Here is a 57,378-nt window from a genome sequence, read left to right as displayed (position 1 = left end):
GTGCAGCTCTCCATTTTGCATGCGCCTCATGATATGGCCGAGTGTGACAACGGCCGAACATGCGCACCCGCTCCCGCCGGCTCCGACGTTTTGCTTGTCGGAGTAGATCATAAGGCCGCAGTCATTGTAGTTGTCCCCCAGCATAATACCCTTATCCTTTAAGACCTCAAGCAGCATAATCCTACCGACCCGGCCAAGGTCCCCTGTAAGGATCATATCATAATCCTCGGGCCTTGTTCCAGTATCAGAGAAATGCCAGAACAACGTGTCAGCTGCTGCTGGAGCCATGGCTGAACCCATATCATTGGGATCCTTGATCCCCATATCCATAACTGCACCTATGGTCACGAGGGTGACCCTCGTGCCCGATCCCTGGTTTGAGAGCAGGGCTGCCCCTGCGCCGGTTACGGTATAGCTTGCCGTCAACTTCCTCTGGATATTCAGCTCTATCGGGTACCGGTACTGTCGTTCCGCGCCCTGGTAATGACTGGAGACCGCTACCAGCACCTTATCAGCAAATCCCCCATCTACTATCATGCTCCCCAGCCCAAGCCCCTCCGCAAAGGTTGAACAGGCGCCGTAAAGGCCCAGGTAAGGCATGGCCAGTTGCCTCGCGGCAAAGCTTGATGAGATTATCTGATTCAAAAGGTCCCCGGCCAGCATGTAATCAACCTGGTGAGGCTGCAACCCAGCCTTGTCAAGGGCTATTTTCGCAGCCTCCTGGAGGAACCGGCTTTCTGCCTGCTCAGGCGTTTTCTGGCCAAGGGTGCAATTCGGGGACACAACGTCGAACTCGCCCGCCAGGGGGCCCTTGCCTTCCTGTGGCCCGACTACGGTCCCCGCGGCTATAATAAAAGGTGGATTCTGTAACCTGATCGTCCTTTTTCCTACCCTCTTCGAGGCCACCCTTTCACCCCCCACATTATTGTCTAAATTTGTCTATGCTCCGTGCCCATAATTAGTCTACAATTAGCCTACAATACCGGCATAACCTGCATCCGGACCCGCATCTGTAATCCGCCCACGTCTCAGTTGCTAGCGGTCATCTGGCGATCAGGGCAATCATGCGGACCGCTCCAACAATGATCGCGGTTATGATCCCGAATACAATCACCGGGCCCGCTATTAGGAACATCTTGGCGCCCATGCCGAGCACGTAACCCTCTCGCTTGAAATCCATGGCTGCTGCGACGATTGTATTGGAGAAGCCCGTTATAGGCACTGCAGCACCCGCTCCTGCAAACTCACCGAGATTATCGTAAATGCCCAGCCCTGTGGCCAGTGCCCCAAGGAATATCATCACGGCCAGGGTTGGCGCACTGGCCTGGTCCTGGCTCATTCCCCGGGAGATAAAGAGCGAGAGGATGACCTGCCCGACGAGGCATATCAGCCCGCCGACGGTAAATGCCACCACGAAATTACGCAATGATCGTGGTTTGGGCTTCTTTTGAGCAACCAGCTTCTGATATGCGGCCTTCTTTCGCTGCTCCTCATCTTGCTTGCTAGCCATCTAGATACCTCCTCAGCCCGCAGCTCGGCATCATCCAGGGGTTGCCGGTGTTGCGCTCCGGGGACGGCGCGCTTGCGGCGCGCCTCCGTTGAAATCTGGCGCGAGGGCCTTGCCAAATTTCAAAGGCCCCGTCACGCAAGCACCGGCAACCCCTGTGACGTAATACCGTAAGTCCTGGAAATTGCTGACAAATTCGTACAAATTAAGGAACCAGAACTTAGGTCCCGTTCACTGCAAAAGCGACCTGGACGTTTGCCTTATACTTGGTGATGTTGCCGTTTTCCACGCTCGCCGTCATATTTGTAACCTCGACACCGGAGATATTCCGGACAGTCTTCGACGCCTCTCTTACTGCGCTCCTCACAGCGTCATCCCAGCTAGTCTGGGATTCACCGAGCAATTCAATAACCTTCACAACGGTCATATCTGTTCACCCCTTTCGCAATCAAGCCCAAGTCAGAATAGCGTTGCACCAAGCCGAGTTGCACCCGGCTGATCCATCTGGCTGATCCCAGCCGGTGCTTCAGCCTCAGGATGTTTCGGGCTTAGTATGTTCACCATATCACGCTTTAATTCGGTTAAATCCCCTGCAACATTTCCACAGGAATCCCATAACCGTGCCCACCCGGCGAAATATAAGATGGATATTGAAAGAGATAAAAAAGAGAGGAATCACCTCCCTTTCACCTGTTCACCCGTTTACCGTGACGCTTTTCTAGCCTTCCCCGACTTTCCAGATCGCTGCCCTTTAACTTCACACCGCCATGCAATCCCTCATGCGTTTCAGAGCACGCTTCTCCAGCCGTGAAACCTGCGCCTGGGATATTCCAAGCCTCCTCGCCACGTCCACCTGGTTCATATCCCTAAAGTATCTCATTAGAACAACGCTTCTTTCTATTTCGTCTAATTTAGCTAAAGCATCTTTCAGCGCCAGCAGCTCGACGCTCTCTGCATCAAAGTCGTCGCCGGACCCAACCTGGTCTATAACCCGGAGCTTATCATCCTCACCATCGTCCGCCACCACGTCGAACATATGGATCACGGGACGCATAGCCTCTATGGATTCGATAATTTGCTCCCTCGATATATCAAGCGCGGAGGCGATCTCATCTATGGTGGGTTCCCTCCCCAGGGATGCGGCGAGCTCCCCCCGGGTCCGGGCTACGCAGGAGGCTAGCTCTCTGGTCGCCCGGCTCACTTTTACCGGCCCGTTATCCCTCAGGTACCGCTTTATCTCCCCCAGGATCACCGGGACAGCGTAGGTCGAGAATTGTACACCATAGGCCGGGTCAAATTTGTCTATTGCCTTCATAAGGCCAACGCAGCCAACCTGAAAGAGCTCGTCTGCGTCTATCCCCCTGCCCTGGAATCGCTGGACAAGGCTCATCACCAGCTTGAGGTTCGACCTCGCGACGAGCTCCCGCGCCCCCTTATCGCCCGCCCTCACTCTGGCGATAGACTCGATGAGCTTATCATGGGGCAACACATCCACCATCGGGACCGGCAGCTTGAACCCGCAGCCCTGCCTGTTAGAATTCATAAGCCTTCCCCGAGCCTTCCCCGCATCTCTTCGCGTGCGAACCATCATGGGCTTCATGAGCCGGTTGCTTGCGCATGATGAGCCTGGTCCCGTTCCCGGGCTCTGAGAGGATTATAAGCTCGTCCACGAGAGCTTCTATGATCGTAAGCCCCATCCCCAGCCTGTCGGGGCTTGTAGTATATGCAGGCTGCCTGGCCTTTTCAATGTCCTCGATTCCCCTGCCCTTGTCCTCGACAATGACCTCTAGAGCGCCATCGCAAATGCTCCCGCTGATGTACACCGGTCCCGCATGTTCATGATAGCCATGGATGATAGCGTTGGAGACGGCCTCGGAGGTTACGAGCCGGATGTCGTCAAGCTCCTCAAGGGTGAAGCCCCCGAGCTGCGATGCAAAGCAAGCAACGGTGACCCGTGCAAATTCCACATTTTCCGGTATCCCGGGAAACTCGAGCTTAAATGCGTTCCTGCCCCCCACTGTCCGGCCCCCCTAAACGAGCCCCAGAGCCTGGCTCTCCGAATCGCATACAGGTATTATCTTCAGGAGGCCAGATAGCTCAAATATCTTCCTGATTTGCGGTGTGAGCCCCGCGGCCACCAGCTTGCCTCCCATCTGACTTGCCCGCTTGTAGCGCCCCAGAATCGCGCCCAGCCCGGAACTATCTATGAACGTCACCTCGTTGAAAATGAGCACAATATTTTGAATTTGCCCGTGACGGTCAAGCTCGTGATCAACAGCATCCCGGAACTCCCCCGCTGTCTTCAAGTCAAGCTCGCCCCCGAGCCGCACCACCAGGCTCCTTCCACACCTGTACGTTTCAAGCCTCACGCCCATACCCCCTTGCTGCGGCAACCTTCCTTTGTTTCCTTGCAGCTTTCCTTTGTTGCCTCTGTTGCCGCTATTTTCCCTATTCGTCAACGCACAGGTGTTTTCCTTCTATATCATCATCATCACCTATATAAATAACCCATATAACCTTTATACATAACCTTTATACCCTTCTATACCCTTCGAGTATGGTGTCTTTTATGGTGTCTTTCATACTGTCTCGCCTTCATTTACCCCGGCCAAACAGCGTCCTGAAGAGGTCTCGTATCATGCGGATGAACATCTGGAAGATATTCGCCTTCCTGACATCCTCGCCAGCCACCAAGTCAATCCGGGCGACCTCCTCCCCATCCAGCAGGGCTACGAGTTCGCCGACCTTCTGACCTTTCGTTACAGGCGCCGTGATCTTCTCCTCCAGCCGGATCTCCGTCTTGATCTTCTTCTCTTCACCGCGGGGGGCAAGCGCCGTGAGAGAACCCTTTGCCACGGCCGAGACTGTTTCGGCCACGCCGCGCCGGACCGGGCTCTGAGTTACGATATCCCCTGCCCGGGCGACCTCGACGCCGACATAGTATCTGAACCCGTAATCCAGCAGCCGGGCAGCCTCATTGAACCGCGTCTTTGAATCCTCGACACCCAGAACGACCGAGATCAGTCTGAGCCCATCCCGCTTCGCAGTCGCCGCAAGACAATACTTCGCCTCCTCCGTGTACCCTGTCTTCAGCCCATCTGCACCCTTATAATCCTTTATGAGCCGGTTAGTATTCACAAGGATGTTCTTCCCATCCCGCAAGTAATCGATCCAGGTGGTGAACCATTCGTGAACCATGGGGTGTTTCAAGAGCTCCCGGGACATAAGCGCGATATCATATGCGCTCGTGTAATGGTCCGGGTGAGGAAGCCCTGTGGCGTTGACGAAATGGGTATCCTTCATACCGAGCTCCCTGGCCCGGGCGTTCATCATATCCACGAATATCTCCTCGGCCCCTGCTATATGCTCCGCCACAGCAACTGAACAGTCGTTGGCTGATACTATCGCTATGGCCTTCAACATATCTGATAGCAGCATCTCTTCCCCGGGCTCAAGCCAAACCTGCGACCCCCCCATGCTACAAGCGTGTTCGCTCGCAATAACCTTGTCATTCAGGCTTATCTTGCCTGCCTCAAGCGCCTCCATCACCATGAGCATCGTCATGATCTTGGTGATGCTCGCCGGCGGCATCCGCTTGTGAGCATCCTTCTCGTAAAGAACCCTGCCCGAGCTTGCCTCCATTAGAATGGCGGACGGAGCCGATATCTCAAGGCGCGGTTGTGACTGCGGCTGCGGCTGAGACTGCGGCTGCGACTGCGCGGGTGGTTGTTCCGCGTAACACGGAGGCGCCGTTACCACCGGAATGACAGCAAAACATACCAGCATAAACAGCAAAGAGACAGTCCATGCGGCGTTCCTCCCAGCGCGGGGAGGGATAAAGAAGCTCCTGAGCACAACGTCGTCCCCCTCTCCCATTTTCTCTAAAAAAGATATTCCAGGGACGACGTGAATATGCCCGGACCGGGCGGCTACCGCACACCGGCCCGGCTCTGCAGCTCTGTTTCGCCCGGCCGGGCGGCCCGGAGGAAAAGATGCGCGCAGCTTGTCCCGTCTATTGCCGCGTTCACGCCCAGCATATCGGCTATAGTGGCGCCCAGGTCGGCGAAGGTCCCGCGCGTTCCCACTGATACGCCCGGTCGAATGGGCTTGCCGTAAATGAGCAAGGGCACGTGCTCCCTCGAGTGATCCGTGCTGGGGGTGGTGGGATCGCAGCCATGATCGGCGGTTATAACCAGCACGTCGGAATCTCGCAGTCTCGGCGCCAGGTCCCCGATCCTCGCGTCAACCTCCTCGAGCGCCCTAGCGAATCCCGGGACATCATTTCTATGCCCGTAGAGCATATCAAAATCTATGCAGTTTGCGAAGAGAATGCCATGCCAATCTTTAGATAGGAACCTCGCGATGGCGTCAAGGGTGTCATGATTATTCGTCGTGTGCAGGGACCTGGTTATACCCCTCATCGAGAAGATATCCTCGATCTTGCCCACTGCGATGACATCCAGGTCCTGCCCGGCTGCGAAATCCAGGAGGGTTTTCCTTGGCGGGGCTATAGAATAATCCCTGCGCCTTTCGGTCCTCCAGAAGTTGCCGGGCTCGCCGGCAAACGGGCGCGCTATCACCCTCCCCACGCCGTGGTCGCCGGTGAGCATCCCCCGCGCGATCTCGCACATCCGGTAGAGTTCTTCCACAGGGACGATGCTCTCATGACAAGCGATCTGAAAGACGCTGTCGGCCGATGTGTAGATAATCGGCCTCCCCGTCGCCATATGCTCCTCGCCCAGTTCCTTGATTATCTCCGTCCCCGATGCCGCCTTGTTGCCGAGCACCTTCCTGCCTATGGCGCGTTCGAAAGGCTCTATGACCTCCGGGGGGAAACCATGAGGGTAAAGAGGAAACGGCCGGTCCAGGATCACCCCGCAGAGCTCCCAGTGCCCGGTCACCGTATCCTTGCCCGGCGATCGCTCGGCCATTCTCCCGTAGGAGGCCCGGGGAGACTGGACAGGCGCTGTCCCCGGTATCTGGCTCCCCACGAGCTCCGAGGCGATATTGCCGAGCCCCATCAACCTGAGGTTTGGAAGATTCAAACCCCCAAAAGATCTTGCTGTGTTAATTATGGTATTGCTGCCTTCATCCCCGTACCCGGCAGCATCGGGCAGCTCCCCGATCCCAACGCCGTCGAGGACTAGGAGCACAACGCGAGAAATCACCCGATTCCCCAGAGTCGCTCACCCCCTTGGCGCTCAATTTCCTGAAGTTACCGTTCCTCTGTTATATCCATGCCCGCTATCTATGCCCTCGGGTGGGTCTTGTTATATACCTCCTTTAGCTTTCCCTTGGTCAGGTGGGTATATATCTGCGTCGTGGAGATGTCAGCATGCCCCAGCATCTCCTGGACGGACCTCAAATCCGCCCCCCGCTCCAACAGGTGCGTGGCAAAGGAATGACGCAGCGTATGCGGGGTTATCTCCTTCTTTATTCCAATTTGCGCCGCATACTTCTTCAATATCTTCCAGAAACCCTGCCGCGTGAGTCTATGGCCATGTTGATTTAAGAATAACCATGAGCCACTGCTCTCCCTCGACAATTTGCTCCTCCCATCCCTGATGTACCGCTCAGTGCACTCTGCGGCGATCCGGCCAAGCGGAACGATCCTCTCCTTGGAACCCTTGCCAAAACAGCGAACGTAGCCCAGGGTGAGGTTTACATCGTCAATCTTGAGATTCACCAGCTCCGATACCCTTATCCCCGTGGCGTAAAGGAGTTCGAGCATGGCCCTGTCCCGGATGCCGGCGGCATCGCGCGGCACGGGCGCATTCAAGAGAGCCGTCACCTCCTGGACCGTCAGGACGCGCGGCAACCTTTTCTCCTGGCGCGGGGACTCGAGGTTGCTTGTGGGGTCCCGCGTCAACCCGTGTTCCCTGACCAGGTATTGATAAAAAGCTTTGAGGGCGGCGAGGGTCCTCGAGAGCGTCGCAGGCGCGCGCCCACGAAGGCGGAGGTCAGCAAGGTAGGAGACGACCGTGGCTTGCGTGGCCTCCTCGGGGGCGATGCCCTTGCGCTCCTGGATAAACGAGACAAACTGCCGGAGATCTCGACCATACGACTCAAGCGTATTTCCGGCGAGGCCTTTCTCAACTGCCAGGTAAGCGAGGAACTCCTTGATGAGAGCGCTCAAAGATTCCACCCCTCCGGATGGAAGATAATCAACTTCTACATTAACTTCTATACCTATACTAGAATTCCTCCAAATGGCAGGCATATTCGAAGAGAGTTAAAAAAGGTATTTCGTTGCCGCGGCGATGAAGACCGGCGTTATATAGGCTTCGACCAGGGCCGCGGCGAGGATGAGCGCCAGGGTTGGAATAATAAACGCTGGGAAGTATCCAAAGATAGAGCGCATACCAGCCCGCTCACTCGAGTAATGCTCCCGCACCAGGGAGAAGGCGAACGTCATGCCCCCTGCGCACCCTATGATTATGGCGGGAACAGCGATGACGCTGTGCGGGAACAAAGAGGCAAGGGAGAACAGCACCCCCTTGAGCATCAACTCGTTGACGAAGAACCCTACAGTGAATCCTATCATGAAGCCCCGCATGAAGAGGATCACGAGTATGAACGGCGCTCCCACAATGGATAGCCCGAGCAACCACGCGATAAGCATGGTCTTTGTATTCCCTATAAAAGATTCCCTCGCCGTGACAGCCCTGGTCATGGGGTTGACGCTGCCGAAGCTCTTGCAGAAGCCCGTCAGGTACTGGGCGAGATCGGTCTTCTGGGCAGGGGTCAGGATTCTTATTGCCAGGGAGCCGAAAACCACCCCTATGATGAATATGACGATGGCAAGCACATACACGCGCACGTGCGTGCGAAAGTGCGTATCGATAACGTCAGGTAGCCCGCCAACAAGGAACATGTCCGACCGCTCCTCACAATGTGACTTATATGCGAGTTGACTCATATGCGACTCATCGACCGGGGATGTAACTCCCTACATGTTTATGTTGGACGGGCAACGGTTATTACCCCTGATTTTGCCCGCAACCTGGCGCCTGATTTCGCGTGCAATCGAGCATCAGCAGGCCCGCTAGGGTCTTAGCGTCGCGGATCTGACCCGATTTGGCCATGGCGAGCGCGCGCTCAATGGGAATAAGCTCGGTGCTGATAAATTCATCCTCGTCCGGCCTGGGCGCCTGACGCGAAAGATCCCGCGCAATAAACAGGTGCATCAGTTCATTAGAGAAGCCGGGGGTTGTATAAAAGGCCCCAACCTCCTCCAGGCTGCGCGCCGTGAACCCCGTCTCCTCTTCAAGCTCCCTCAGCGCGCACTCGGAGGGGGGCTCACCATCATCCAGCTTCCCCGCGGGCACCTCAAGAAGCACCTCGCCAACAGGGTAGCGATACTGGCGCACAAACACCACCTGCCCATCATCCGTGATGGGGACGATAGCGACGGCGGGGGCGTGCTCGATCACCTCGCGCGTGGCCTCCTTGCCGTTCGGTAGTATCACAGTGTCAACCCTGAGCTTGATGATCTTGCCTGCGAAAATCGGGCTGGTGCTTTTTGCCTCTTCGAATAGCATGTTATCATTCATTTTGCCTAAATCCCTCCAGGATCCCTCTACATTGTTGTACATAATTGTGTATATAGGTAATATTAGGTAAACATGTATAAATCCCGCTATCGGTGCATATAACACCAGATATGATGCACTCACATGATAGCGCACCCAAATTACTCCGAAAGGATGTGCTGCTGATGCGACCAGCGCTGAGCCCCCTGTTCTCGTCCGCCGCCGCGGTCAAGTTGGTATTCAAGGAAGACGCCCTATATGCCATAGGGCGAGCTGGGGATGTAAGAATAATCCTCCAGCGCCTGCTATCATCATCCTCAGGTGAAACCCTTAAGGCGTTTCTCCATCGCCGAGGATGCGAAACCGGCAGCCCATAACCACCCTGGCGGCGAAGCTCCCTGCGGCTGCTGCAGCCAGGAAGAATTCGGGGTCATCATCAAGGCCCCGGCCCATTGTCCTCACAGGAATCCCGCTCTCCTTGAGGAGGCTCACACCCGGGGCCCCGTCCTCGGTGACGATCACGTGCTTCTTCCTGATGACCCCGTCATCAAGCTGGGAACGCAGGACCAGCCACCTCTCGCGGGGGAGGTCAGGCAGGCACACCACAGCCGGCGTCACAGCCACCTCGCGAAGGTTGGTCAGGGTATGGTGGCTGAGGCCCCTGTGGCGTGGGCGCGGGTCTGCGAAGCTTATGCGGGGGATGAAAACAGGCGTCCCGCCCAGGCTATTCACGGCGTTTATTGCCTGCCCCTGCTCTATGCCGCTGAAACCATATTTCGTGCCCGTCCCCGCGATGCCTGGCCCCATTGCAACAACGACCACATCGGCACCGACAGCTTTAGCGACGGCAAGGCCAGAGTAGATATTGATCACTTCATAATCGCCGCCGAAGGCATTACCCGCCGTAATCGTGACGTCGAGAAAACCGGCATCCTTCAAAGCCCTTACCAGTTTGCTATAGGCTATTGGCAGGGCCCCGCCATCGGTCATCAAGTAGGCGACTCGCAATCTCCGGGCGACCGCAGCCCTTATGCCGGCGCACGCCGCAGGCACCATGCTGTGGAGCTCTCCCACCACAACCGGCATGGCATCCAGACCTTCAAACGCCTCAAGCTCCTTGCGGACCGGGCTGGATTCCTCCTCAGCCGAGAGGCACTTTACTTGCCACGGCGTATAGCGAAGCTTTATAATATGTCCAGGGGAAGGCGGGTCAAGGTCATCATTACCGACAACATGCATGACGAAATGGTGCCCGCCGCTCCCGAGGGCAAGCCTGGTGGCTGTGGTGTTGAGGATAACGCGATCCCCCGGCTTGACCGGCCCGGTCAGGGGGTCGTAGTTCACGGCGAGCTCCTGGAGCCCTTCGACTTCAACTACGACCTCAGTTACGCTATCGTAGCTCGCCTTAATCGCCTTTACGATGCCGGTGCGCACGCGGATCACGGTCTTCACCCCCTTCCCGTAATTCCCCTAATTCCATATAAACCTGATTTCTCCTGCATAGATTGCCCACTGCCAGGTTAACCTAGTCCTGCAAAAGTCCTGGAAACACCCGGCGCCCGATTTTATCATACCCTATAGTAGTCTCGGTGCCCTATCCCGTAAAATGGCCCCATCGTGCGACAGAGGAGGCGATTACCCGTATGAAAGGCCACAGAGTGCTATTTCTCCTTGTTTTAGCTTCCCTTATTCTTTCAGGCTATACCCTCGCGAGGCTCGGAGGGCTCCAGAGAGAACTGGCCACCCTGAGGGTGACCGTCGGCAGGCTCGAGAATGAGACCCGGGCCGCTACGGAGGCGGCAAGACGGCTCGACGAAAGGCTGAAAGCCCTATCCTCGAGGGAGGTCGTATTATACTTTGCCCGGAGCACCCCTACAGACTTCTATCTCGGCACCGAGAGGCGCAAGATAGGGGTAGGGGCTGCAGGGGAGGCTGCCGATCTCCCGAGGAGGGCACTGGAGGAGCTTATCCGCGGGCCATCGCCCGGGAGCAACCTGGAGAGGCTTCTCCCGGCTGAAACAAGGGTGCTTGGAGTAAGCATAAAGGACCGTACGGCTTATGTGAACTTCAGCAGGGATATACAAACACGCTTCCCCGGTGGGAGCCGCACCGAGGAGTTGATGGTCTACTCCATAGTGAATACCCTCACCCAGTTTCCAGGGATAACGAGCGTTCAAATCCTGATTGAGGGCAAGAAGGTTGAAACCATAGGCGGCCATATAGGGATCATGCAGCCGCTCACGCGGGACGAGGGCCTGGTGAGGCCCTAAGGCCACGGCTACGCCCGGCGAGGGTGGCCCCCTTTGCAAAAGCCTCCTCATTCAGGGGTATGAGGTTATGATGGTGAGGAGGCAGGACCTTTTCGAGGGAAGCGGTTATCGATGCAGGGGCAACGCAGCCCCTGCGCGCGACAAAGGCTCCCAGGAGGACCATGTTGGCGACGCGCATATTCCCCAGCTCGTTGGCGATGTCATTTGCTGGAACCTCCAACAAATCGATATCGCGCCGCTCAGGCTCCCTGTCCACCAGGGAGGTGTTTACGACCAGGAGGCCGCCCGGCACCAGCATTCTCTCAAACTTGTCCAGGGAGGGCCGGTTCATTGCTATAAGGGTTGTTGGCTCGCTCACGATCGGCGAGGCAACCTCCGAGTCCGGGGAGATGACCACGCTGCAATTGGCAGTGCCGCCGCGCATCTCCGGGCCATAGGAAGGGATCCAGGATACGTTTCTCCCTTCCCTCATCGCGGCATATGCCAGAAGGTATCCCATCACCATCACGCCCTGACCGCCGAAGCCTGCGATTATCACTTCCTCAACCACCCTGGCTCGCCTCCTCCGGAACCTTCGGAACCTTGTATTCCCCTAACGGGTAGTAGGCGGACATCTCCTTATCGATCCACCTGAGCGCCTCGATTGGCGTCATGCCCCAGTTGGTCGGGCAGCTCGAGAGGAACTCGACCAGGCTGAAACCGCCCCCGGCCAGCTGCACCTCAAAGGCCTCCCTCACGGCGCGTTTCGCCCTTGCGACATTCGCCGGGCTCGTGCAGCTCACGCGCGCAATGTAACTCGCCCCGTCGAGGGTGGAGAGCATCTCGCACACCCTTATAGGGTAGCCTGCCCTGCTTGTATCACGGCCGGCAGGCGATGTCGTGGTCTTTTGACCCGGGAGGGTGGTGGGCGCCATCTGGCCGCCAGTCATACCGTAGATTGCATTATTAATGAAAATCACGGAGATATTCTCGCCCCTCGCCGCGGCATGGACGATCTCCGCGGTTCCTATGGAGGCGAGGTCACCATCACCCTGGTAAGAAAAAACGACGCTATCAGGCAGCGCCCTCTTGATACCAGTCGCTACAGCTGGAGCCCGCCCGTGTGAGGCCTCGATCATATCGCAATTGAAGTAGTAGTAAGCGAACACGGCGCACCCGACCGGCACAACGCCCACCGTCCGTTCCCTAACGCCAAGCTCGTCTATGACCTCGGCCACGATGCGGTGGACTATACCATGTGTGCACCCCGGGCAATAATGCGTCGGGGTTTCAGTTAGAGCTTCCGGTCGTCCGAAAACCTTCCGCACCAGCGTCTCCCCCCTCTCGAGATGCCTTATTCCTATCTCGAACAAGACCCTCCAACGCCTGGAGTATCTCCTGCGCCGTGGGCACTATGCCACCCGCGCGCCCATAAAAGTGAACGGGGCGCCTCCCCAGGACGGCTAGCTTTACATCCTCGACCATCTGCCCCATGCTCATCTCAACCGCCAGGAACCCCCGCACCTGCTCCGCCACCTTCGCCAGGGGGGTCGAAGGGAACGGAAAGAGGCTTATCGGCCGGAAGAGCCCGGCCTTTATCCCTCGTGCACGCGCCTTATCAACAGCCGCCCGCGCGACCCTGGCCATCATCCCGTAGGCCACTATGGCCCAGTGTGCGTCCTCGAGCCTGTATGTATCGAACCTGACCAGCTCCCGCCCGATCTTCTCATATTTGGCGGCGAGGCGCAGATTGAGCTTTTCGAGCAGGGCCGGCTCGAGCTCGAGGGAGGTGATGATATTGGGGCGCCGGCCCCTCGATCCCGTGACAGCCCACGTCTTCGGTGATAGCTCCCGCTCCTCCACCGGCCTGAATTCTACAGGCTCCATCATCTGCCCGAGCGCCCCATCCCCGAGGATCATAACCGGATTTCTGTAGTAATCTGCAATGCTGAATGCCTCGGCGGTTATGTCGGCGGCCTCCTGGACGGACGCCGGGCCAAAGACTATCAGGCGGTAGTCCCCATGACCCCCGCCCTTCGTCGCCTGGAAGTAATCGGACTGCGACGGCTGAATGCCCCCGAGTCCAGGGCCGCCGCGCATCATATTAACCACAACGCACGGGAGCTCGCAGGCTGCGATGTATGATAGACCCTCCTGTTTCAAGCTGATCCCGGGGCTCGAGGATGATGTCATGACCCGCGCGCCGGCGGCCGCCGCCCCATAAACCATGTTGATCGCGGCGACCTCGCTCTCGGCCTGGAGATAAACCCCGCCCACCTCGGGCAGCCTTCTCGACATGTACTCCGGTATCTCATTTTGAGGTGTAATGGGGTATCCAAAGAAAAATTTGCAGCCACCCCTTATGGCGGCCTCGGCAATGGCCTCATTCCCCTTCATCAAGACCTTGCTAGCCAAGCTATCAACCAATCGCCCTGCCCCCTCTACCTACACCCTCTACCTATATACCTCTATAGCAACATCCGGGCACATCCTGGCGCACGCGGCGCAACCTGTACACTTCTCCAGGTCGCTCACAATGGCCGGGTGATAACCCATGCGGTTGAAATGCTCCGCTAAAGTTATGATCCCCCTGGGACAAAACTCCTTGCATAAGCCGCAGCCCTTGCATCTTTCGGCATCGATCCTGATTCTAGCCACGCTACCGGACTCCCTTCACCCGACCTCCGGGCCCTGTGTCCTCGCATCCCGCAATTCGCACCCTAAACCTGCAATCTGTGCCTGCAATCTGTGCGCTACAATAAGTATATCGCACTACCCACGAAGACGTCTACTATTATTTAAGGGTAGATATTAATAGTAGGTACTAAAAACAGCCATTGAAATGTAAAAAAGAGGCCTTGGCCTCTCTTTTTACACACAATATCCCGGCTGGCAATATTCCAGCCGCATCTAGAGGTCCGCATCTATAGGTCCTCGACCAGCTTCAGGCAGGTCCACGTCACTAGCGCCTTGCGATCCTCTTTCGCTCGCCGCCATACCTTGGACCCCTGTGTGCGGACTCCCTTTCCTCATCATTGAGCTGTGGCAAGGTATCCTTGTGGGAGAGGTTTATACGACCCTGCCTGTCTATCTCGGTGACCTTGACCAATATGGTATCGCCCACCTTGACCACATCTTCGACCCTGTTGACCCTCCCTCGGGCGAGCTCGGAGATGTGTACAAGCCCTTCTTTACCGGGCAGGATCTCCACGAAGGCGCCGAAGTTCATTATACGTGTAACGGTGCCCGTATAGATCTTGCCGACCTCTACATCGCGGGTCAGGGTCTCGATTATCTCTCGTGCCCGTTTACCGGCGCTCTCATCTGGTGTAGCGATGAATACGCGGCCATCATCCTCGATATCGATCTTGGCGCCAGTCTCATCTATGATCTTGCGTATCATCTTGCCGCCGGGGCCAATGACATCCCGTATCTTCTCGGGGTCGATCTCCATGGTGATCATCCGCGGCGCATAGGGTGATAGCTCCTTCCTCGGCTCGGCTATAACCTCCGCCATCTTATCCAGGATAAACAGCCGGCCGACGCGAGCCCTTTCAAGCGCCTCCTTCATGATATCCCTGGATATGCCCTTGATCTTTATATCCATCTGGATGGCCGTGATGCCGTCGCGAGTCCCTGCAACCTTGAAATCCATATCCCCGAGGGCATCCTCGATCCCCTGTATATCTGACAGGATCGCCACCTTGTCCTCCTCTTTCACAAGGCCCATGGCGATCCCCGCGACCGGCTTCTTGATCGGGACGCCCGCATCCATCAATGCGAGGCTGCTCCCGCACACGCTCGCCTGCGATGTTGACCCGTTCGATTCCAGGACCTCGGAAACAAGCCTTATCGTATACGGGAACTCCTCCTCGGGCGGGATCACAGGGAGAAGAGCCCGCTCAGCGAGCGCCCCATGGCCGATCTCACGCCTGCCGGCTCCGCGTATCGGCCTCACCTCGCCGACGCTGTATGGCGGGAAGTTGTAGTGGTGCATATATCGCTTGGACTCCTCTTCGCCGAGGCCATCCAGCATCTGCTCCTCGCCAATGGCCCCCAGGGTCAAACTGGTCAGCACCTGGGTCTGGCCGCGGGTGAAGAGCCCCGATCCATGTACCCTCGGCAGCAGGCCGACCTTACATGTTATCGGCCTGATCTCCTCAAGCCTGCGCCCATCCGGTCGCGTGCCCTCGTGGAGGACCATGGACCTTACCTCTTCCTTCACAATCGCGTCCAGGACCGTGCGCACATCGATCTCGTAGGTTTCGAAGTCGTCACCGAGCTCTTCCTTGAATTTCTCGATAGTCTCGTCCTTTACAGCATTTATGAGATCTTCCCGCGCGAGCTTATCATCCGTCCTTATCGCATCCCTCAGCTTGTCCGACGCATAAGCGCGCACCCTGGCTTCGATCTCGGCGTTGACCTCGTAGAGCGGGACCTCGAGTTTGGGTTTCCCGGCCGCTTCGCGAAGCCTCTCCTGGAGATCTATAATCTCCTTTATGCTCTCGTGCGCGAACATGATGGCATCCAGCATGCCCTCCTCGGTCACCTCGTTCGCACCGGCCTCAACCATAAGGATGGCATCCCTGGTGCCTGCGACGACCAGGTAGATGTCGCTCTTTTCGGACTGCTCGAAGGTGGGGTTGACCACAAACTCACCGTCCACCCTGCCCACGCGGACCCCGCCTATGGGACCCGCAAAGGGTATATCCGAGATCGTCAGCGCCGCCGATGCGCCGATCAGGGCGGGTATATCCGGGACATTATCCCTTTCGACTGAGAGAATAGTCGCCACAACCTGCACATCGTTCCTGAAGCCCTTTGGGAAAAGCGGCCTTATCGGCCTGTCTATCATCCTCGCAGAGAGAGTGGCTTGCTCGCTCGGCCTGCCCTCGCGCTTGATCCACCCCCCCGGAATCTTTCCCACGGCGTAAAGCCTCTCCTCATAATCAACCACCAGCGGGAAAAAGTCTATGCCTTCACGCGGCTCCTTGGATGCACAAGCCGTCACGAGGACCACCGTGTCTCCATACCTTACCAGGACAGAGCCGTTTGCCTGCCTGGCCATCTCGCCCGTCTCCAGGACCAGCTTTCTCCCGCCCAGAATCATTTCCAGGCTATGTTCCATTATTGAATTAAAACCCCCTTTACCTTTAATTTCCTAGAAATACCTTGAAACTAGTCTTTCCAACCCGGTGCTTTGCATTCCCACTTCATGATACATTGATGCATGTGAGAATGCATGTGTGTAATTAATTATATATTTCACGCGTAATACCTGCGACCTGCGTGCAATGCCTATCCCGCAAGGAATAGCACATACAAGAAAAAAGGCGGAAGACCCGCCGTTTTTCCCCACTTGCTACTTACGCAGCCCAAGTTTTTCTATAAGCGTGCGGTATCTTTCAACGTCCTTCCGCTGCAGGTAATTGAGCAGTCGCCGCCGTTGCCCGACCATCTTCAAGAGCCCCCTGCGGGAGTGGAAATCCTTCTTGTGCTCCTTAAGGTGCTCCGTGAGGTCGTTAATGCGCTCAGTCAAGATCGCAACCTGCACCTCCGGCGAGCCCGTATCCTTCTCGTGCAACCCGTACTGCCCAATAATAGACTTCTTTTCCTCTGACGGTAGTGCCACCGCCTCTACACCTCCTGTTTCGTCTCTATATCCTCAAGCAACTCCTCAAGCCACGGAGCCGTCGGAGGCTCGGCCACCCTAGCTTGAGGTTTCGCCATTGGCTGCTCACCGCTACCTGCCTATGACCGTGATCACCAATCTCCCGATTGTCACATCCCTGGCGACCAGGTCAAAAGCCCGCCCCGACGCCGTAATAAACCCACGCAGCCTGGTGGCCCGGGGGATATAACCCGGGAAGCTGCTCGCAGCGCGACTGATATCGGCCAGGGTAATACCGCCCTGGCGATCCTCTTTCAGGCGTTTCTTCGCGTGCTCACTCACGATGATCCTCATTTTCCTGCAGCAACAGGGTAAAAAGAGCATCCGCAAACGCTGTAACAGAAGGGTGCCTGTCGCCCGACTGATCGTATAGGGCCTCGAGTTCCTTCCACAGATCGTTGAACTCCGGGCTCAAACATATGGAGGAAACCCTGATGGCTACGTCCCTGAGGGCTTCGTCGTCCTGGCAAGCTCTAGATTGCATAGCGACCTGAGCGCCTCCCGATTTCGCTGGCACTATTCTATCATAAACCGGAATCCTTGTAAATGACCTGGTTCAGGGAATCGAGGGAATTGGAACGATCCCCCAGGATAGACCTGGCAACCTCCACGTCGCGATCTATCTGGGCCCTGAGATTCTCCCACCTGTCAAACTTGATCTCAGGCCTGATGCGGTCGATGAATAGGATGGTGATGACTGAGCCATACATATCGCCCCTGAAATCCAGGATATAGACCTCTATCGTCCTCTCCCTGCCGCCAAAGGTTGGCCGGAAACCAATATTCGCCACCCCGATTTGCTCTTGCTGCCCATCTCCGGCCAGGACGCGGACGGCGTAAACCCCTTCACGCGGAATGAGAACCCCCATAGGCGGGGCGATATTAGCGGTCGGAAAGCCCATCTCGCTACCGCGCCCGTAACCCTTGACAACCTTGCCTCTGATTGAGAAGGGCCTGCCCAGGAGCCCCGCTGCAGACCTGACATCGCCACTCAGGAGGAGAGCCCTGATTTCGGTGCTCCCAACTGTCATGCCATTTAGGTTTACCGGACCGACAACATCGACGCCAAACCCGAGGGTCCGGCCCAGGTCCTTGAGGAGCTCGGGCGTGGCTGTCCCGCCCCGGCCAAAGGTATAGTTGTAACCCACAACGGCCCTGGAGGCCCTCAACCAGCCTTTGAGGATACCGGCTGCAAAATCCTCGGGGGACATATTTGCAAACGTCTCGTCGAATGGGTAGATAACCATTGCATCCAACCCCAGGCCCGAGATCAACCTCGCCTTTTCCTCGGTTGGGGTTATCAATGGCGGGACGCGGTCGGGGGCTATGATTGAATATGGGTGCCTGTCGAAAGTGAAAGCCACGCTAATCAGGCGCTCTGCCCTTGCGCGCGCCACCGCCCGGCGGAGCACCGCCTGGTGCCCCCTATGCACACCATCGAACATGCCCAATGCTACAGATGAATGCCCAAGGCCAAGCCTTGGCGCAACCTGCTCGAGATCAGTGATCAAATCCACGGCAACCCACCCTCCCAGCATCCGGGAAAACCCTAACGGGCCTGGCTACCATGCCTGGACCTCTACCCGCGGCCGAGACCCTTGCAATAGCGATCAGAGAAGCGTCTGGGGCATGCAACCTCACCAGCGCCCCGGGCTCATAATCGCGAAGACCCTCGACGGACACGGAAGCTCCATTGAAGACCCTCATCACGGCCTCCTCCGGCAACATCACCCCGGGGATATGACGCAGGCCGGAGGCTGTCGGTAGGAGCATTTCCAGGCGCCCAAGGCGGTCCACACTCTCTCTGATCTCCTCCAGCGTGGCCGCATCGACAAGTGTGAAGCCACACGCCTCCGTGCGGACCAGGAATGAGAGGTGGGCCCCTATCCCGAGCGCATCGCCTATGTCGGATGCGAGGGAGCGAATATATGTTCCAGAGGAGCATTCAATATCGAGCATGACCCTGGTTCCAAATACCAGCTTCGGGCCGCCGGGATCACGGTCGACCACGCCGCCAGCGTCGCCCTCGCCAAGGGCGCCGGCAAGGCCCCTGAACCCCACCACTCTAATCTCCCTCACCTCCACCTGCCTGGGTTTGCGCTCCACGGTCCTGCCCTCCCTCGCAAGCTCGTAGAGGCGCCTTCCTTCATGGTGGACCGCGGATACCATGGGGGGCACCTGGCTTATCCTCCCAGTGAACGACCTCAGGGTTCGCTCCAGCGCGCGGCGGTCGATACAAAACCCCGGGGTCACGCGCGTTACCTTCCCGGCGGAATCCAGGGTATCAGTGCTCACGCCGAGAAGGATTTCCGCCCTGTAGCTTTTAAGCTCTGTTGCCATAAACTGGGCAGCCCTGGTCGCCCCGCCCACCAGAATGGGCAATACCCCCGCTGCCAGCGGGTCCAGCGTGCCCGTGTGGCCTATGCGCCGAATTCTTAGCAGCCTGCGAAGCCATGCAACAACATCATGGGATGTCATGCCGGGCGGCTTCAGGACAACCAGGATTCCATCAGCGCCCTCGCACACGTCCTTCTGCCTCTTCTGCATGGATCCCACCAGTCTCATTCCCGTTGTTTCTTGGTTCGTTTCCCAGCTCATCAGCGATGGCCTCCAGCACCAGCTGTTTAGCGTGCTCAAGGTCTCCCTCAATTGTACACCCGGCAGCCTTCGCGTGTCCCCCGCCGCCGAATCTCTGCGCCAGCCTGCTTACATCAAAACGATCGCGCGACCTCAAGCCAACCCGGATCCTGGAGTTGGCCTCCTCGCGAAATAACACCGCAACCTCAACGCCGGCAACCATGCGGGCGTAGTTTACAAACCCTTCAGTCTGCGCCTCGTTCACGTGGAACTCATCAAGCAGCCTGTGAGGCAGGCTGACCCAAGCCACACGCCCATCCGGGCTGAGTTCGAGGTTGTCCAGCACCCTGCCGAGGAGCTTCAAGCTGGAGAAAGGCTTGGTCTCGAAAACGTGTTCCGCTATAACGGCGGGCTCGGCGCCCCTTTTGACCAGCCTCGCCGCGATATCAAAGGTTTCCGCTGTGGTGTTCGAATAGCGAAACGAACCAGTGTCTGCGATCAGAGCCGTCAAAAGGCAAGTCGCAATATCCTTGTCTATATCAGTCCCGAGGGCAAGAAGCAGGGCATAGACCAGCTCGCCGACCGCCGCGGCCTCGACCTTGATGAAGTTGTGGGCCCCAAAATTCTTGTTTGTAACGTGGTGATCTATATTGACCACGCATGCATCCTCGGGAATCAGGTTAGCGCCTTTACCTATCCGCTCGAGATCGCTCGAGTCGAGTATGACTACAAGATCAACATTACGGCCGGCGGACAGGCGCTCTCGCGCACCCTCCACGGTCAAAATACCCTCGATGCCGGGGAGGAAGGCATACGTCTCCGGGATATCATCGGGGCATACCAGCGTTACCTCCCTGGAGCGGCGAGCTAGGGCAAGGCCAAGGGCCAGCAGGGAGCCGATGCTGTCACCGTCGGGGAAGATATGGGACATTATTAATAAGCTCCTCGCCCCCAGGAGTATTCTCGCCGCTTGCTCTGCCCAGATCATCAGTCTATTGCCTCCTCGCCCCTCTTGACCTTGTCCAAGAGCTCGAGAACCTTGGCGCCCCGCTCTATTGAGCTATCGAATTTAAAAACAATCTCCGGGGTATGCCTCAACCGGATGCGCCTGCCAAGCTCGCTCCGGACGAAACCCGTGGCGCTCTCGAGGCCCCTCATCGTCTCTTCACGGGAAGGTTCATCCCCGAGGACGCTGACATATATCTTGACGTGACTCAGGTCGGAAGATATCTCCACGTCTGTAACGGTCACAAACCCTATCCTCGGGTCCTTCATCTCCCGTCGTAGTATGCTGCTAACTTCCTCTTTTATTAACTCGCGAAGCTTTTCCCTTCGAAGCTCACCCACAGAATCACCCCGCAAATCGCGCACGTCATCTCACGCTCTCACGCCATTCCAGCACGTCATGTCGCATCATCTCAAATGATTCAAATGATCTCCACTCTATAGTCGATGAGGGTGGCCTCCCTGTCACGCTCGAGATCCCGCGCGATGCATGATAGAATCTCGTTCGCGTGGCGACCGTCGGTTGAGACGCAAGCCAGGCCAAGGGTCACCCTCTGCCACGCATCCTGGTTGTCAACCTCTGCTATCGCTACATTATATCTTACCCGAAAGCGGTCGATAATGCTCTTCACTACGCGCCGCTTGTCCTTAAGGGAGGCTGCCTTGCCTATGGAGAGCTCCACCCTCATGATTCCAACCATCATGGTTATCCTCTCCTAAAGCTGGCGATGTGACTCCTCCAGCTTAAAGGCTTCAATGATATCCCCTTCCTTTATATCATTGAAGTTCTGCAACCCGATTCCGCATTCAAACCCCTGCAAGACCTCGCGGACGTCATCCTTGAATCTCTTGAGGGATTCTATCTTACCCTCATGGACAACTATATTATCGCGCAATACCCGCACATCTGCATCGCGGGTGATCTTGCCTTCCTCCACATAGCTCCCGGCTATCATCCCAACCTTGGGTATCTTGAACGTCGCCCTCACCTGGGCTTTCCCCATTACAACCTCGTGATACTCGGGCTCGAGCATGCCCTCCATGGCAGCCTTTATATCCTCGGTGGCGTCATAGATGATCCTGTAGAGCCGGACATCCACACCGTCACGTTCGGCCATCTTCTTCGCATTGGCATCCGGGCGAACCTGAAAGCCGATAACGATCGCCGATGACGCGGACGCGAGCATGATATCGCTCTCCGTGATGGCCCCGACGCCGGAATGGATAATATTGACCTTCACCTCATCCGTGCTGAGCCTCTCGAGGGCCTGCCGGAGGGCTTCCACGGAGCCCTGGACGTCGGCCTTTATGATGAGCTTAAGCTCTTTGACCTCCCCCTCTTTTATCCTGTCAAACAGGTCGTCAAGGCTTATACGCCTTGCGGGGCTGATATCTTCGGCGCGCTTACGCTCCTGGCGCCGGTTCGCGAGCTGTTTGGCAAGACGGTCCTCGGGAACGACCTGCAGGATATCCCCGGCCTTGGGCACATCCGACAGGCCCAGCACCTCGACAGGCATGGAGGGCACGGCCTTCCTCACGGACTCACCTTTATCATCGATCATAGCTCGCACTCGACCGGCCACATCCCCGACAACGATGGAATCCCCGATGTTAAGGGTCCCCTTCTCGATTAAGACCGTAGCCACGGGGCCGCGTCCCTTGTCAAGCTCGGCTTCGATGACCGTGCCCTTGGCCGGCCTGTCGGGATTTGCCTTGAGGTCGCGCATATCAGCAACAAGGAGGATCATTTCGAGCAGACCCTCGATGCCGATGCGCTTGAGGGCGGACACTTCAACGCAAACCGTATCCCCACCCCACTCCTCCGGTACAAGGCCATGCTCCGAAAGCTCCTGTTTGACGCGATCAGGCTGGGCATTGGGCTTGTCGATCTTGTTGATCGCCACTATTATCGGGACCCCGGCTGCCCTGGCGTGATTTATAGCCTCGACAGTCTGAGGCATTACGCCATCATCGGCAGCCACGACAAGGATGGCGATATCCGTCACCTGGGCGCCGCGCGCCCTCATGGCCGTAAACGCCTCATGACCCGGGGTATCAATAAAGGTTATCTTCCGGCCGTTCAATTCAACCTGGTATGCCCCTATATGCTGCGTTATGCCTCCAGCCTCCTGGGCCGTAACGTTGGTTTCCCGGATGACGTCAAGAAGGGAGGTCTTTCCGTGGTCAACGTGCCCCATGATTGTAACCACAGGGGGACGAATCACCAGCGATGCCGGATCATCCTCAGTATCCTCGATGCCGAATTCGCGCGCCTCGGCCTTGCTCTCCGGCTCCACATCGAAGCCGTACTCGTCGGCAATGATGCTCGCCGTATCGAAATCTATCTCCTGGTTGATATTCACGATAACGCCCAGCTCGAGCAGATTCTTTATAACGTCAGACGAAGAGACCCCCATTTTTGCCGCGAGGTCCTTGACCATTATCGTCTCGGGCAGGGCCACCTTCTTCTCGCGCTGGATCTTTTCTCTCCTGCGCGTCGGGACAAGCGGGCGTACAGCCTTCCTTACCTCGCCCCTCTCGACTGCCACACGTGAAATCCTCTCGCTCGTGCGGCTTTCTCGCTTGCCGCTCCTCACCTGGGCCAGCTGGATAACTTTATCCCCGGCCTTTTCTTTCCTTGCGGCTGGCTCACCCGGTGCAGCCGCGGCAGGTGCCTGCGCGGGTTTTGACGCAGGTTTTGGCTCAGGCCTGGGACTGGGTTCGACCCGGCTTTCCGGCCTCGGCGCGGGCCTAGTCGCAGCCGCACCTGCAGGGTGCCTGGCCAATTGCTCCTTGCTGCCACCGGCAGGCGCAACTCCCGGTCGCCGCCCGGGGACATCCACTCCTCGTGCTCCCTGCCTGGCCTGCGCAGAAGCGGGCCGGGCGGGTTGGGGCCGGGGTTGGGATTGGACGATGCCGCCGCGATCCCCACGCGCCACCCCTGGCCCTGACCCAGATCCAGGCCGGGAAGCGCCCGCTGGCGCCGGCCTGGTCGCGGCTGACGGCTGCCTGGCATCCCTCTGCCAACTTGGGCGTGAGCCATGATATGCGCCTGGCTGGTGCGCACCTGGTGCGCCTGGCGCACCCTGTCGCCTATCGCGCCGCCCGTTATAATCCCGCCCGCTCCTGTAGTTATTCGAGAACGAGCTCCTACTGGCCTGGGCCTGGTGAGACCCCGGATGAGCCGAGCGAGGCCCCGGTCTCATGTCGGGCTGCCTCGGCGGGCGAACCTGATCCTGAGCCCGTCGAGGCAGGATCTGAGCCTGAGCCTGAGCCTCGGCCTGAGCCCGAGCTTGAGCGTGAGCCTGGGTCTGAGGCTGGGTCTGAGCCCGGGCCTGGCCCGAGGCCTTTCCATCCCTTTCGGCAAATCTGTTCCTTACGAACCTGGCAACATTCTCCTCGAGGGCGCTCATGTGATTCTTGCCTGGCACGCCCGAGTCCGCCAGCAATTGCAGGATATCCTTGCTACTCTTACCAAGTTCCTTTGCTAGTTCGTATACCCTAATTTTCGCCAAACACATCACCCCCGTGCTTCTGAATTAATCCTCTCCACTCTTACCTCCGGAGAGATGTGCCTCGAGTCTTTCCACGATTTCTCTTGATACTTCGTGACCGAGAGCCTTATCAAGCTTATCCTTCTTCACAGCGATGTTCAGGCAATTGATATCAGGGCAGATATAGGCTCCCCGACCGGCACGTTTCCCCGTAGGGTCGATCTCCACTTCCCCCGCAGGGGTCCTCACGATCCTCACCAGCTCCCGCTTGGGGCGCACCCGCTGGCATCCCACGCACATACGCTGGGGGATCTTGCGAAGTTTAGGCGCTTTACTGGACTTCGCCATACGCTCTCACCTTTCAGAAGTCGAACTCGTCATCAAGATCGAGTTCGAGCTTTCTAACTTTAGTCCGGGCGCGAGCCTTGCGTTTTCTGACCCCATCTTCCAGAAGATCGATATCGTCGCCGCCCTTCTTGCCCCGCTTCCTCTTCTTGGAGGTCGCCTGCTCAACCTCGGATTCTGAAGGTGCAGTCCCAGGCTCCAGCGCGGGCTCAACGGCGGGGGGTTCGGGCTTAAATCCGAGCCCGGGTGCGGGTCCGGGGTCAGGTTCAAATACAGGTTCAGGTTCAGGTTCAAGCCCGGGCTCAGATTCAAATTCGAATCCGGGCATAGATCTAGGTTCGAGCTCGGGCTCGGGCTCGGGCTCGGGCACAGGTCCGGCTACCGGTTCCTGGACTGCTCCGGGTCCGGCTTCGAGCCCGGTCCCGGTCTCGGGGCCGGATGCGATCCCGGATTCCGCCTCGACATCCTCAATACTGTGGGCAGGCTCAAACAACATCTCTGCAGCCTGAGATTCGCTCTTGATATCAATCTTCCACCCGGTCATCTTGGCCGCAAGCCTAGCGTTTTGGCCCTCCTTGCCGATGGCAAGGGAGAGCTGGTTGTCAGGAACGATAACCCTGGCGGTCTTCGTCCTCTCGCCGAGCCTGACGTTGACAACCCTGGCCGGGCTCAGGGCGTTGGCGACAAAATTCTCGGCGACGGGGTCCCATGCTATGATATCTATCTTTTCCCCCCTGAGCTCATTTACAACCTTCTGGACCCTCATACCGCGGGGTCCCACACAGGCGCCGATAGCGTCAACATTCTCATCTCTGGAGGAGACGGCAATCTTCGACCGCATACCCGCCTCCCTGGCGATGCCCTTGATCTCCACCGTTCCATCATAGATCTCGGGCACTTCCAGCTCGAAAAGCCTCTTTACGAGTCCGGGATGAGTCCTCGATACTATTACCTGAGGACCCTTGGGGGTCTTCTTGACCTCAGCGATGTAGACCTTGATTCTATCTCCGAAATTATAGGGCTCTCCAGGCGTCTGCTCGTTCGGCGGCATGACAGCTTCTACACGGCCCAGATCAATTACTACGTTGCGCTGCTCGCGACGCTGCACAACGCCTGTAACGACCTCGCCCTCGCGGTTGCTGTATTCCTCGAAGATGATGCCACGCTCTGCCTCGCGAATCTTCTGGACAACCACCTGCTTGGCGGTCTGGGCGGCGATCCTCCCGAACTCCCGCGGAGTCACCTCGTTCTCGATGACGTCGCCCACCTCGTAATTGGGGTCTAGGGCTTCGGCCTCAGCGAGGGACACCTCGATCCTGGGATCGCGCACCTCTTCAACCACATTCTTCCTTGCAAGCACGCGGATGTTCCCGCCAACAGGATCTATCTCGACCCTTACGTTCTGGGCTGATCCATAATTTCTCTTGAACGCCGATACGAGAGCAACCTCGATTGCAGAAAGCAGCACTTCCTTGGAAATCCCTTTTTCCTTTTCAAGCTGTTCAAGCGCCTCTACAACCTCGACGTTGACGTCCATGAACCCTCCCCCTTACACTTCCACTACCAGCCTGGCCTTGCTGATCTTTTCCCTTGGAACTCTTAACACCTTGCCATCGACATTGACCTTGACCTCATTGTTCTCCAGCCCCTCCAGGTAGCCCTCGAGGGATTTCCTCCCGTCCACCTCAGCATAGGTGTTGATGAGAACCCTTCTACCAGCGAATCTTGTGAAATCCCCCTCCTTCCTGAGGGGCTTCTCCCCTGAGGAAGAAACCTCCAGGATATAGCTCTGCGGGATCGGGTCGATCGCATCGAGCTCCCTGCCGAGCCTCTCGCTCACGACAGTGCAATCATCAATCGAAACCCCGCCAGCCTTATCGAGGTAGATCCTGAGAAACCACTCTCCAGCTTCCCTTACATACTCCACGTCCACAAGCTCCATACCCTCGCTGACTACAATGGGCTTTGCCAGTTGAGTTACAAGCTCCTCTATCCTAGCTGCAGATTTCATCATGTGGCCTCCTCACGAGCCCCAGTACGGAAGCTAACTTTAATAATCGTCTCATAGAATAGTCTCAACAAATCGTGTCTCAATCAAAACTCGTGTTTCAATCAAAATACGGTGAAACATGACTAAAGAGTGGGTTTCCCCACTCTCCACATTCCCGCCTCCGGGATCAAACCTGAACCCCCGGAAGGCTTCCAACATCAGTATACCATAGCGGCCTCCCCAATGCAAGGAAAATCGGCGTGCTGTAGTGATGTATACCCGGTGCTATCCCCGGTCGTCCCCAGTGCCGTTGTATTACCATTACCGGCCGTCAACGAGACCGGACCTGGGACACGATGTCCCAGTACATCTTGAGCCTGGCGAGGAATCCCCTGCCAAACCCCATCTTCTCCTCCTTCATCAGATGAGTCAGTCCCTCAAGCGTCACGGTCCTCACCCTGGCCCCGCTCCGGCTCATATGGCGAGTAAGCGCCACTTCGACACCGAAGTGCGCTATATCCAGGTCGAGGGATTCGAGAAGGTCGCGCCTGACGGCCCTCTGGCCCGAAAGCCACGGGCTTATCTTTTGCGCAAGATCCGTCGCGACTCGCCCTTTGCCAAAAACCCCGACAACCATATCGGCCTCGCCATCCAGGACCGGCTCAAGCAAGGCACGAATGTGCCCTGCTGTCAGTCCGACGAGATCGGCATCGAGGAAGAGGATAGCTCCGGCATCTGTAGCCTTCACTCCGGCCTGCATCGCGCCGCCCTTCCCGAGGTTCCTGGCAAGCTCAATTACCCTCGCGCCTGCCTCCCGCGCCGCGGCGGCAGTCCTGTCTGTGGATCCATCGCTCACGACCACAACATCGTTTACAAGGTCCGCCACCTTCACGACAGCCACAACCGAGCCTACGGTCTTCTCCTCATTGAATGCTGGTATCACAGCGGCGACCTTCAATCCGAACTGCCCCCCAGTCTCCTTATCTCATCCACGAGCGCATCGACAAACTCGTCCTCGCCGAGCCTCCGTGCGATCTCGCCCTTGACGAAGAGAGCCCCGCCCCCCTTCCCGCACGCAAGGCCGACATCGGCGTCACGCGCCTCGCCAGGCCCATTCACCTCGCACCCCATAATGGCCACCTTCAGGGGGGCCCGCAGGTTGGGGAGAATACCGGGGATTCTATCCTCCACCTCCCGGACGACCTCACGGAGATCAACCCTGCACCGGCCGCAGGTGGGACACGATATTATCTCAACCTCCCGCCTGCGCATCCCGAGGGTCATGAGTATCTCCTTGCCCACGCGCACCTCTTCCACGGGGTCGCCCGTCAGGGAGACCCTTATCGTATCCCCTATGCCTTCGGCAAGGAGGAGCCCGATCACTATCGCCGATTTCACAGTGCCGCTGCGAGGGCTCCCGGCCTCGGTGAGCCCCACGTGGAGCGGGTAATCGCAGGCCTGCGCCACCAGCCGGTATGCATCAATGGTAGTTGCGGGGTCTGATGCCTTAAGGGAAATCACGATATCACCGAAACCAGCGTCCTCAAGGATCCTTGCGCTCTCAATGGCGCTCTCGGCCAGGGCCTCGGCCGTCCGGCCACCGTATTTATCCAACAACCCGCGATCGAGCGAACCCGCATTTACGCCCACCCTTATGGGCACACCGCGCATGGACGCCTCCCTTGCTATCTCCTCGACCCTGGACCGGGGCCCGATGTTGCCCGGGTTTATCCTCAGCTTATCAACCCCCGCATCCAGGGCGAGAAGCGCAAGCCTGTAGTTGAAATGTATATCTGCCACGAGGGGCGCCCTCGCCGCCCTCCTGATCAACTTCAGAGCCTCCGCTGCCTCCACGTCCGGGACGGCCACCCTGACTATATCGCACCCGGCCTCCTGGAGCCTTTCTATCTGCCTCACAGTCCCCTCGACGTCGCGAGTATCGGTCTTGGTCATGGATTGAACGGAGACCGGCGCGCCATCGCCGATCTGCACAGCTCCAACATTCACTCGCCTGGATTTCCGCCGCTTTATCTCCATATCCACATCATCCGCATCCTCGATATCTTCATCCTCGATACCTACATCCTCGATACCTGCGAGACTCACGACATTCTAACGAGCCTCATAATATCGCTAAACGTCGCAAAGAGCAGGATGAGCATCAATACAGCCATCCCTATAAGGCGGGCAAAAGCCTCCTGGTCCTGATTGAGGGGCCGCCTCCGCAGCGCCTCAATGATCAGGAACAGGAGCCAGCCCCCGTCGAGCACGGGTATGGGCAGGAGATTGAGAAGCCCGAGGTTCACATTGAGTATAGCGGCCAGGAAGAGGAGGTTGAAGAGGCCGAGCCTCGCGCTCTCCCCCACCATCTGGGCTATTCCAATGGGGCCGGCAACCTCGGCCTTCATCCGCCCGGTTATCATCCTGCCGAGAGCCACAAGGAGGCTACGCGACATGTTCACTGTATACCGCGCCCCCACCCCAAACGCATCTATGATGCCGGTCCTGGCCCATGGCTCTTCGAGCACGATACCTATAGACCCCGCCCCGGTTGCCGGGTCCTTCGCGGGGGTAACCTCGATCGTCCGCTCCACCCCGCCCCTCAAGACCGTCAGGCTTATTCTCTCGTTCGGGTGAGCCATTATACGCTCCCGCACATCGGCCACGGTGTCCACCCGCTGGTCATTGATGAATATTATCCTATCCCCGGCTTCCAGGCCGGCCAGTTCAGCACGAGAGCCCCTTATGACATCCTTGACCTGCGCAGTCGGCACGCCGAAACCGAGAAACACCGCGAAGAAAAGCACAAACGCGGCAACGAAGTTCATCACAGGCCCGGCCGTGACTATGAGGGCCCTCGCGGAGACAGATTTGCTTGCGAAGCTCCTTTCATCATCGGGCGCAATCTCCTCAGCCGGGTCCTCGGGCTTATCCACCCCGCCGAACTTCACAAACGCCCCGAGGGGAAGCAACCGCAGGGAATAGACGGTCTCGCCCAGCTTGAAACGTATCGCCCTTGGGCCGAAGCCTATGGAAAACTCGTGGACCTTAACCCCCATAGCCTTGCCGACCGCGAAGTGCCCGAACTCATGCGCGAGGGCAAATGTGGTAAACACAAAGGCAAACGCGAGAATGGTTATGAGCATGAAGCGCTATCACCCTTTCCTTCCCCAGGTCTGAGCCAAGCCTCTTGCCCAGCGATCGGCCTCCAGTATCTCGTCCAAGGAGGGGTTCATGATGCTCGAGTGCCTCTCCATTGCATCGCTCACAAGGCGGGCTATATCCCTGAAAGCGATCTCGCGCTCCAGAAAGCGGCGGACAGCCTCCTCGTTTGCGGCGTTCATCACCGCCGGCATCGTCCCGCCGGCCCGCATCGCCTCGTGCCCGAACCGCACCGCTGGGAAACGCGACTGGTCAGGGACGCCGAATGTGAGGGTCCCGAGCCTCTCTACATCGAGGCTTGCAGCCGCCCCGTTGAACCGGTTTGGATAGGTCAGGGCATATTGTATGGGCAACCTCATATCAGGGCATCCCATCTGCGCCTTGATTGACCCATCACAGAACTCCACCATGGAATGAATCACGCTCTCGCGGTGGATAACAACGGCAATTCTCGAGGGATCAATGTTGAAGAGCCACCTGGCCTCTATAACCTCGAGCGCCTTATTCATCAATGTGGCCGAATCGACGGTGACCTTGGCGCCCATGGCCCAGTTGGGGTGTCGCAAGGCATCCTCGGGGCCGGCCACCTCGAGCTCCTCCAGGGTAAAATCCCTCAACGCCCCGCCGGAGGAGGTCAAAATCAGCCGCCCGACAGCCGCTGCATCCTCGCCCACGAGGCACTGGAAGATGGCGGAATGCTCGCTATCCACGGGTATGATCCTGACCCCGCGACGCGACGCCTCGCGCATAACCAGCTCCCCCGCCGCGACCAGCGTTTCCTTGTTAGCGAGCGCTATATCCTTCCCTGCCCGGATAGCGGCCAGGGTAGGCTCCAGCCCAGCTATCCCGACGATGGCATTGAGCACGAGGTCCACCCCGGGGGCGGTGACCATTTCGATGAGGGCCTCCCGCCCGGCCAGCACGCGCGTGGCGGGCAACGAGTATAGCCGCGCCTTGAGCTCGTCCCCGAGGCTATCGTCGACTATCGCAACCATCGGCGGGCGGAAGTGGAGCGCCTGCTCGGCGAGGCGCTCAAGATTCGATCCCGCCGAAAGCCCAGCAATCCTTATATAATCAGGGAAACGCAACGAAACCTCAAGGGCCTGGACTCCTATGGAGCCCGTCGACCCCAAAACAACCACGTTTCTAGGCCTGATATCTGGCACGAGCCCTGTATCTGTCATATCAATCACCCAGTCCTCAGTCACCTAGTCCTCGGGCCACAGCGGGAGCAGGCCGCTCCTTACCAGGGCCTTGAGCAGGATAGCTACAAGCGGCCCCAAGATGAAACCGCCCGGCCCGAATAACTGTATCCCGACATAGATGGCAACCAACACAGCGAGTGGGTGCATTCCGACCCCTGCGGCCACCACGCGTGGCTCAGCGATACGCCTGACGATAAACATCGCGACCATCGTCAACGCCAGGATTATGGCGGCGCCCAACCGGTCGACGAGTATATCGTAAACCATTATCGGAACCAGGATCGTGCCCGGCCCTACGATGGGAATCGGATCCAGTATGCCGGCAAGGATGCCGAGAAGCCATGCATACGGGACCCTGGCGATCGTCAAGCCGATGATGCTTATAATCACCGTAAAGCTTATGAGGATGATCTGAGCTCGTAAAAAACCCATCGTTGCACCGATCACCTCGGTCCTGGTCCCACCGGCCTTAGCCCTCAGAGACGATGGGAGAAGCCGGAACATGAACTCAACGAGCGCCTCCTTATCCCGGCTGACAAAGTAGGTAGCTATGAACGCTACAACCAGGATAATCCCCACCGCAGGCAGGCTCACAGCGAAGCTCAAAAGGCCGATCAGGCTCCGCTCCACAGCCTGGTAGAGCTTGTAGCGGTTTAACTCTATGGCGCTGACAATGGGGGGAGGAAGCCCGCGGTAAAACTTCTCGATCTCGCGTATTATATTATCTATCATTTTGCTCAGGCTTACGTCATACCCGGGAAGGGCCCTGATGAGATTCTCGACCTCGAGATAGAACCTGGTTGCGCCGACAACAACAAAGACGGCCAGGCAGAAGATGAGTATAGACATCACGACCAGGACGGCCATGCCCCGGGCGAGCCTCAGTCTCCGCTCGAGCAGATTCACGGCCGGGTCGATTACCGCCGCCAGGATCACGGCTATGATAAATGGCGCTATGTAGGGTAGAACATATTTCAGCGCAAGAAATATCCCTGCGAGCATCCCTGCCCATAATAGGGCTATCCTCTTTACTTCGCTCATTGCATCAACGCCCGCCCTCTCCCCGGTAGCACCGCAAAACTGGTAGCCCCGCAGAATCTCGGGTCAGGTTGCCACGAGAGGCTCAACCCACAAGAAACTTAATATAGTAGTATGCGACCGGTGCAGCGAAAAAGACGCTATCAAACCTGTCAAGCGCCCCACCGTGCCCCGGCAGGAACCTCCCCGAATCCTTGACGCCGGCATCTCGTTTCAACGCCGACTCGCATAAATCACCGAGCTGGCCCGACAGGCTCAGCAAAACGCCGAGGCCTGCGGCGTGGCCCGCCGGCAACGCGCTCCACCACTCGAACGCCTGAGCCAGGTGATTCACCAGGATCGCCGCAAAAACAGCTGTGCAGATGCCGGTGAGCGAGCCCTCGAGCGTCTTGTTGGGGCTCACGAGGGGCCATAGCTTGGTCCGCCCAAGCAGCATCCCGCCGAAATATGCGCCGGTATCCGACCCCCACACCGCCAGGAGCGCCAAAATCAAGTACCCCGCGCCCCCAGGGAGGTTTCGCAGCATCAGGATGTAGGCCACCGGGAGGCCTATATACAGCGTGCCGAAAACCGTGCCGCTGGCGCTGGCAAGGGCTTCATGCGAGCCACGCCTCAAAAGCTGCGCCGCAAGGCCGGCCAGGGTAACCAGCGCCGTCACGTGCGCAATATAGCTACCGGCGTTTAAATACCCGGCGGCCAGCAGCAAAGCCCCCCCTGGGATCATCACCCAGGCATCCGGCGACAGGCCCTTCCGGTGAAGTAAAGCCCTTATCTCAAGGACGCCCGCCATGGCTATTACGAAAGCCGCCAGCAATAGCGGGATTCCACCGGCCCAGATTAAATAGATCCCTATCGCTCCGCCTAGCAAGCCGGAGATAAGCCTTGTAGACACCGTCTATCGTCCCTCCGGTTCGGACCGCCCTAGGCCCGGATCGGGCCTCCCCCCAAATCGCCTCTCCCGCCCCTGATAATCATGTATTGCCCTGTAAAGCTCCTCCCTGGTGAAATCCGGCCACAACGTCGGGGTCGTCCAAAGCTCCGTATATGCCACCTGCCAGAGCAGGAAATTGCTCAACCGCATTTCGCCGCTGGTCCGGATCAGGAGATCCGGGTCTGGCAATCCCGCTGTATAGAGGTGATCTGAGATTAATTGCTCATCTATGGAAGGGAGGTCTATGTCCCCCGCCAGGACGCCCTCGCAGATGCTCCTTACAGCATCGAGAATCTCGGCTCGTCCTCCATAATTTACCGCAAGATTTAATTGAAGGCCCCCGCTTGCACGGGTCTTCTCCTCTACATTAGCTATCAGATTACGCAGCGGCAGCGGCAAACCATCCCTGCGGCCGATCACCCTCAGCCTAACGTTTTTCTCCACGAGGCTCAGCATTTCCTGCTCCAGGGTCTCCCGGAATAGACTCATGAGGCCACTTACCTCGTCTGGAGGGCGCCTCCAGTTCTCTGTCGAGAAGGCATAGAGAGTCAGGAATCTCACGCCAAGCTCGCCGCAGGCGCTTACTATCTCCCTGACCTTGTCAACCCCTGCCTTGTGGCCCGCGATTCGAGGCAGCCCGCGTTCTCTGGCCCACCGCCCGTTGCCGTCCATAATTATGGCTATATGTGAAGGGATGCGATCCCTATCTAGGCCATTTCCGGCATAAAGATCGCCGCTGACCCGGGCCACCTTCGAAATCCCCTCGCCCCTTCTCAGCAGGCGGCCACGCCATATGCCAAAAGCTCTCTCCCAGCGCCAACGAAGATTCATAATTCAACCTCTCCCCCGCAGGCTCATACCCCGGCCCAGGAAAAGGATGCATAAAAAGGATGAATAAACATGGAAGGGGAGGCGAGCCCTCCCCTCAAAAGAACTCCCGAGAAACCACCCTTAACCCTCTGAAATCGCTCCAGATGGGCATTGATCAGCGCATAAACCACAATCAGTGCAGACGTCAGGATTGATCTGATACTTGTCCTCTCCCTCGCTTATCGCCTGGAATGGGCAGGCCTCAGTGCAGCTCCCGCATTTCGTGCACTCGTCACCGATTACGTGAGCCATGTAAAGCACCTCCTTTCGGGCTCCCATCACGCGCCGCAACCAATTCGATAATGGGATCGGGGCCAACAGCGCGCTGGCGGATAACCCGCAGCTCCCCCTCTATCTCCCCGGCCGGCGGCGTCGTAAGGACCACGACGCATGTATGCCCGCATTTCGTCATGATCTCCTCCGCAAGGCGCAGGTCGCACCCGATAACATCAGGAACGGGAACGCTCATACCTCCATTATCTCCTTCTCCTTGGCGGATAGGAAGGCATCGATCTCGGATATGTACTTATCAGTCAATTTCTGGACCTCATCCTGGGAACGCTTGAGCTCATCCTCGGAGATCTCCCCATTTTTCTCTATGGCCTTGAGCTGGTCATTTGCCTCGCGCCTCAGATTTCTCACAGCTACCCGCATGTCCTCCGCCTGTTTCTTCGCGAGGCGAACAAGCTCCCGTCGCCTCTCCTCGGTGAGCTGCGGCAGGGCGAGGCGTATGACGCTCCCATCATTTACGGGCGTGAGGCCCAGGTTTGACTTCAAAAGCGCCTTTTCGATCTGACTCAATACGCTCTTATCCCATGGCTGAACCATGAGAAGCCGTGGCTCGGGCGCGCTGATTGTCGCCACCTGATTAATGGGAAGGGTCGAGCCATAGCATTCCACGGTTATCCTGTCGAGAAGCGCAGGATTTGCGCGTCCAGTCCTTATGGCACTGAACTCCTTCTTTATAGCCTCAATAACACCCTTCATCCTGTCCTCGGTGCGCTTCAGCACCTCCCTGGTCATCCCCTATTCCCTCCTTACAATCGTCCCAACCTGGTCGCCAAGTACAGCTCTCCTAATGTTACCCCTGTGGTTCAAATTGAAGACGATAATCGGAATCTCATTATCCATGCAGAGGGAAGTGGCCGTTGAATCCATCACCCCGAGGCCTCTCTTGAGCACGTCAAGGTAGGTCAAATCGGTGAACATCGTAGCATTGGGGTTTTTGAGGGGGTCGGAATCGTAGACCCCGTCAACCCTCTTGGCCATGAGGATAACCTCGGCCTCGATCTCCGCGGCCCGCAGGGCAGCTGCAGTATCCGTCGAGAAAAACGGGTTGCCGGTCCCGGCCGCGAATATGACAACCCTCCCCTTCTCCAGGTGACGGATGGCGCGCCTCCTTATATAAGGCTCGGCAATCTGGCGCATCTCGATGGCAGTCTGGACGCGAGTGTCTATACCAAGCTTCTCGAGCGCGTCCTGGAGGCATAGGGCGTTCAAGACCGTCGACAGCATCCCCATATAATCGGCGGTGCTGCGGTCCATGCCGTGTCTGGCGCCCTCGGCGCCCCTCCAGATATTGCCCCCGCCCACCACGATGCCGATCTGCACCCCAAGATCAAAGACTTCCTTTATCTCATCCGCCACGTGTTTCACCATATCGAGGTCTATACCATACTCGAGCGAGCCGGCGAGGGCCTCGCCGCTCAATTTCAGCACAACGCGCCTATATTTGGGTTTGTTCTGCAAAGCAACCCAGCTCCCACTATATCTCTTTTCCACTATCACTCCTAAAGAAGAGAACACTCTCGTGTTCTCTTCTTTGAGAAATGCCAGGCTTATTTCTCAGGTTGTGCTTGCGCCTGGACGCCGCAACCCTGCGCTTCTCTTTCGATTCCCTCACCGAGCTCAAACCTGGCGAACCGCCGCACCGTTATATTCTCCCCGACCTTGGCCGTGAGCTCGGCAACCAGGTCGCGCACGCTCCTCTCAGGGTCGCGTATATAGGGCTGTTCGATCAGGCAGACCTCCTTGTAGAACTTCTCGATCCTGCCCTCAACGATTTTATCCACAACGCGCTCGGGCTTTCCCTCGTTCAGCGCCTGAGCCCTGTAGATCTCCCTCTCCTCGTTGAGCAAGTTTTCAGGCACGTCTTCCGGTTTTACATACATCGGCCTAGCTGCGGCGATTTGCATTGCTATCTCCTTGACCAGGGCACGGAACTCATCGGTGCGAGCTACAAAATCCGTCTCGCAGTTTACCTCGACGAGCACGCCGATCCGGCCGCCCATGTGGATGTACGAATCTACGACCCCTTCAGCGGCGACCTTCCCGACTCGCTTCGCGGCCTTAACCAGCCCCCTCTCCCTGAGGAGGGCGATCGCCTTATCCATATTGCCGCCGGTCTCCGCTAGGACCTTCTTGCACTCCATGATACCGGCGCCGGTGCGCTCTCTGAGTTCCTTGATATCAGAAGCAGCAATCTCCACGATAACCCTCTAGCCCCCTTTGCAAAAGGCTGCCCGGAACCCCGGCTACCTGTCACCTTACTATTATCGGCCTGATCCCATTAGCGTTCCTCGTCATGCGCCTCGTGCTCGCCCTGAGGAACAAACTCCTCGACATCGACATCGAGAGGAACCTCCACTACATCGCCCTCAACCGGGACATATTCCTCCTCCACATCGTAATCGCCGATCTCGCCTATAATCTCGCTCTCACCCTCGCCCTCACCAGCGACGAGAGCCGCGTCGCGACCCTCAAGGCCCTCGAGAACCGCATCCGCCATCTTGCTGGTGATGAGCTTTACAGCCCGTATGGCGTCATCATTGCCTGGGATAATGTAATCGACCTCGTCAGGGTCACAGTTTGTATCAACGATGCCGACTATAGGTATACCAAGCCTCCTGGCCTCCGCCACGGCGATCTTTTCCTTGCGCGGGTCAACAACGTAGAGAGCGTCGGGTAGCTTCTCCATATCGCGTATGCCGCCGAGGAATTTCTCAAGTTTTTCCTTCTCCTTCATGAGAATTAGTACCTCCTTCTTCGGCAGCACTTCGAAGGACCCGTCTTCCCCCATCTTCTCGAGGAGCTTCAACCTCTCGATTCGCTTCTTGATGGTCCGGAAGTTGGTGAGTGTCCCGCCGAGCCACCTCTCATTTACATAGTACATCCCGCACCGCTCAGCCTCTTCCTTCACGGTATCGTGGGCTTGCTTCTTAGTGCCCACGAAAAGGATCCTCCCGCCCTCATTGGCCACTTTCTTTACAAACTCATAGGCTTCATCGATCTTCCTTACGGTCTTCTGGAGATCAATGATATATATCCCATTTCGTTCTGTAAATATGTAAGGCGCCATCTTAGGGTTCCAGCGGCGCGTTTGATGGCCGAAATGAACACCAGCCTCCAGGAGCTGCTTCATAGAGACGACCGCCATCTGCGTCACCCCCTCTCCGCGTGGTTTTTTTATCCTCCGTCCCTTTCATCCCCCGCAAGACCCAGAGGGCACCATTGCGCGGGTCCGGGGACGTGCGTAATCACACTATATTGTAGTATACCACAACCACTATGCCTTATCAATGAAAAAATAGCGATGGACCTCATTTGATCCATCGCAACGCGCCCCGGCTCCGTTTTCGTTTTCAAATTACCCTGGCGTTTTACCTTACGTGCACGACAACAGGCACCGCCATCCACTTGCTGGCTACCACGTTGACGGTCTTTCCCGCAAGCTCGGACCTCAGTGTCTCGCGGACCACATCATGGGTTATGGCGCCAACCGACTCAGCCAGCTGCGAGAAATTCATCGTATCAATAGTTGCGAGCGCTGACCTTTCGGCCAGCCGGTTTAGCTCGTTCTCCAGCTGTCTCAACGAAGCGCTCGGCAGTGAAATCTGGATGTTCGAGATCCTGATGCTGCTATCCCCGAGCTTGATAGGGCTCTTCCCAATCTGAGCCGGCACGGATTTCTTGAGATCCTCAGCTATAATGGGCAGCTCGGCCCTTGCCGCCTCCTCAACCTGGGTCCTGACTAAGGCAGCAATCCTCTGAGAATCTATGGCCAGGCTCACACCCCTTGACAGCACCGTGTACCCGAGACCGGCGATTATAACGAGGACAGCAAGAGCCCCAACTCCAATACCGAAGAGAAACGATCGCTTATCCGGAACCATACCCCGCATACCCCTTCATCACCTCCGTTTTGAACTAGACTTCAGGTAACTATGTGCCAGTCCTATATCATATTATGCCAGCAAGTACAAGTTCTATAACAAAAAGAGAGAAATTGTGTTTTGACCCACAATTTCTCTCCCCTTACCGGCAATCCTCCGGCCATCTTTATTTACCCAGGAGCCTTCGGTTGCCCTTTCATCCACCCTCTACCTGGCCCATTTTAACCGGCCTTCTCAGTTTAACCCATCCTACCTGCTTATCTGCCTGCTCCTGAGCCGCTCCAGCTCATCGAAGAGCTTATCGTTGAGCACGCGAATATAAGTGCCCTTCATACCCAGAGATCTCGACTCGATCACACCGGCGCTCTCAAACTTCCGCAGGGCGTTGACGATCACAGACCGTGTTATCCCAACCTTATCCGCAATCTTGCTCGCAACGAGCAGGCCCTCGTCGCCGTTGAGCTCGTCAAAGATGTGCTCAACAGCCTCCTGCTCTGAATAGGAGAGCGTATCCAGGGCCATCTGCACTGCGGCCTTCTTGCGGGCCTCGCCCTCGATCTTTTCATTCTTTGACCGCATTATCTCCATGCCTATGACGGTCGCAGCGTACTCCGCAAGGACTACATCATCATCGGAAAAATCCCCATCAAATCTGGCTAGGACGAGAGTTGCGAGTCTCTCGCCGCCGCAGTAGACGGGCACGATTGTGTACACCTTCTCCTCAAATGGGCAGTCAACTGCGTCGCTGAGGAAGCACTTGCGCGTGGCCTCGCGGGAATTCTCTATGGTTTCCACGACACGCAGCAGTCTATCATTGTACTCCTTCGGGAACATGCTTCCATTGGAGACGCAGCTCTCAATCGTTTCGCAGTCGAAACCCTCCACAAACCCGTATCCGAGCACCTTTCCCTTCTTGCTAACAACATACACGTTAGCAGCCAGTTCGTCGGACAGGACTTGAGCCATCTCTTTAAAATCCACTGGATACCTCGCAGATTCCTGGATAAATCTATTTATCCTCCGCGTCTTTTCAAGTAACTCACTCATCTTTAACATCCTCCCTAAATCTACTCCTAAGTAAGATATCGAACCTTAACACTCGGATATTAAACCCCCGGGGTAACCGGGATCTTTTTGATTGCTTGTCCAATTTTTGCCCGGTCGCTCCCTCCCTTCTATAAACTATAAGTTAAGTGAGGACCATTTAGGTTAAGCTCATAACCCCAGCCGCTGCCAGGCCTCAGCCCCCGCCAGGCCTTCCTACCAAGTTCCCACCAAACCCCGGCAACTCGAAACCCCGGCAAATCCGCGAAACCCCGCATTTTACTCCTCAGCGGGCTGGTCATAAACCGGCTATAAGATGTAGCGGCTGAGATCCCTGTTTTTCACTATATCTACAAGCTTTGATTGGACATAGTCCCGGGTAATCACTACCCTCCTCTCGGATACGTCAGGCGCTTCAAAAGATAGGTCCTCCAAAACCTTCTCAAGAATCGTATGAAGCCTTCTGGCGCCGATGTTCTCAGTTTGCTGGTTGACAAGATCCGCGATCTCGGCTATCTCCTCTATGCCGGTCTCATCGAATTCTACTGCCACTCCATCGGTCGCTAAAAGGGCGGTATATTGCTTAATAAGGGCATTTCTGGGCTCCGTCAGTATCCGCTTGAAGTCGCCCTTATCCAGGCTCTCCAATTCAACCCGGATGGGGAACCTCCCTTGGAGTTCAGGTATCAAATCAGATGGCTTCGATACATGAAAGGCACCGGCAGCGATAAACAGTATATGGTCCGTCTTAACCGGGCCGTGCTTCGTCATAACCGTCGATCCTTCAACAATCGGAAGGATATCGCGCTGCACCCCCTCCCGAGAAACATCGGGGCCGCCGCTACTATAGTCCTTGCCTGCTATCTTGTCGATCTCATCGATAAAGACCATGCCCGACTGCTCCACGCGGCGGATAGCCGCAGTCACAGCCTCATCCATGTCGATAAGCTTTTGGGCCTCCTCCTGCGCGAGGATCTTGCGAGCCTCGCGGATGGGCACCTTGCGCTTCTTTTGACGCTTGGGGAATATATTCCCGAAGACATCCTGGAGGTTTATGCCCATCTCCTCGACGCCAGCCCCTGAGAAAACCTCGAGCATGGGTGGGGATGCATCTTCGACCTGGACCTCGACGATCATATCTTCGAGCTCTCCCGCCTGGAGCTTCCACCTGAGGGATTCGCGCTCTCGCTCGACCCTCGAGCGCTTCTCCTCATAGTGGGAATCATCCTCGCGGTTGAAGCCTATATTCCCAAACAGTGCCGCAAATGGGTTCACATTGGCCTCCCTTGTCGGCAGCGGAGCCAGGATATCGAGGATCCGGTCTTCCACGGCTGCCTCCGCCTTGCTGTAAACCGTGGCCATGCGCTCGGTTTTAACCATGCGTATTGCTATATCAACGAGATCTCGAATTATCGAGTCGACATCCCTGCCGACATACCCGACCTCGGTGAACTTTGTGGCCTCAACCTTGATAAACGGGGCGTCGGCTAACCGCGCAAGCCTGCGCGCGATCTCGGTCTTGCCAACGCCAGTGGGGCCTATCATCAGGATGTTCTTCGGCAAGACCTCCTCCCGGATTTCCTCCGGCAATTGCTGGCGCCTGTATCTATTTCTCAAAGCTATCGCCACAGCCCTCTTGGCGGCTGACTGGCCGACTATATACTTATCGAGTTCCTCCACTATCTTCCTGGGAGTCAGGTTTTCCACGTGATACCCTCCTCCATTACATCTCCACATATATCTAAAGCTCCTCGACAATTATCTCCTCATTTGTATATATACAAATGGAAGACGCTATCCTCATGGCCTCCAGGGCTATCTCCCTGGCGCTCAGGTCAGAGTATTTGATGAGAGCTCTCGCAGCAGCAAGGGCATAAGGCCCGCCGGACCCTATGGCGATCACCCCGTCATCCGGTTCAATTACATCACCACTGCCGGAGATCACCAGCAGGTGATCCAGATCAGCGACGACAAGAAGGGCCTCGAGCCGTCTCAGCGCCCTATCCAGCCGCCACTCCTTGGCCAGCTCCACTGCGGCCCGCGGGAGATTCCCATGAAACTCCTCTATTTTGGCCTCAAACTTCTCAAAAAGGGTAAATGCATCTGCGGCGGCTCCAGCGAAGCCCGCCAGGACCTTGTCTTTATAGATCTTCCGGACCTTCTTGGCCCTGTGCTTCATGACGGTGTTACCGAAGGTAACCTGGCCGTCCCCGGCCATCGCGATCTTGGTGTCCCGCTTTACCGCCACTATGGTCGTTGCTAGGTAGGCGTTATTCAAAGGAGCTGCCTCCTCCTGTGGCCCAGCCCGGGTCAGCCTATGCCCTTGGATGGGACCGATTGTAGATCGTCTTGAGCTTCTCCCTGGTAACATGGGTATATATTTGAGTAGTCGAGATATTCGCATGACCCAGGAGCTCCTGGACCGCCCTCAGATCCGCTCCGCGGTCCAGGAGGTGGGTGGCAAAGGAATGACGGAAGGCGTGCGGGCTCATCTTCCCCCGGATGCAAGCCCGGCGTATGTACTTATCCACCATGCGCTGGACGCTTCGCGCCGAGAGCCTGTTGCCCATTTTATTAAGAAATATAGCCTCCTCCGCATCATCATCGCCCCCGCCACCTCTTCCCTCCGGCTGGCGCCCGAAAACCTTGCGCGCCCTATCCTGGATAACGGGTCGGGCTTCACCGAGGTAAACAGCTAAAGCATCCATGGCCTTGCTGCCCACGGGCACCACCCTTTCCTTTGAGCCCTTGCCAAGCACGCGAAGGTAGCCTGAAACCGTGTCCAGGTCCGCCAGATTCGCCCCGACCAGCTCACCCACGCGTATCCCCGTGGCATAAAGAGTCTCGAGGATAGCCTTATCCCTCAGACCAAACGGCGAATTATCTGGAGCATTCATAAGAGAAGAAATTTCCTCTATATGTAGAAACTTCGGCAACTTTCTCTCCCGCTTCGGGGTCGAGACTCCCTTCGCCGGGTTTACCGCCAGGTAATTCTGGCGACAAAGAAATTTGAAAAAAGACCTCACCGCCGCCAGGTGCCTCGCTATCGTTGCCCTCGAATGCCCGCTTGACTGCAGGTGAGCCAGATAACCTCGAATTGCCAGGTGGTCGATGTGGTCGCTGAGATTAGCGGCATTTATATACTCGATGAAATCGCTGAGATCTCTCTCATAGCCGACGATGGTATTTTTCGATGCATTGCGTTCAACTGTCATATATGTCAAGAATTCCCGAAGAAAACCGTCAAACAACCCGCACACCGTCTTCCGCTTCCACAAGCTGGCTTAAATGATCCTGAGCTGTCAAAGTCCCCAAAGAAACAAAGAAACCACAGGATTTACTTTCATCAGACAGTAATTGTAGCATAATTATAATATTTCAGCAACCCCATCGAGCATAATTTCCTCGATTTTTTTCAAAGCAAGTAGAGCCCGGTCGGAAATCTTAATCTTTTTATCTATCTCCTTTTTTATGCGACCTTTGATTGGGGGCATGAGACCGAAGTTGATGTTCATCGGCTGGAAGTGCTCAGGGTCCGCCGTGCATATATAGTGACAGAGCGCCCCGTGAGCGGTCTCTCGTGGGAATATAATAGGTGGGTTCCCCGCGGCGAATCTGGCAGCATTCACCCCGGCCACCAGGCCGGATGCGGCTGACTCGACGTAGCCCTCAACGCCGGTGATCTGGCCGGCAAAAAAGATGAAGTCCCTGGTTTTAAGCTGCAGAGTGGGCCTCAGCACACGCGGGGAATTGATGAAGGTGTTCCTATGCATCACGCCGTAGCGGGTAAACTCGGCCTTTTCGAGCCCGGGTATCATCCGGAAGACCCTCTTTTGTTCCCCCCATAGGAGTCGCGTCTGGAACCCTACAAGATTCAGGAGGGTGCAGGGGTCGTTCTCCTTCCTGAGCTGCACCACGGCGTAGGGCCGCTCCCCCGTGCGAGGGTCGACCAGGCCAACGGGCTTCAAGGGGCCAAACGTCAGCGCCTCCCGGCCCCGTCTCGCCATCTCCTCGATGGGCATACACCCCTCAAAGACGACAAGCTTCTCGAAGGGCCTGGGCTCCATCGTCTTTGCGGTCACGAGCGCCTCCCAGAAGGCATTATATTCCTCCTCGGTCATCGGGCAATTCACATAGTCATCCCCTCCTTTGCCATAACGAGATCCCCAAAAACAACGCGAAAAATCCACCGATTCAAGGGTAACGATGGGGGCGACGGCATCGTAAAAGTAAAGGTAGTCGTCCCCGACCAGGTCCGAGATGGCCGATATTATAGCCTCTGAGGCTAGGGGCCCCGCGGCAACGATTACAGGGCCATCTCCGTCCGCGGGCACGGCCTTGACTTCTTCCCTGATAAGCGATATATTCCTGCACGATTCTATCCTTTGCGTCACAAGCCTCGAGAAGGCATTCCGGTCTACGGCCAAGGCCGAGCCCGCCGGTATCCGCGTGCGATCCGCACATTCCATTATCAGCGATCCAAGCCTGCGCATTTCCTCTTTAAGGAGGCCGACCGCATTTGTGAGGCTGTCTGATCTCAACGAGTTGCTGCACACCAGCTCCGCAAGATCCCCTGTGTGGTGGGCGGGCGTCATCTTCGAAGGCCTCATCTCATAGAGTTCAACCCTGACATTGCGCCTCGCAAGCTGCCACGCAGCTTCACTTCCGGCAAGGCCTCCGCCGATGACAATGACCTCAGGATGCGCTATCTTCCCGGTAGTTGCAACCTTCCCTTGAGCACTCATAGACCGTCCCACCCTTTAAGTGCTTCTTAACAAGGAATGCCCCGCATTGCGGGCAATTCTTCGCCACGGGTTGATTCCAGACGACGAAGTCACAGTTGGGGTAGGCGCTGCAGCCATAGAACTTCCTCCCCTTCTTCGTCCTCCTTTCCACTATGGGAGAACCGCACTTGGGGCAGGCGACGCCAATATCCCGGGTGATCTTTTTTGTGAATTTACACTCGGGGAACCCGGGACAGGCCAGGAATTCGCCATAGCGCCCGTGTTTTACGACCAGATTGCGACCGCACTCGGGGCAAAGCTCGTCAGTGGTTTTATCAGGTATGACGACCTTTTCCATGGCTTCTTCGGCCCTCCTGAGGGTGCTCTGGAAAGGCCTGTAAAATTCATCCACAACCCTGACCCATTCAAGCTCCCCTTCTGCTATCTTGTCGAGCTGGCTCTCCATATTTGCAGTGAACTGAACATCAATTATGGCGGGGAAATACTCCTTTAGCAGGTCGACGACGATGATGCCCAGCTCCGTCGGCCTGAAGCGTCGCTCCTCGAGGTTGACATAGCCCCGCTTGATGATGGTATCGATGATGGGTGCATAGGTGCTCGGACGGCCTATGCCCTTCTCCTCGAGCGCCTTGACCAGCATGGCCTCTGTGTATCTCGGAGGGGGCTGGGTAAAATGCTGGAGGGGGGTGAGCTTGACCAGGGTGAGGTCTTCGCCCTCCGAGAGCTCGGGAAGTCGCTCCTCTTGCTCCTCGGCCTCGTCGTCGCGCCCCTCGATATAGAGGACCATGAAACCAAGAAATCTCGCGGTCTGGCCCGTCGCCCTGAAAAGATAGTCCCTCGCCGTTATATCAACGCTCACAACATCGTATACCGCCGCCTCCATCTGGCTCGCAACAAACCTCTCCCATATGAGCCTGTAAAGCCTGTACTGGTCCCTCGTTACATGCGGCTTTATGGAGTCAGGCTCCCTCAATATATCCGTCGGCCTTATCGCCTCGTGCGCATCCTGTGAAGCTTCTTTAGATTTATAACGGTGGGGTTGCGAAGGCAAGAAATCCTCGCCAAACCTCCGCAAGATATAGCTCCGCGCGCTCTGGATCGCCTCCCCGGCTATTCGTACTGAGTCAGTGCGTATATATGTCACAAGCCCGACGCTGCCTTCATCACCGATATCAAGGCCTTCGTAAAGCTGCTGGGCGATGGACATCGTCTTTCGCGAGCCGAACCCAAACCTCCTCGACGCTTCCTGTTGTAGCGTGCTGGTGGTAAAGGGAGGCGCAGGGTAGCGCCTTCGCTCCTTCTTCTTGATCTGAGCAACCTTATATGGGGCGCCGTCAAGGTCGCGAACGATGTAACTTGCATCGCTCTCCGACCCTATATTGAGCTTCTTGCCCTCCTTCTCTATGAGCTTGCCCGTGAACTCGTCCTGCCTGTCCCGGGGGCGAAAGGTAGCCTCGATAGACCAGTACTCCTCGGGGACGAATTCCGCGATTTCGCGCTCCCGGTCGCAAATCAGCCTCACTGCGACGGACTGGACCCTTCCAGCCGACAGGCCCCGCCTGACCTTCTTCCAGAGGAGAGGGCTCAACTTGTAGCCCACAAGCCTATCGAGAATTCGCCGCGCCTGTTGGGCGTCGACCCTGTCCATATCTATCGCGCGCGGATTTGCGACTGCATCGAGAATCGCCCTCTTCGTAATCTCATGGAATTCTATTCTACACGGCTTTGCCTCATCAATATCGAGGAGCTGGCTCAAGTGCCACGAGATCGCCTCACCCTCCCGGTCGGGGTCCGTCGCGAGAAGAACCCTGCGCGCGCCCCTGGCGGCCTCCTTTAATTCGGAAATGGATTTGCCACGGCCGCGTATTGTAATATACTTTGGGACGAAGCCATTTTCAATATCTATACCCATCTGGCTGCGGGGCAGGTCACGGACATGCCCCATTGATGCCTTAATTGTATATCCCCTGCCTAGGAATTTACCTATAGTCTTCGCCTTGGCAGGGGACTCGACAATTACAAGCGTATTCGACATGAATCACACTCCTACTCCTCAAACCCGGTCAGTTAACTGTCCCTGGTTTCCTAGTTGACCATTCTATTGCCCTGCTTGATATCGGAGAAGGCTTCATCTCCGTCTCCGTCATCAGGGCCTGTTATTATAGCGAGCCTGTTTGGATCCTTTACAGTCTTCTCCAGAAGCCACGATACTTCAAATACCCCAACCTCGTCGGTATCGAGCTGGAGGGCGTATAAAAGAACATCCTCGAGCTCCTCGGGCTGGACCAGACCGGTATATGTCAGGCCCTCGAGAAAGCCCTGGGCCTCGAGGGTTAGTTTTAGCCGTTCAGCATGGTTTAATACCCGGTGAGGCTTAGGTCTTGGGGCGTTCAGCACCTCGTGCGACGGGAACGTCCTCGGGCTCTCCTTTTCCCCGGGGGCCGAGAAGATGATTCCAAAAGCCGCGTCAATCTCAGCAGGATCGTACCCCCTCGAAAGCAAATCCCGCACGAGCGTCACCTCGCCAGCAGGGGACTTTTCCTCCTTTAATATAAGCTTTATGAGCAGGTTGACTATCTCTAGAACCTTCTCGTTCATCATGAGAATCCATCCTCCCCATCACCCTGCTGATTATTGCCCGCTGGTTATCAGTAGGGCCAGCCTACCCTGGTGACTTCATATAAGCATTACCCGGCAACGCCCTCACCCACCCGTCGACCTCGAGCGCGATAAGCGATGCGCCCACTAGGGAGGCATCGATACCCGCTCTTCGAGCTATTTCGTCCACCACTAGGGGCTCATCCCCCAGGACCTGGAGCAGCCGCCTCGCAACCGGCTCAAGCCCGCCGGGGAAGACATCCTCACCGGTGGCCTCAATAGATTCAATAGATGTTGTAGAAGATGAAAATTCAGTAGATCGACCGACGGCCGGCCGGTCGAATAGGCCAGCAGGCTCAAGGCTGAGGCCTAGCTCGCTCAGGATATCATCCACCCCCTCCACCAGTGTGGCTCCCTCCTTAAGGAGCCTGTGTGAGCCCCTCGAAGTCTCCCTTCGGATGTCGCCTGGCACCGCGAAAACCTGCCGCCCCTGCTCCAGCGCAAAATCGGCCGTTATGAGAGCCCCGCTCCTCGGCCCCGCCTCCACCACGACCGTCCCGAGGGAGAGCCCGCTTATAACCCTGTTGCGGGCGGGGAAGTTGAGGGCGATTGGCCCCATCCCGAGTGGAAACTCACTCACCACGGCGCCCGAATCGGCTATCTCCCGCACCAGCCTGGAATTCTCCGGCGGGTAGCATATGTCAACCCCGCAGCCGAGCACGGCTATCGTCCGGCCCCGGGCTTTCAGGGCCCCCCTGTGAGCCGCAGAGTCGATCCCACGCGCCATGCCGCTCACGACCGTTATACCCCGCCTCGCCAGCTCATAGCCGAGTCGCTCGGCAACATACAGCCCGTATGACGTGGGCCTGCGGCATCCAACCACCGCGACCGCCAGGCTGTCCTGCGGCACAATGGAGCCCCTGACATACAGGACGGGCGGTGGGTCATATATTCGCGATAGGAGCCCTGGATATGCTTCATCCCTGAATGTGAGGATGTCGACCTCGAGCGCGGCGGCCTTTTCCAGCTCGCGGTCGGGATCGACCTCGCTGCGGCGCTCGACGATTCGGGAGGCAACGCTATCCCTGATATTGGGAACCCGTCTCAGTTCCTCAAAGGGGGCGTGCCAAGCGGCCTCGGCCGAGCCCAGGTGCGTCACCAGGGCATGAAGCCTGGCGCTCCCTATTCCCTGAACCATATTCAGCGCGACCCAATACTTGCGTTCGCGGTCGTCGTCCAAGATCCGTCCCCCCACAATACCTCAAGCCCCGCGCACACAGGCCCACGATCCCGGAAGCCTGCAGGCAGTCGGCAATTTGCCCTTATATCCATCGTATCCATCGTATTCTTCGTATCCATCTTATTTTTTGCAGCCCGTGTTATACTTCAACATTCAGCCTGCGTCTCCTTCCGAATCAATGAATTTCCATGCATCTTTATTACATTTAATTCATTTGGTGGGAGGATATTACATAAAGGCATCGAATATTTACCTGTCTAATTATGGAAATCCAATTATGAAATAGGGATTGAAGACTATGCCGGCATCTTCTAGAGACCTTGGTGCGCAGGGAGAGGAGCTTGCAGCGCATTACCTTTCAAGTTATGGTTACGTCATCCTCGAGCGCAATTATCGTTGTGCATGCGGGGAGATCGATATCATAGCCCGGGATGGGGCGGTAACGTGCTTCGTCGAGGTGAAGACCAGGAGGAGCTTCGCTTATGGCCAGCCAGGTGAGCATATAACGCGGGAGAAGCGCCGGAGGATTATACGATCGGCTATGTTGTATCTTTCGGCGCACAGGGCGGACGCGGCGACCCGAGGCTGCAGGTTCGATGTGGTCTATGTGATTTTTGATGGGTCCGGGCCGGGGTATCCTCCCCGCATCGAGTTGATCCGCAATGCTTTCACCCTGTGAGGGCTCTACGTTAACAAGGTATAGGATAAGATGGGAAAGGAAAGGAGAGTGGACACATTGCTCGCGAAGACCTTCAGCGGTGCAGTCCTCGGAATAGAAGGCTACGTAGTCAGGATCGAGGTCGACATCGCCCAGGGGCTCCCCTGTTTCGAAATCGTCGGCCTGCCCGACACCATAACCCGCGAATCCAAAGAACGCGTCAGAGCGGCCCTCAAAAACTCGGGGCGCGAATTCCCGGTAAAGCGCATAACAGTCAACCTCGCGCCCGCAACAATCAGAAAAGAAGGCACCTGCTTCGACCTTCCAATAGCAATTGGGATCGTGGCGGCGTGCGGCGATATCCCCGAGGAGGCCACCTCAAAATACCTCATCGTCGGCGAGCTCTCCCTCGATGGGGAGCTCCGCGGCACAACAGGCATCCTCCCCATAGCTGAGGTAGCAAAACGCGAGGGCTGGCCCGGCATCATCGTGCCCGCCGGTAACGCGCGGGAAGCTTCGGTAGTTGAAGGCATAAAGGTCTATCCCTTCAGGCGCCTCAATGAAGTGCTGTCCTTCCTGGCCGGCGAACTGGACGCATCATCCTCCGCTCCCACCCCGATCCCGGCCGGCAGCAACGGGGCCTCGCCTAGCATCGAATTCGATGTCGACTTCAGCGATGTAAAAGGCCACCAGCACGCCAAGCGGGCCCTCGAGGTGGCCGCGGCAGGCGGGCACAACCTCCTTATGATAGGCCCCCCGGGATCGGGCAAGACCATGCTCGCCAAACGCATACCAACCATTCTCCCCCCGCTGGAGAGGGATGAGGCGATCCAGGTCACCAAGATCTACAGCATAGCCGGCCTCATCTCGCCCGATAGCGGGCTGATCGCAGCGAGGCCGTTCAGGGCCCCCCATCATACCGCATCCGACATAGGGATGATCGGCGGGGGCAAAATCCCGCGACCGGGGGAGATAAGCCTCGCCCACCGGGGCGTGCTCTTCCTGGACGAGCTCCCCGAGTTTCGCAGGAATGTCCTGGAGTCCCTGCGCCAGCCCCTGGAAGATGGCGTAATAACCATATCGAGAGCCTCAGGATCCGTCTGGTATCCTGCTCGTTTTACTCTTATAGCAACGTCCAACCCGTGCCCGTGAAGACAACAACCTTGAAATTGTGATAACCAGACAGAAAGATATGCCACCGTGGGTATTAAGGCAGGAATGGCCAGGCAACACACCAGGGCTGCGGCTCAGGCGGGCGAGGATAGCGAAGGGCATGACCATCCGCGACTTAGCTTCCATCACCGGTTTGAACTGTGCAACAATAGGCAGGATCGAAGCCGGGAAAGAACCGGCCTCCATGCCTACTCTTCGGATTCTGTCCCAGACTCTTGACGTCCCAATACCTTATTTAGGCGGTTTCGAGACCCTGCCCGAGGAAACGCTCGGGCAGCGCATAAGGAAAGCCCGCCTTTTCCACGGGCTGGCGAAGGTCGAATTCGCAAGGGCCATTGGAGTGGATGTACACACCATAGCCACCTGGGAGAAAGGAAAACGCACACCAAGCACGGTACATCTTGCCGCCCTGGAGCCATACCTGATGGTTCTCAGGGATAAGTAATGACCCGATCCTTCGACCGGGCTACTTTAGAATAATATTTCCTTTTCCTCAGTATAGAAGATGTCCTCAACACTACACTTCAGTGCCTTCGCCAGCTTCAATGCCACACTTACCCGCGGATCACGGAGCTGCCCAAGTTCCAGCATCGAAATGGTCCTATGACTATACCCTAAGAACCGGCCTAACTCACCCTGGCTCATACCCAGAGCCTCCCGTCGTTCACGGATACGGTTGCCGACTTCTTGTGCCTTATCTTCCGGGATACCTGCCTTCCGTAGGGCCGTTGCCCATGAAGGGAAATAATCCAGAGCTATAGCTTTAATCGTGCCATCACGCCTACCATTACGGATAGCCTCCAAAACCTTATTCTTCGACCACTTCGCCGTGCGCCGCTCAGGTGGAACTCCCGCCCGTTCCAAGGCAGAAGCCCATGACCCGAAATGTTTTATGGCCGCGGCATAGAGACCTTTGTCGTATCCGGATGCAGTCCGGTCAGTCAGGTCAGCGCCATACTTGGCTAAATACTTGACACGCTTGAGGATTTCATCATCCGTCCACACACGAGCCCTGTAAATTAGGTCAGGCGCGTATCCTGCGGCCTTGAGTGCATCGGCCCAGGAACCAAATAGCCGCTGGCCCGTAGCCACTAAAGAAGGGTCCCACTGTTGCATCCTATGCGCCGAGAGGTCTTGACCCTCCGCCGCCGCTCTACGAATACCCTCGATTACATCCTCCTTAGTCCAGGAGCCGCGCGATCTGCGAAGTCCACTCCTTGCCTCCCTTTTTATCGCTGCCGGGTCAAATCCAGCCGCTTGTAACGCTGTATTCCAGGAGCCGAAATATCGCCTGGCGGCACCTGTAAGCGGTTCATCGTCCTTTACAACAGCTTGATAATTTAGTGCCAGCCCTTTCTTAGACCGTGCATGGATAGCCTCCACAACAGACTCCTTCGTCCACTTCTGCATAGCTGTCATTTCAATATCCCTTCCCACATGCAGGAGGATTTTCATTCAATTCCAACCGTATCAGGTTTTGATCACGATGTCAACAAGTGATACAAAGGTTTCCATAGGATACATCGAAAAATCCGGTCTAAAACCGGATCCAAAAAAGGGAATCCTTATAAGTATGATAGTAAATCCTGTAACAAACACAATATCATTTCAATCCCTCATAGGCATGATAAGAAACGTAAAAGTCCTTCTTTATGGCCGCGGAACCCATAAAATGCCCTGGGCTTTCACCGAAGGCAGTATTCCACGTTTCACCTTTGAGTACACCGCTGCCTTGGTAATGCCCAGGAGTCTGACTGCTTCAGGGATCGTTACCCAACCCTCCGGAGGATTCTCCTCACCAAAAACGGCCCGGACATCCTCCTCCTCGCAAAGCCAGGACCCAGCAGACTGCCGGGCAGGCAGCTCTCCTCTCTGGTGCGCCCTATGCAAAGTCGAAATATCTATCTTCCACCTACGGGCGGCCTCTCCAAATGTTATTAACATTGTACCACCTCTTATTGCCTGCCAGGATTCAGGCTCCCGACGGGCTCTGTATTTTATCTGACTAACTGGCTCAGTAAATCTTCTTCACCCTCGGTGGCTTCCCTAATCTCTCTATGCACCACTTCTATCGACCATCGTATGGAATTTTCTTTCTCCCTCAGTGCATCCAGGATTACTCCATAGTCTCCGGTCGCTCCCACTACCTCATCAAGGTTGCCGGTACTATATGCCGCATCCTCAACCCTCTTGATCACCCGCTTAACTTCCTCCATCTCGGCCTGTAGTATTCCAAGTTTCTGTTTACTATCCATTAGGACTGCCTCCTTTGGTGTATCTCCTTTCCCTTTTTAATATATCAATTATTATTGAATATGTCAATAAGACAGAATGAATTTATTTAGATTTTTTGAGCAGAATTCTATCGACGATAAGTGCCCTATGGTATCTACTCTTCTATCCGCAGCACTCCATACCGCTCCATAACCCGGAGGAATCCTTCCGGGTCTTCTATCTCCTCTGCTTGCTCCTCGCCATGCAAGGCCGCTATCCTGCGGGCTACCGTCCGCATATATTCAGGGCCGGGCATCCCAGAATCAGTAAAACTGGTATCCGCTAGCTTTTGGACTATTTTCTCCGGAGTCCCTTCTATGACCTGTCCCTCGTATGTAACCACCTTCATAGTCATTACCGCCTTTCTAGGCGGCAGCGGCGAGCTCCTTGCGCCGCTGCCCGTAGTATGCCCTTAGCTCCTCGAATTCACCTGCATCCAAGACCTTTTTCACTGTGTTCCAGAAGTGCCACCTGTCGTGATCCAGACGGCCCGTGTGGTTGTCCAAGCTCAGCTTGCTGTGGTTTAACCTCACCGCCGCCTCAACTATCGCCTGGGTCAACCTGATCCAGTTTATTATTTTGTCAGCATTCACGGTGCCCTGGTGGTGCCGAATCTCTATCGTGCCATGCCTCAGATATGCTTGCAGGTTAAGTTTATAATACCTACTATCCTGGCAACATACAATACCCTGTAAGTCATCCCGCCTGAGGGCCCTGTAGTATAGTTCATTGCTAAGGGCCCGGCAGTATGTATTGTTATTACCGCGGCGGCTCTTTGCTACTATCTCGTCTAGCGCGCCCTGGAACCTAGTGTATAGTCCGATCAATGCCTGCAGGGCCTTTGGTGTCAGGTCTGCCGCCGAGTGGTGGACATGGAAGCCACACGACTTGTTAACCTTCGCGCCTACCTCATCCAGCACCCGGCATACTGTCCTAATCTGATTGAGTCCTTCTTCTCCGCTCAGTGGAGGGCTGACTAGTTCGAACGAGTCCGGGCCTTGGATTGAGCCGTCGCTAACTATTTTCCAGTGTTCCCTGGTGCTATGGTTGTACCCTTCAACCCTTACCTGTATCCCAGCCTGCCGGAGTCTGTCCTCTAGCTCGAACTGGCTCACTCCATAAGCCTCTATTTCAATTCCGAATGCCCTGTTTGTCATTTCGTTTCCCTCCTGCAATTTCCTTTCATCACTTATACTATATCAATAATTATTGAATATGTCAATAGCTATGAGGAGATTCTTTTGGAATTTAGATAAAACATAAAAGCCCGGCCTTCCGACCGGGCACAAGGGGCGAACGGGAGGTTTAATAAAACCTCATCTATCAAGGGGGGCCTTCCTCTTTCCCGGGCCCCTTCTACTTTTTACGCTATTACACGGGCGCTACCGTCCCATCTTCACATATGACCTCAGAAAATGTCCCCACATACCCCTGAGGGGTGCGAAATGTAGGTAGAACAAGAGGGTCAACGTTATCGTCTACGTCTTCCCCTGCCGGGGGTTTGCGGGAAGGCACTCCAAGCCGTAGGAATGGCTGTATCTTCCCCTGTTCGGACTGTATAGTGTGGTGCCAAGACCATCTCATGTAGCCGGGAGTGCCCACCATAAGGGTCCCTCACTGTATGGATTAAACTTTAATGATCTCTCGCGGGAAATGATTCAATCGTCGACAACCATCGCTGGTAACGACGAATCCATCCTCGTAACGGAATCCACCCCATGGGGTAAGGAAAAGTGGGATATCGATGGACAAGACCATATTCTCCTTCACCTGCAGGTTACTTTTGGGGGAAAGGATCGGAGGCTCAAATTCGGCTAGCCCAACACTATGCACCCCGGCATAAACAAAGTATTGCTCAAGCCCAGCCTCCGCTAAGACTTTACGGGCCATTCCCTCCACGTCACACCCGATGGCGCCGGGGCGTAAGGCTGCCTCCGCGGCATGCTGAGCTTTTAATGCTAATTGCATTGCCTCGATAATTACTTCCGGTGCATCCCCCACGATCACAGGTCGACCGATCGCAGGATTGTACCCCTTATATCGAGGACCCATAGTGATTAAAACCACATCGCCTTTCTCAATTTTACGATCAGAAGGACGGACTACAATCGGATAGGTTCTTTGTTTACCACTAGCAACGATTGTATCTATCGCATACCCCTCGGCACCTAGCTTTCTCATCACTGCTTCCCCAGCCGCAGCAATAGCCAACTCTGTTGTCCCGACATGAACGGCTTCGACACAGGCCTCCATTGCTTTATCGGCAATCGCATACCCTTCTTCAATTATTTCAATTTCATATTGACTTTTAATCGATCTCATATCTATCAAAATGTCCTCGGCGTTTTCCACCCGTCGGTTCGATAGAAGAGTATTTTCAAGAACCTGATAGAGGGACCAGGGCAATAAATCTAAGCCAATGAGGCCTATTGACCTTACCTCGTTGCCCGAGTTTGACCTGATTTCTTCCAAGATCGCTGATAAAGAGGTCATACTGGTATAAGGATATTCTTCATCGGGAATGGCGAACTCTTTAATTACCCGTATATCTTTAACTTCGGAACTTAACTCAGCATATTCCCTTGTTTCCGGTCCGACTGCCAAGATGGGTTCCCCGAATCTTGGCATAATGATCGCTGCGTGTTCAAAGTGTACAGGGAAATTTGACAGGTACCGTATATTTCCAGGACCAAATACAGCACGGTCATTGGAATAAATAAAGAGAAGATCTAGCCCCCTCGTAATCATTTTTTCCTTCAGTTTAACCCATCTTTGCCGGAATTCGTTACTAATACTATTTCTACAAACCACCTGATCCCACTCCCTATATTTAATTATCCTTACATTTTCGGTGAGAAGCTACGTCATCGATCCCCCTGTCTTGGGTATAAGGGAAACCGCCCGTATAGGAGACCCAGAACCTTGTTTAATTTTTAGCGGAAAAGCGATGAAGAAGCTTTCATCCGGTAATAAATCAAGATTTGCTAAATTCTCCATGATTAATATGTTGCGAGCAAGTAACACATCATGAGCTGGTATTTCGGTACTACCACAACAATCGAGTCCAATGCAATCGGTCCCCACAGCCTTAACCTCTTTTTCGGCTAGGTAAAGGGCCGCGTCCCTCGTGAGCCCCGGCCAATCTTTAGCGAACTGATATCTTTCCTTAGAGGTAGTCCAACGTTTATGCCAGCCGAAATTCAAGAGTACAATATCATCTTTCTGGATTCGAACGTGATTAGCTTCCCAGTCCTCAATATGGCACTTGGATAAGAGATTACGGTTATCGAATCCTGCTAATTGAAGAACCTTACAAGGGCCAATGAGAGTTTGGAGCGGAATAGCATCAATCCATGCATCCTCCCTATTCCCTACACCTTCCCTTAGATAATGGGCTGGAGCATCGACATGGGTACCATTATGTTCATGCATCATGAATTGAAACATCGTAGCGGGATCATCAGGATTCTCCCATTTCAAATGATAAAAATGGGAATGTGTTGGGAAAGTTGGAATATCCTCCTCTAATCGGTGACTTAAATCAACAAACTCCAGATTACTTAATATATTGGATAGCGTATGGATGAAATCACTACTCATATTCATTTCCCCCTTACTCTAATCCTTGATTTTAAGAAGTCTACCTGTTCCTGCTACAACCAGCAAAACCAAACCCTGAGTCAACAACCGCTGGCCGATATCTAAACCGACAACCTCGATCCCTGTAGATAATATCACAATAATCATGGCACCGAATAATGCCCCTAGGATCGTACCAGTACCCCCTTCCAGGGAAGCGCCGCCTAAAAAAGCTACTGTCAGGATTGTCCACCCTAGAGTCTGGCCAGCATCCGGCCTAGCTGTCATTACTCTTGAAGTAAGAATAATACTGGCTAAAGCGCTAAGAAAGCCGGATAACACATAGACCATGATCTTTACCATAGGGACGTTGACACCAGAAAACCATGCAACACGGTTACTTTTCCCCATGAGGCGCATCTTGCGTCCTAGCCCCATGTACTGCATAAGAATTGAAGAGGCAATCGTAACGATTAGAAAAACTAGTAGTTGCAGTGGTACCGGACCAATCTGAGTCTGGCCTATGAACGAATAATTTTCAGGGAGACCAGTGACTGGGTTGCCGCGAGTTAGTGCTAGACTAATCCCTGCAAAGATGAATTGAGTAGACAGAGTAATAATCAATGGGGGAATGGGCGTAAAGGCTGCCAGGATTCCATTCAATCCGCCAGCTACCATGCCAATTATAACTCCAAGAAATGCTGACACCCAGATATTTAATCCGGTCTTAGCCAGTAAGCCAATAGAAACAGCAGAAAGCCCGAAGATCGAACCTATTGACAGATCAAGAAGCCCACTAATGAGCCCTATAGTTATAGCCAAGGATAGTAACCCTATTTCCGCTAGATACTGGCTCATTACAGTGAAGCTGTACGGAACAAGGAAGTTAGGCGAGAGCCCTCCAAATAAAAGAATCAAGGCCACCAGGATTATGAGTAGTAAAGATTCACGCTTGGCTGCCATAGCTTCTTTGACCATGCTCAATTCACCACTCCTCATATGCTCAGGTACGTTTCTGTAGCATTTCCCTGGTCATTGAAAGTAAGATCAGGATGCCGAGCACTACGTTATACCATTGGGCTGGAATGTTTATAGCAACCAATCCTGTTTTCATGATTCCAATTAACAGCGCTCCAATAATAGCTCCGCCTATACGACCTCGACCGCCGAAGGCGCTGGTACCTCCAACAATCGCTGCTGCAATGGTGGCCATGACGTAGTCATAGCCAATATCAGTCTGCACGTACCCATACTGACCAGCCAAAATCAATGCGGCCACACCAACTAGTACCCCGGTAGTACAGAAAACTAATACTTTTACCCAGCGTACATTTATCCCTTTTAGACGTAGTGCGTTTTCATTCCCACCTAAAGCGTAAATCCAAAGCCCTAGTCTTGTTTGGCTCATGAAAAGAGATAATATTGCAGTAAGAACAAGGATAATGATGAGAGAAGGCCTTATACCAAATGTTGATACCTGACCGACACTAGTTAACCACGCTGGTAGACTGGTAAACCATCGTCCACCAGCTATTATCAAGCACAGACCTCGGTAAACAAACATAGTACCAATGGTAACTATAATCGAAGAAAGTCCCCCAAACGATACCAGAATCCCATTAATGAAACCAAGCACCATTCCGATTACTATCACAACCAGGATCATAACAAATAGATTGGTAACCACATTTGAGCTAGCGAGTAGCGCAATAATGGTCGCCTGCAAAGCTAACATCGAACCGACAGAGAGATCCCATTCGCCCGCTATAATAACCATGCTGCTCCCAAGAGCCCCGGCTGCAATAACTGTTGAGGAAAAAATAATGTCAGTTATGCCTGCCCATGTCAGAAAACGTGGATTTATCAACCCAAATGCAACCCACATAATTATCGCTACCAAAAGGGCAAGGACTTCTCGTTCGTATAGCATTGAGCCAAACTGATTTGACCTGGGGGTCTTGCGTACGGGTCCAGAAGAATTCATTGTTGCACCCCCATAGCGGCGAGCAGGATTTTTTCGATAGTCACTTCACTACCTGTAAATTCGGAGATTATCCGCCCTTCGTGGACGACGATGATTCGATCGCTCATAGCTATGAGCTCCTCCAGGTCAGAAGATATAAGAAGGATTCCTATGCCATGATTAACAAGATCGCCGAGGATGCGGTGGATTTCTGCTTTCGCCTCAACGTCAATACCCTGGGTTGGTTCGTCAAGCATTAACACTTTCAGAGAGGTGTTGAGCCATTTAGCGAATAAGACTTTTTGTTGATTTCCACCGCTTAAATGATTTACTAAAGTATCAATATCTTCAGCCTT

Annotated in this window: 64 protein-coding genes and 1 pseudogene (2 of these 65 only partly in view); 5 read left to right on the top strand and 60 right to left on the bottom strand. The window is 55.8% G+C overall.

Annotated features, from left to right (window positions below):
• The 12 genes from spoVAD to HPY71_02070 form a co-directional block, all read right to left on the bottom strand.
• On the bottom strand, positions 1–906 hold the 5' portion of the coding sequence (spoVAD, locus tag HPY71_02125; GenBank protein ID NPV52303.1) for a stage V sporulation protein AD. Its footprint begins 102 nt before the window's first position; 906 of the gene's 1,008 nt are visible here — the first part of the coding sequence; its start codon is at positions 904–906; its stop codon lies off the left edge, out of view.
• A 136-nt stretch (positions 907–1,042) separates the two neighbouring features.
• Positions 1,043–1,510 carry a stage V sporulation protein AC gene (gene spoVAC, locus HPY71_02120; GenBank protein ID NPV52302.1) on the bottom strand — a complete coding sequence of 156 codons (468 nt, stop codon included), beginning with the start codon at positions 1,508–1,510 and terminating at the stop codon, positions 1,043–1,045.
• Positions 1,511–1,727: 217 nt separating this feature from the next.
• On the bottom strand, positions 1,728–1,934 hold the full coding sequence (locus HPY71_02115; GenBank protein NPV52301.1) for a dodecin domain-containing protein: 207 nt from the start codon (positions 1,932–1,934) through the stop codon (positions 1,728–1,730).
• A gap of 330 nt (positions 1,935–2,264) precedes the next feature.
• Entirely contained in the window at positions 2,265–3,005 is a 741-nt protein-coding gene (locus HPY71_02110; GenBank protein ID NPV52300.1) for a SigB/SigF/SigG family RNA polymerase sigma factor, read from the bottom strand.
• Positions 3,006–3,039: 34 nt separating this feature from the next.
• The gene (locus HPY71_02105; protein ID NPV52299.1) at positions 3,040–3,525 is read right to left on the bottom strand and encodes an anti-sigma F factor; all 486 of its coding nucleotides are present in this window, start codon (positions 3,523–3,525) and stop codon (positions 3,040–3,042) included.
• A gap of 12 nt (positions 3,526–3,537) precedes the next feature.
• The gene (locus tag HPY71_02100; GenBank protein NPV52298.1) at positions 3,538–3,882 is read right to left on the bottom strand and encodes an anti-sigma factor antagonist; all 345 of its coding nucleotides are present in this window, start codon (positions 3,880–3,882) and stop codon (positions 3,538–3,540) included.
• 220 nt (positions 3,883–4,102) lie between these two features.
• The gene (locus HPY71_02095) at positions 4,103–5,383 is read right to left on the bottom strand and encodes a D-alanyl-D-alanine carboxypeptidase (protein NPV52297.1); all 1,281 of its coding nucleotides are present in this window, start codon (positions 5,381–5,383) and stop codon (positions 4,103–4,105) included.
• Between the two features lie 53 nt (positions 5,384–5,436).
• Positions 5,437–6,672: a phosphopentomutase gene (locus tag HPY71_02090; protein NPV52296.1), complete on the bottom strand. Its 1,236-nt coding sequence runs from the start codon at positions 6,670–6,672 to the stop codon at positions 5,437–5,439.
• Positions 6,673–6,755: 83 nt separating this feature from the next.
• Positions 6,756–7,643 carry a site-specific tyrosine recombinase XerD gene (xerD, locus tag HPY71_02085; protein NPV52295.1) on the bottom strand — a complete coding sequence of 296 codons (888 nt, stop codon included), beginning with the start codon at positions 7,641–7,643 and terminating at the stop codon, positions 6,756–6,758.
• A gap of 96 nt (positions 7,644–7,739) precedes the next feature.
• Positions 7,740–8,381, bottom strand: coding sequence for a stage II sporulation protein M (gene spoIIM, locus HPY71_02080; protein ID NPV52294.1), 642 nt, complete (start codon positions 8,379–8,381; stop codon positions 7,740–7,742).
• Between the two features lie 106 nt (positions 8,382–8,487).
• Entirely contained in the window at positions 8,488–9,060 is a 573-nt protein-coding gene (locus tag HPY71_02075) for an NUDIX hydrolase (GenBank protein NPV52293.1), read from the bottom strand.
• 309 nt (positions 9,061–9,369) lie between these two features.
• On the bottom strand, positions 9,370–10,482 hold the full coding sequence (locus HPY71_02070; protein ID NPV52292.1) for a DUF3866 family protein: 1,113 nt from the start codon (positions 10,480–10,482) through the stop codon (positions 9,370–9,372).
• A 200-nt stretch (positions 10,483–10,682) separates the two neighbouring features.
• Here HPY71_02070 and HPY71_02065 point away from each other — a divergent pair, with 200 nt between their 5' ends.
• Positions 10,683–11,309 (top strand): GerMN domain-containing protein, encoded by a 627-nt coding sequence (locus HPY71_02065; GenBank protein NPV52291.1) that lies wholly within the window; start codon positions 10,683–10,685, stop codon positions 11,307–11,309.
• On the opposite strand, the gene HPY71_02060 is transcribed toward HPY71_02065, so the two are convergent.
• The 39 genes and pseudogenes from HPY71_02060 to dprA form a co-directional block, all read right to left on the bottom strand.
• Positions 11,278–11,859 (bottom strand): 2-oxoacid:acceptor oxidoreductase family protein, encoded by a 582-nt coding sequence (locus HPY71_02060; protein ID NPV52290.1) that lies wholly within the window; start codon positions 11,857–11,859, stop codon positions 11,278–11,280. The two genes, HPY71_02065 and HPY71_02060, sit on opposite strands and share 32 nt — an antisense overlap.
• Positions 11,852–12,619, bottom strand: coding sequence for a 2-oxoglutarate oxidoreductase (locus HPY71_02055; GenBank protein NPV52289.1), 768 nt, complete (start codon positions 12,617–12,619; stop codon positions 11,852–11,854). Before HPY71_02055 ends, HPY71_02060 begins: the two co-directional genes overlap by 8 nt.
• Positions 12,579–13,685, bottom strand: coding sequence for a 3-methyl-2-oxobutanoate dehydrogenase subunit VorB (locus HPY71_02050; protein NPV52288.1), 1,107 nt, complete (start codon positions 13,683–13,685; stop codon positions 12,579–12,581). Before HPY71_02050 ends, HPY71_02055 begins: the two co-directional genes overlap by 41 nt.
• A 57-nt stretch (positions 13,686–13,742) precedes the next feature.
• Positions 13,743–13,946 (bottom strand): 4Fe-4S binding protein, encoded by a 204-nt coding sequence (locus HPY71_02045; GenBank protein NPV52287.1) that lies wholly within the window; start codon positions 13,944–13,946, stop codon positions 13,743–13,745.
• 304 nt (positions 13,947–14,250) lie between these two features.
• Positions 14,251–16,419: a polyribonucleotide nucleotidyltransferase gene (gene pnp, locus HPY71_02040; GenBank protein ID NPV52286.1), complete on the bottom strand. Its 2,169-nt coding sequence runs from the start codon at positions 16,417–16,419 to the stop codon at positions 14,251–14,253.
• Positions 16,420–16,650: 231 nt separating this feature from the next.
• Positions 16,651–16,920, bottom strand: coding sequence for a 30S ribosomal protein S15 (gene rpsO / locus HPY71_02035; GenBank protein ID NPV52285.1), 270 nt, complete (start codon positions 16,918–16,920; stop codon positions 16,651–16,653).
• 111 nt (positions 16,921–17,031) lie between these two features.
• A complete protein-coding gene (locus HPY71_02030) occupies positions 17,032–17,253 on the bottom strand; it encodes a hypothetical protein (GenBank protein NPV52284.1) in 222 nt (73 codons plus the stop codon).
• Positions 17,234–17,443: a hypothetical protein gene (locus HPY71_02025; GenBank protein NPV52283.1), complete on the bottom strand. Its 210-nt coding sequence runs from the start codon at positions 17,441–17,443 to the stop codon at positions 17,234–17,236. Before HPY71_02025 ends, HPY71_02030 begins: the two co-directional genes overlap by 20 nt.
• Positions 17,444–17,483: 40 nt before the next feature.
• On the bottom strand, positions 17,484–18,476 hold the full coding sequence (locus tag HPY71_02020; GenBank protein NPV52282.1) for a bifunctional riboflavin kinase/FAD synthetase: 993 nt from the start codon (positions 18,474–18,476) through the stop codon (positions 17,484–17,486).
• Positions 18,460–19,524 (bottom strand): tRNA pseudouridine(55) synthase TruB, encoded by a 1,065-nt coding sequence (gene truB / locus HPY71_02015; protein NPV52281.1) that lies wholly within the window; start codon positions 19,522–19,524, stop codon positions 18,460–18,462. Before truB ends, HPY71_02020 begins: the two co-directional genes overlap by 17 nt.
• Positions 19,469–20,524 (bottom strand): bifunctional oligoribonuclease/PAP phosphatase NrnA, encoded by a 1,056-nt coding sequence (locus tag HPY71_02010; protein NPV52280.1) that lies wholly within the window; start codon positions 20,522–20,524, stop codon positions 19,469–19,471. The genes truB and HPY71_02010 overlap by 56 nt, the downstream gene beginning before the upstream one ends.
• Positions 20,524–20,883, bottom strand: a complete 360-nt coding sequence (rbfA, locus tag HPY71_02005) for a 30S ribosome-binding factor RbfA (GenBank protein NPV52279.1) — start codon at positions 20,881–20,883, stop codon at positions 20,524–20,526. Before rbfA ends, HPY71_02010 begins: the two co-directional genes overlap by 1 nt.
• Before the next feature lie 80 nt (positions 20,884–20,963).
• Positions 20,964–21,245, bottom strand: coding sequence for a DUF503 domain-containing protein (locus HPY71_02000; protein ID NPV52278.1), 282 nt, complete (start codon positions 21,243–21,245; stop codon positions 20,964–20,966).
• A 12-nt stretch (positions 21,246–21,257) separates the two neighbouring features.
• The gene (infB, locus tag HPY71_01995; protein NPV52277.1) at positions 21,258–24,062 is read right to left on the bottom strand and encodes a translation initiation factor IF-2; all 2,805 of its coding nucleotides are present in this window, start codon (positions 24,060–24,062) and stop codon (positions 21,258–21,260) included.
• Between the two features lie 18 nt (positions 24,063–24,080).
• The gene (locus HPY71_01990; GenBank protein NPV52276.1) at positions 24,081–24,383 is read right to left on the bottom strand and encodes a YlxR family protein; all 303 of its coding nucleotides are present in this window, start codon (positions 24,381–24,383) and stop codon (positions 24,081–24,083) included.
• Positions 24,384–24,828: 445 nt separating this feature from the next.
• A pseudogene (gene nusA, locus HPY71_01985) lies at positions 24,829–25,917 on the bottom strand (transcription termination/antitermination protein NusA).
• Positions 25,918–25,929: 12 nt separating this feature from the next.
• A complete protein-coding gene (locus HPY71_01980; GenBank protein NPV52275.1) occupies positions 25,930–26,394 on the bottom strand; it encodes a ribosome maturation factor RimP in 465 nt (154 codons plus the stop codon).
• Between the two features lie 307 nt (positions 26,395–26,701).
• Complete coding sequence (locus HPY71_01975; protein ID NPV52274.1) at positions 26,702–27,328, bottom strand: glycosyltransferase; 627 nt, start codon at positions 27,326–27,328, stop codon at positions 26,702–26,704.
• Entirely contained in the window at positions 27,325–28,407 is a 1,083-nt protein-coding gene (gene ispG, locus HPY71_01970; GenBank protein ID NPV52273.1) for a flavodoxin-dependent (E)-4-hydroxy-3-methylbut-2-enyl-diphosphate synthase, read from the bottom strand. The genes HPY71_01975 and ispG overlap by 4 nt, the downstream gene beginning before the upstream one ends.
• 65 nt (positions 28,408–28,472) lie before the next feature.
• On the bottom strand, positions 28,473–29,516 hold the full coding sequence (gene rseP / locus HPY71_01965) for an RIP metalloprotease RseP (GenBank protein NPV52272.1): 1,044 nt from the start codon (positions 29,514–29,516) through the stop codon (positions 28,473–28,475).
• A 9-nt stretch (positions 29,517–29,525) separates the two neighbouring features.
• Complete coding sequence (locus HPY71_01960) at positions 29,526–30,716, bottom strand: 1-deoxy-D-xylulose-5-phosphate reductoisomerase (GenBank protein ID NPV52271.1); 1,191 nt, start codon at positions 30,714–30,716, stop codon at positions 29,526–29,528.
• A 24-nt stretch (positions 30,717–30,740) separates the two neighbouring features.
• The gene (ytvI, locus tag HPY71_01955) at positions 30,741–31,778 is read right to left on the bottom strand and encodes a sporulation integral membrane protein YtvI (GenBank protein ID NPV52270.1); all 1,038 of its coding nucleotides are present in this window, start codon (positions 31,776–31,778) and stop codon (positions 30,741–30,743) included.
• Between the two features lie 82 nt (positions 31,779–31,860).
• Positions 31,861–32,667, bottom strand: coding sequence for a phosphatidate cytidylyltransferase (locus tag HPY71_01950; protein NPV52269.1), 807 nt, complete (start codon positions 32,665–32,667; stop codon positions 31,861–31,863).
• A gap of 3 nt (positions 32,668–32,670) precedes the next feature.
• The gene (locus HPY71_01945) at positions 32,671–33,537 is read right to left on the bottom strand and encodes an isoprenyl transferase (GenBank protein ID NPV52268.1); all 867 of its coding nucleotides are present in this window, start codon (positions 33,535–33,537) and stop codon (positions 32,671–32,673) included.
• A gap of 120 nt (positions 33,538–33,657) precedes the next feature.
• Complete coding sequence (locus tag HPY71_01940; protein ID NPV52267.1) at positions 33,658–33,828, bottom strand: 4Fe-4S binding protein; 171 nt, start codon at positions 33,826–33,828, stop codon at positions 33,658–33,660.
• Complete coding sequence (locus tag HPY71_01935) at positions 33,809–34,045, bottom strand: hypothetical protein (protein ID NPV52266.1); 237 nt, start codon at positions 34,043–34,045, stop codon at positions 33,809–33,811. The genes HPY71_01940 and HPY71_01935 overlap by 20 nt, the downstream gene beginning before the upstream one ends.
• Positions 34,042–34,599: a ribosome recycling factor gene (gene frr, locus HPY71_01930; protein ID NPV52265.1), complete on the bottom strand. Its 558-nt coding sequence runs from the start codon at positions 34,597–34,599 to the stop codon at positions 34,042–34,044. The genes HPY71_01935 and frr overlap by 4 nt, the downstream gene beginning before the upstream one ends.
• A gap of 3 nt (positions 34,600–34,602) precedes the next feature.
• The gene (locus tag HPY71_01925; GenBank protein ID NPV52264.1) at positions 34,603–35,325 is read right to left on the bottom strand and encodes a UMP kinase; all 723 of its coding nucleotides are present in this window, start codon (positions 35,323–35,325) and stop codon (positions 34,603–34,605) included.
• Positions 35,326–35,414: 89 nt separating this feature from the next.
• Complete coding sequence (gene tsf / locus HPY71_01920) at positions 35,415–36,068, bottom strand: translation elongation factor Ts (GenBank protein NPV52263.1); 654 nt, start codon at positions 36,066–36,068, stop codon at positions 35,415–35,417.
• A 77-nt stretch (positions 36,069–36,145) separates the two neighbouring features.
• Positions 36,146–37,012 carry a 30S ribosomal protein S2 gene (gene rpsB, locus HPY71_01915; GenBank protein ID NPV52262.1) on the bottom strand — a complete coding sequence of 289 codons (867 nt, stop codon included), beginning with the start codon at positions 37,010–37,012 and terminating at the stop codon, positions 36,146–36,148.
• Between the two features lie 223 nt (positions 37,013–37,235).
• A complete protein-coding gene (locus HPY71_01910) occupies positions 37,236–37,757 on the bottom strand; it encodes a hypothetical protein (GenBank protein NPV52261.1) in 522 nt (173 codons plus the stop codon).
• 240 nt (positions 37,758–37,997) lie between these two features.
• Complete coding sequence (gene codY / locus HPY71_01905; protein ID NPV52260.1) at positions 37,998–38,795, bottom strand: GTP-sensing pleiotropic transcriptional regulator CodY; 798 nt, start codon at positions 38,793–38,795, stop codon at positions 37,998–38,000.
• Positions 38,796–39,101: 306 nt separating this feature from the next.
• Positions 39,102–40,499, bottom strand: coding sequence for an ATP-dependent protease ATPase subunit HslU (hslU, locus tag HPY71_01900; GenBank protein ID NPV52259.1), 1,398 nt, complete (start codon positions 40,497–40,499; stop codon positions 39,102–39,104).
• A gap of 34 nt (positions 40,500–40,533) precedes the next feature.
• Entirely contained in the window at positions 40,534–41,163 is a 630-nt protein-coding gene (hslV, locus tag HPY71_01895; GenBank protein ID NPV52258.1) for an ATP-dependent protease subunit HslV, read from the bottom strand.
• Positions 41,108–42,007 carry a tyrosine recombinase XerD gene (locus tag HPY71_01890; GenBank protein NPV52257.1) on the bottom strand — a complete coding sequence of 300 codons (900 nt, stop codon included), beginning with the start codon at positions 42,005–42,007 and terminating at the stop codon, positions 41,108–41,110. Before HPY71_01890 ends, hslV begins: the two co-directional genes overlap by 56 nt.
• 153 nt (positions 42,008–42,160) lie before the next feature.
• The gene (trmFO, locus tag HPY71_01885) at positions 42,161–43,537 is read right to left on the bottom strand and encodes a methylenetetrahydrofolate--tRNA-(uracil(54)-C(5))-methyltransferase (FADH(2)-oxidizing) TrmFO (GenBank protein NPV52256.1); all 1,377 of its coding nucleotides are present in this window, start codon (positions 43,535–43,537) and stop codon (positions 42,161–42,163) included.
• Positions 43,488–45,572, bottom strand: a complete 2,085-nt coding sequence (gene topA, locus HPY71_01880) for a type I DNA topoisomerase (protein NPV52255.1) — start codon at positions 45,570–45,572, stop codon at positions 43,488–43,490. Before topA ends, trmFO begins: the two co-directional genes overlap by 50 nt.
• A 50-nt stretch (positions 45,573–45,622) precedes the next feature.
• Entirely contained in the window at positions 45,623–46,138 is a 516-nt protein-coding gene (locus HPY71_01875; GenBank protein ID NPV52254.1) for a DUF494 family protein, read from the bottom strand.
• Positions 46,139–46,199: 61 nt separating this feature from the next.
• Complete coding sequence (dprA, locus tag HPY71_01870; GenBank protein NPV52253.1) at positions 46,200–47,333, bottom strand: DNA-protecting protein DprA; 1,134 nt, start codon at positions 47,331–47,333, stop codon at positions 46,200–46,202.
• A 340-nt stretch (positions 47,334–47,673) separates the two neighbouring features.
• On the opposite strand from dprA, the gene HPY71_01865 reads away from it, so the two are divergent.
• Genes HPY71_01865 through HPY71_01855 form a run of 3 tightly spaced genes read left to right on the top strand, consistent with a single transcriptional unit; the run spans position 47,674 to position 49,651 of the window.
• Positions 47,674–48,054: a YraN family protein gene (locus HPY71_01865; GenBank protein ID NPV52252.1), complete on the top strand. Its 381-nt coding sequence runs from the start codon at positions 47,674–47,676 to the stop codon at positions 48,052–48,054.
• A 57-nt stretch (positions 48,055–48,111) separates the two neighbouring features.
• Positions 48,112–49,185, top strand: a complete 1,074-nt coding sequence (locus HPY71_01860; protein NPV52251.1) for a YifB family Mg chelatase-like AAA ATPase — start codon at positions 48,112–48,114, stop codon at positions 49,183–49,185.
• Between the two features lie 40 nt (positions 49,186–49,225).
• Positions 49,226–49,651 carry a helix-turn-helix transcriptional regulator gene (locus tag HPY71_01855; protein ID NPV52250.1) on the top strand — a complete coding sequence of 142 codons (426 nt, stop codon included), beginning with the start codon at positions 49,226–49,228 and terminating at the stop codon, positions 49,649–49,651.
• A gap of 26 nt (positions 49,652–49,677) precedes the next feature.
• Here the strand turns inward: HPY71_01855 and HPY71_01850 are convergent, their stop codons facing one another.
• Positions 49,678–50,322, bottom strand: a complete 645-nt coding sequence (locus HPY71_01850; protein ID NPV52249.1) for a helix-turn-helix domain-containing protein — start codon at positions 50,320–50,322, stop codon at positions 49,678–49,680.
• A 361-nt stretch (positions 50,323–50,683) separates the two neighbouring features.
• On the opposite strand from HPY71_01850, the gene HPY71_01845 reads away from it, so the two are divergent.
• A complete protein-coding gene (locus HPY71_01845; protein NPV52248.1) occupies positions 50,684–51,211 on the top strand; it encodes a hypothetical protein in 528 nt (175 codons plus the stop codon).
• On the opposite strand, the gene HPY71_01840 is transcribed toward HPY71_01845, so the two are convergent.
• The 8 genes from HPY71_01840 to HPY71_01805 all read right to left on the bottom strand — a co-directional run.
• Positions 51,204–51,461 carry a hypothetical protein gene (locus HPY71_01840; protein NPV52247.1) on the bottom strand — a complete coding sequence of 86 codons (258 nt, stop codon included), beginning with the start codon at positions 51,459–51,461 and terminating at the stop codon, positions 51,204–51,206. The genes HPY71_01845 and HPY71_01840 overlap by 8 nt on opposite strands.
• 134 nt (positions 51,462–51,595) lie before the next feature.
• On the bottom strand, positions 51,596–51,829 hold the full coding sequence (locus HPY71_01835) for a hypothetical protein (protein NPV52246.1): 234 nt from the start codon (positions 51,827–51,829) through the stop codon (positions 51,596–51,598).
• A 16-nt stretch (positions 51,830–51,845) separates the two neighbouring features.
• Positions 51,846–52,637, bottom strand: a complete 792-nt coding sequence (locus HPY71_01830) for an amidoligase family protein (GenBank protein NPV52245.1) — start codon at positions 52,635–52,637, stop codon at positions 51,846–51,848.
• A gap of 469 nt (positions 52,638–53,106) precedes the next feature.
• Complete coding sequence (locus HPY71_01825; protein NPV52244.1) at positions 53,107–54,291, bottom strand: aminopeptidase P family protein; 1,185 nt, start codon at positions 54,289–54,291, stop codon at positions 53,107–53,109.
• A gap of 48 nt (positions 54,292–54,339) precedes the next feature.
• Positions 54,340–55,080 (bottom strand): cyclase family protein, encoded by a 741-nt coding sequence (locus HPY71_01820; protein ID NPV52243.1) that lies wholly within the window; start codon positions 55,078–55,080, stop codon positions 54,340–54,342.
• Positions 55,081–55,098: 18 nt separating this feature from the next.
• Positions 55,099–56,043, bottom strand: coding sequence for an ABC transporter permease (locus HPY71_01815; protein NPV52242.1), 945 nt, complete (start codon positions 56,041–56,043; stop codon positions 55,099–55,101).
• 19 nt (positions 56,044–56,062) lie between these two features.
• The gene (locus HPY71_01810) at positions 56,063–57,043 is read right to left on the bottom strand and encodes an ABC transporter permease (GenBank protein ID NPV52241.1); all 981 of its coding nucleotides are present in this window, start codon (positions 57,041–57,043) and stop codon (positions 56,063–56,065) included.
• Positions 57,040–57,378 carry the 3' portion of a sugar ABC transporter ATP-binding protein gene (locus HPY71_01805; protein ID NPV52240.1) on the bottom strand. Its footprint extends 1,155 nt past the window's final position, so the window shows 339 of its 1,494 coding nt (coding positions 1,156–1,494); its start codon lies off the right edge, out of view; the stop codon is at positions 57,040–57,042. The genes HPY71_01810 and HPY71_01805 overlap by 4 nt, the downstream gene beginning before the upstream one ends.

The organism is Bacillota bacterium (assembly GCA_013178125.1).
GTDB lineage: Bacteria > Bacillota > SHA-98 > Ch115 > JABLXJ01 > JABLXL01.
Note: the sequence above shows the minus strand (reverse complement) of the source record. Positions and strands in the feature narration are given on the sequence as shown.

Coding starts and splice junctions, on each gene's coding strand:
- truB (NPV52281.1), bottom strand. CDS start 19,524: ATGAGACTGGTGGGATCCATGCAGAAGAGGCAGAAGGACGTGTGCGAG.
- HPY71_02100 (NPV52298.1), bottom strand. CDS start 3,882: ATGGGCGTGAGGCTTGAAACGTACAGGTGTGGAAGGAGCCTGGTGGTG.
- HPY71_02065 (NPV52291.1), top strand. CDS start 10,683: ATGAAAGGCCACAGAGTGCTATTTCTCCTTGTTTTAGCTTCCCTTATT.
- HPY71_02010 (NPV52280.1), bottom strand. CDS start 20,524: ATGATCTGGGCAGAGCAAGCGGCGAGAATACTCCTGGGGGCGAGGAGC.
- HPY71_01875 (NPV52254.1), bottom strand. CDS start 46,138: ATGATGAACGAGAAGGTTCTAGAGATAGTCAACCTGCTCATAAAGCTT.
- spoIIM (NPV52294.1), bottom strand. CDS start 8,381: ATGTTCCTTGTTGGCGGGCTACCTGACGTTATCGATACGCACTTTCGC.
- HPY71_02110 (NPV52300.1), bottom strand. CDS start 3,005: ATGGTGGATGTGTTGCCCCATGATAAGCTCATCGAGTCTATCGCCAGA.
- topA (NPV52255.1), bottom strand. CDS start 45,572: ATGTCGAATACGCTTGTAATTGTCGAGTCCCCTGCCAAGGCGAAGACT.
- HPY71_01935 (NPV52266.1), bottom strand. CDS start 34,045: ATGAGCGTTCCCGTTCCTGATGTTATCGGGTGCGACCTGCGCCTTGCG.
- HPY71_01980 (NPV52275.1), bottom strand. CDS start 26,394: ATGATGAAATCTGCAGCTAGGATAGAGGAGCTTGTAACTCAACTGGCA.
- HPY71_02115 (NPV52301.1), bottom strand. CDS start 1,934: ATGACCGTTGTGAAGGTTATTGAATTGCTCGGTGAATCCCAGACTAGC.
- frr (NPV52265.1), bottom strand. CDS start 34,599: ATGACCAGGGAGGTGCTGAAGCGCACCGAGGACAGGATGAAGGGTGTT.
- HPY71_01830 (NPV52245.1), bottom strand. CDS start 52,637: ATGACAAACAGGGCATTCGGAATTGAAATAGAGGCTTATGGAGTGAGC.
- codY (NPV52260.1), bottom strand. CDS start 38,795: ATGAGTGAGTTACTTGAAAAGACGCGGAGGATAAATAGATTTATCCAG.
- rseP (NPV52272.1), bottom strand. CDS start 29,516: ATGCTCATAACCATTCTCGCGTTTGCCTTTGTGTTTACCACATTTGCC.
- ytvI (NPV52270.1), bottom strand. CDS start 31,778: ATGAGCGAAGTAAAGAGGATAGCCCTATTATGGGCAGGGATGCTCGCA.
- HPY71_01820 (NPV52243.1), bottom strand. CDS start 55,080: ATGAGTAGTGATTTCATCCATACGCTATCCAATATATTAAGTAATCTG.
- HPY71_01835 (NPV52246.1), bottom strand. CDS start 51,829: ATGAAGGTGGTTACATACGAGGGACAGGTCATAGAAGGGACTCCGGAG.
- HPY71_02030 (NPV52284.1), bottom strand. CDS start 17,253: ATGAGGATCATCGTGAGTGAGCACGCGAAGAAACGCCTGAAAGAGGAT.
- HPY71_02025 (NPV52283.1), bottom strand. CDS start 17,443: ATGCAATCTAGAGCTTGCCAGGACGACGAAGCCCTCAGGGACGTAGCC.
- HPY71_01890 (NPV52257.1), bottom strand. CDS start 42,007: ATGACAGTTGAACGCAATGCATCGAAAAATACCATCGTCGGCTATGAG.
- HPY71_01865 (NPV52252.1), top strand. CDS start 47,674: ATGCCGGCATCTTCTAGAGACCTTGGTGCGCAGGGAGAGGAGCTTGCA.
- HPY71_01940 (NPV52267.1), bottom strand. CDS start 33,828: ATGGCTCACGTAATCGGTGACGAGTGCACGAAATGCGGGAGCTGCACT.
- HPY71_01850 (NPV52249.1), bottom strand. CDS start 50,322: ATGCAACAGTGGGACCCTTCTTTAGTGGCTACGGGCCAGCGGCTATTT.
- HPY71_01855 (NPV52250.1), top strand. CDS start 49,226: ATGCCACCGTGGGTATTAAGGCAGGAATGGCCAGGCAACACACCAGGG.
- ispG (NPV52273.1), bottom strand. CDS start 28,407: ATGGAGATAAAGCGGCGGAAATCCAGGCGAGTGAATGTTGGAGCTGTG.
- HPY71_02000 (NPV52278.1), bottom strand. CDS start 21,245: ATGATGGTTGGAATCATGAGGGTGGAGCTCTCCATAGGCAAGGCAGCC.
- HPY71_02095 (NPV52297.1), bottom strand. CDS start 5,383: ATGGGAGAGGGGGACGACGTTGTGCTCAGGAGCTTCTTTATCCCTCCC.
- infB (NPV52277.1), bottom strand. CDS start 24,062: ATGTGTTTGGCGAAAATTAGGGTATACGAACTAGCAAAGGAACTTGGT.
- HPY71_01910 (NPV52261.1), bottom strand. CDS start 37,757: ATGCGGGGTATGGTTCCGGATAAGCGATCGTTTCTCTTCGGTATTGGA.
- trmFO (NPV52256.1), bottom strand. CDS start 43,537: ATGAGTGCTCAAGGGAAGGTTGCAACTACCGGGAAGATAGCGCATCCT.
- HPY71_02050 (NPV52288.1), bottom strand. CDS start 13,685: ATGAAGGGGAATGAGGCCATTGCCGAGGCCGCCATAAGGGGTGGCTGC.
- HPY71_01810 (NPV52241.1), bottom strand. CDS start 57,043: ATGAATTCTTCTGGACCCGTACGCAAGACCCCCAGGTCAAATCAGTTT.
- HPY71_01960 (NPV52271.1), bottom strand. CDS start 30,716: ATGACAGATACAGGGCTCGTGCCAGATATCAGGCCTAGAAACGTGGTT.
- hslV (NPV52258.1), bottom strand. CDS start 41,163: ATGTTACCAGGGAGAAGCTCAAGACGATCTACAATCGGTCCCATCCAA.
- dprA (NPV52253.1), bottom strand. CDS start 47,333: ATGGTTCAGGGAATAGGGAGCGCCAGGCTTCATGCCCTGGTGACGCAC.
- HPY71_01840 (NPV52247.1), bottom strand. CDS start 51,461: ATGGATAGTAAACAGAAACTTGGAATACTACAGGCCGAGATGGAGGAA.
- HPY71_01945 (NPV52268.1), bottom strand. CDS start 33,537: ATGAATCTTCGTTGGCGCTGGGAGAGAGCTTTTGGCATATGGCGTGGC.
- HPY71_02075 (NPV52293.1), bottom strand. CDS start 9,060: ATGAATGATAACATGCTATTCGAAGAGGCAAAAAGCACCAGCCCGATT.
- rpsB (NPV52262.1), bottom strand. CDS start 37,012: ATGGCGGTCGTCTCTATGAAGCAGCTCCTGGAGGCTGGTGTTCATTTC.
- spoVAC (NPV52302.1), bottom strand. CDS start 1,510: ATGGCTAGCAAGCAAGATGAGGAGCAGCGAAAGAAGGCCGCATATCAG.
- HPY71_01990 (NPV52276.1), bottom strand. CDS start 24,383: ATGGCGAAGTCCAGTAAAGCGCCTAAACTTCGCAAGATCCCCCAGCGT.